The organism is Clostridium sp. (assembly GCF_017888565.1).
In the GTDB taxonomy this organism is placed as follows: domain Bacteria; phylum Bacillota; class Clostridia; order Clostridiales; family Clostridiaceae; genus Clostridium.
This window is the reverse complement of the sequence record NZ_JAGHFX010000101.1, coordinates 1-44,046: the sequence shown is the minus strand read 5'-3', so window position 1 is coordinate 44,046 and position 44,046 is coordinate 1. Positions and strand designations below refer to the sequence as shown.

At 28.1% G+C, this 44,046-nt stretch carries 39 protein-coding genes, 1 tRNA gene and 1 rRNA gene; 8 read left to right on the top strand and 33 right to left on the bottom strand.

What is annotated here, in order from left to right; genetic code table 11:
• Positions 1 to 227: 227 nt before the first annotated feature.
• The 11 genes from J7M87_RS19890 to J7M87_RS19840 form a co-directional block, all read right to left on the bottom strand.
• A complete protein-coding gene (locus tag J7M87_RS19890) occupies positions 228 to 1,829 on the bottom strand; it encodes a CTP synthase (RefSeq protein ID WP_291653927.1) in 1,602 nt (533 codons plus the stop codon).
• Positions 1,830 to 2,000: 171 nt separating this feature from the next.
• Positions 2,001 to 2,303, bottom strand: a complete 303-nt coding sequence (locus J7M87_RS19885) for a hypothetical protein (RefSeq protein WP_291653926.1) — start codon at positions 2,301 to 2,303, stop codon at positions 2,001 to 2,003.
• A 126-nt stretch (positions 2,304 to 2,429) separates the two neighbouring features.
• Positions 2,430 to 2,846, bottom strand: coding sequence for a DUF1934 domain-containing protein (locus J7M87_RS19880; protein WP_291653924.1), 417 nt, complete (start codon positions 2,844 to 2,846; stop codon positions 2,430 to 2,432).
• A 241-nt stretch (positions 2,847 to 3,087) separates the two neighbouring features.
• Positions 3,088 to 3,750 carry a stage II sporulation protein R gene (gene spoIIR / locus J7M87_RS19875; RefSeq protein ID WP_291653922.1) on the bottom strand — a complete coding sequence of 221 codons (663 nt, stop codon included), beginning with the start codon at positions 3,748 to 3,750 and terminating at the stop codon, positions 3,088 to 3,090.
• A 58-nt stretch (positions 3,751 to 3,808) separates the two neighbouring features.
• On the bottom strand, positions 3,809 to 4,651 hold the full coding sequence (gene ispE / locus J7M87_RS19870) for a 4-(cytidine 5'-diphospho)-2-C-methyl-D-erythritol kinase (protein WP_291653920.1): 843 nt from the start codon (positions 4,649 to 4,651) through the stop codon (positions 3,809 to 3,811).
• 119 nt (positions 4,652 to 4,770) lie between these two features.
• Entirely contained in the window at positions 4,771 to 7,395 is a 2,625-nt protein-coding gene (cphA, locus tag J7M87_RS19865; RefSeq protein ID WP_291653918.1) for a cyanophycin synthetase, read from the bottom strand.
• Entirely contained in the window at positions 7,376 to 8,212 is an 837-nt protein-coding gene (locus J7M87_RS19860) for a cyanophycinase (RefSeq protein ID WP_291653929.1), read from the bottom strand. The genes cphA and J7M87_RS19860 overlap by 20 nt, the downstream gene beginning before the upstream one ends.
• A gap of 161 nt (positions 8,213 to 8,373) precedes the next feature.
• Entirely contained in the window at positions 8,374 to 9,957 is a 1,584-nt protein-coding gene (locus J7M87_RS19855) for an SPOCS domain-containing protein (RefSeq protein ID WP_291653916.1), read from the bottom strand.
• A gap of 374 nt (positions 9,958 to 10,331) precedes the next feature.
• On the bottom strand, positions 10,332 to 10,568 hold the full coding sequence (locus J7M87_RS19850) for a Veg family protein (RefSeq protein WP_291653914.1): 237 nt from the start codon (positions 10,566 to 10,568) through the stop codon (positions 10,332 to 10,334).
• A gap of 250 nt (positions 10,569 to 10,818) precedes the next feature.
• Complete coding sequence (gene yabG / locus J7M87_RS19845) at positions 10,819 to 11,709, bottom strand: sporulation peptidase YabG (protein ID WP_291653912.1); 891 nt, start codon at positions 11,707 to 11,709, stop codon at positions 10,819 to 10,821.
• A gap of 84 nt (positions 11,710 to 11,793) precedes the next feature.
• Entirely contained in the window at positions 11,794 to 12,795 is a 1,002-nt protein-coding gene (locus J7M87_RS19840; protein WP_291653910.1) for a CotS family spore coat protein, read from the bottom strand.
• A gap of 105 nt (positions 12,796 to 12,900) precedes the next feature.
• On the opposite strand from J7M87_RS19840, the gene J7M87_RS19835 reads away from it, so the two are divergent.
• Complete coding sequence (locus J7M87_RS19835; protein ID WP_291653908.1) at positions 12,901 to 14,019, top strand: glycosyltransferase family 1 protein; 1,119 nt, start codon at positions 12,901 to 12,903, stop codon at positions 14,017 to 14,019.
• Positions 14,020 to 14,072: 53 nt separating this feature from the next.
• Here the strand turns inward: J7M87_RS19835 and J7M87_RS19830 are convergent, their stop codons facing one another.
• The 3 genes from J7M87_RS19830 to J7M87_RS19820 are packed head-to-tail and all read right to left on the bottom strand — an operon-like array spanning position 14,073 to position 16,894.
• On the bottom strand, positions 14,073 to 15,119 hold the full coding sequence (locus tag J7M87_RS19830; RefSeq protein ID WP_291653907.1) for a CotS family spore coat protein: 1,047 nt from the start codon (positions 15,117 to 15,119) through the stop codon (positions 14,073 to 14,075).
• 16 nt (positions 15,120 to 15,135) lie between these two features.
• Positions 15,136 to 15,936 carry a hypothetical protein gene (locus J7M87_RS19825; protein WP_291653906.1) on the bottom strand — a complete coding sequence of 267 codons (801 nt, stop codon included), beginning with the start codon at positions 15,934 to 15,936 and terminating at the stop codon, positions 15,136 to 15,138.
• The gene (locus tag J7M87_RS19820; RefSeq protein WP_291653904.1) at positions 15,902 to 16,894 is read right to left on the bottom strand and encodes a CotS family spore coat protein; all 993 of its coding nucleotides are present in this window, start codon (positions 16,892 to 16,894) and stop codon (positions 15,902 to 15,904) included. Before J7M87_RS19820 ends, J7M87_RS19825 begins: the two co-directional genes overlap by 35 nt.
• A 153-nt stretch (positions 16,895 to 17,047) precedes the next feature.
• Between J7M87_RS19820 and J7M87_RS19815 the strand changes: the two genes are divergently transcribed.
• Complete coding sequence (locus tag J7M87_RS19815) at positions 17,048 to 18,169, top strand: glycosyltransferase family 1 protein (protein ID WP_291653902.1); 1,122 nt, start codon at positions 17,048 to 17,050, stop codon at positions 18,167 to 18,169.
• Here J7M87_RS19815 and J7M87_RS19810 read toward each other — a convergent pair.
• Complete coding sequence (locus J7M87_RS19810; protein ID WP_291653900.1) at positions 18,166 to 19,278, bottom strand: ABC transporter substrate-binding protein; 1,113 nt, start codon at positions 19,276 to 19,278, stop codon at positions 18,166 to 18,168. The genes J7M87_RS19815 and J7M87_RS19810 overlap by 4 nt on opposite strands.
• A 131-nt stretch (positions 19,279 to 19,409) precedes the next feature.
• Here J7M87_RS19810 and J7M87_RS19805 point away from each other — a divergent pair, with 131 nt between their 5' ends.
• Positions 19,410 to 20,297: a LysR family transcriptional regulator gene (locus tag J7M87_RS19805; protein WP_291653898.1), complete on the top strand. Its 888-nt coding sequence runs from the start codon at positions 19,410 to 19,412 to the stop codon at positions 20,295 to 20,297.
• 7 nt (positions 20,298 to 20,304) lie between these two features.
• On the opposite strand, the gene J7M87_RS19800 is transcribed toward J7M87_RS19805, so the two are convergent.
• The 4 genes from J7M87_RS19800 to J7M87_RS19785 form a co-directional block, all read right to left on the bottom strand.
• Positions 20,305 to 21,270 (bottom strand): polyprenyl synthetase family protein, encoded by a 966-nt coding sequence (locus J7M87_RS19800; RefSeq protein WP_291653896.1) that lies wholly within the window; start codon positions 21,268 to 21,270, stop codon positions 20,305 to 20,307.
• Between the two features lie 317 nt (positions 21,271 to 21,587).
• Positions 21,588 to 22,100 carry a Gx transporter family protein gene (locus J7M87_RS19795; RefSeq protein ID WP_291653894.1) on the bottom strand — a complete coding sequence of 171 codons (513 nt, stop codon included), beginning with the start codon at positions 22,098 to 22,100 and terminating at the stop codon, positions 21,588 to 21,590.
• A gap of 9 nt (positions 22,101 to 22,109) precedes the next feature.
• The gene (locus J7M87_RS19790; RefSeq protein WP_291653892.1) at positions 22,110 to 22,490 is read right to left on the bottom strand and encodes a NusG domain II-containing protein; all 381 of its coding nucleotides are present in this window, start codon (positions 22,488 to 22,490) and stop codon (positions 22,110 to 22,112) included.
• A 128-nt stretch (positions 22,491 to 22,618) separates the two neighbouring features.
• Positions 22,619 to 24,496, bottom strand: coding sequence for an NAD(P)/FAD-dependent oxidoreductase (locus J7M87_RS19785; RefSeq protein ID WP_291653889.1), 1,878 nt, complete (start codon positions 24,494 to 24,496; stop codon positions 22,619 to 22,621).
• 323 nt (positions 24,497 to 24,819) lie between these two features.
• Here J7M87_RS19785 and J7M87_RS19780 point away from each other — a divergent pair, with 323 nt between their 5' ends.
• Positions 24,820 to 25,242, top strand: coding sequence for an FMN-binding protein (locus J7M87_RS19780; RefSeq protein ID WP_291653888.1), 423 nt, complete (start codon positions 24,820 to 24,822; stop codon positions 25,240 to 25,242).
• A gap of 119 nt (positions 25,243 to 25,361) precedes the next feature.
• Entirely contained in the window at positions 25,362 to 26,408 is a 1,047-nt protein-coding gene (locus J7M87_RS19775) for an FAD:protein FMN transferase (RefSeq protein ID WP_291653886.1), read from the top strand.
• 12 nt (positions 26,409 to 26,420) lie between these two features.
• Here J7M87_RS19775 and eutH read toward each other — a convergent pair whose 3' ends face one another.
• From eutH to tsaD, 5 genes are all read right to left on the bottom strand, one after another.
• Positions 26,421 to 27,503: an ethanolamine utilization protein EutH gene (gene eutH / locus J7M87_RS19770; RefSeq protein WP_291653884.1), complete on the bottom strand. Its 1,083-nt coding sequence runs from the start codon at positions 27,501 to 27,503 to the stop codon at positions 26,421 to 26,423.
• Positions 27,504 to 27,611: 108 nt separating this feature from the next.
• On the bottom strand, positions 27,612 to 28,022 hold the full coding sequence (locus tag J7M87_RS19765) for a carboxypeptidase regulatory-like domain-containing protein (RefSeq protein ID WP_291653882.1): 411 nt from the start codon (positions 28,020 to 28,022) through the stop codon (positions 27,612 to 27,614).
• 194 nt (positions 28,023 to 28,216) lie between these two features.
• Complete coding sequence (locus tag J7M87_RS19760) at positions 28,217 to 29,482, bottom strand: trypsin-like peptidase domain-containing protein (RefSeq protein WP_291653880.1); 1,266 nt, start codon at positions 29,480 to 29,482, stop codon at positions 28,217 to 28,219.
• A gap of 116 nt (positions 29,483 to 29,598) precedes the next feature.
• The gene (locus J7M87_RS19755) at positions 29,599 to 30,627 is read right to left on the bottom strand and encodes an alpha/beta hydrolase (protein ID WP_291653878.1); all 1,029 of its coding nucleotides are present in this window, start codon (positions 30,625 to 30,627) and stop codon (positions 29,599 to 29,601) included.
• Positions 30,628 to 30,649: 22 nt separating this feature from the next.
• The gene (gene tsaD, locus J7M87_RS19750; RefSeq protein ID WP_291653876.1) at positions 30,650 to 31,660 is read right to left on the bottom strand and encodes a tRNA (adenosine(37)-N6)-threonylcarbamoyltransferase complex transferase subunit TsaD; all 1,011 of its coding nucleotides are present in this window, start codon (positions 31,658 to 31,660) and stop codon (positions 30,650 to 30,652) included.
• A gap of 225 nt (positions 31,661 to 31,885) precedes the next feature.
• Here tsaD and J7M87_RS19745 point away from each other — a divergent pair, with 225 nt between their 5' ends.
• Positions 31,886 to 32,518, top strand: a complete 633-nt coding sequence (locus J7M87_RS19745; protein ID WP_291653874.1) for a RusA family crossover junction endodeoxyribonuclease — start codon at positions 31,886 to 31,888, stop codon at positions 32,516 to 32,518.
• A gap of 14 nt (positions 32,519 to 32,532) precedes the next feature.
• Positions 32,533 to 33,120 (top strand): GDSL-type esterase/lipase family protein, encoded by a 588-nt coding sequence (locus tag J7M87_RS19740; protein WP_291653872.1) that lies wholly within the window; start codon positions 32,533 to 32,535, stop codon positions 33,118 to 33,120.
• Positions 33,121 to 33,139: 19 nt separating this feature from the next.
• On the opposite strand, the gene J7M87_RS19735 is transcribed toward J7M87_RS19740, so the two are convergent.
• Positions 33,140 to 34,093: an NAD(P)-binding domain-containing protein gene (locus J7M87_RS19735; protein ID WP_291653870.1), complete on the bottom strand. Its 954-nt coding sequence runs from the start codon at positions 34,091 to 34,093 to the stop codon at positions 33,140 to 33,142.
• Positions 34,094 to 34,340: 247 nt separating this feature from the next.
• Between J7M87_RS19735 and J7M87_RS19730 the strand changes: the two genes are divergently transcribed.
• Positions 34,341 to 36,200, top strand: a complete 1,860-nt coding sequence (locus tag J7M87_RS19730) for an LTA synthase family protein (RefSeq protein ID WP_291653928.1) — start codon at positions 34,341 to 34,343, stop codon at positions 36,198 to 36,200.
• Between the two features lie 66 nt (positions 36,201 to 36,266).
• Here J7M87_RS19730 and J7M87_RS19725 read toward each other — a convergent pair whose 3' ends face one another.
• From J7M87_RS19725 to J7M87_RS19690, 8 genes are all read right to left on the bottom strand, one after another.
• Positions 36,267 to 37,610, bottom strand: coding sequence for a TldD/PmbA family protein (locus tag J7M87_RS19725; RefSeq protein ID WP_291653869.1), 1,344 nt, complete (start codon positions 37,608 to 37,610; stop codon positions 36,267 to 36,269).
• A gap of 14 nt (positions 37,611 to 37,624) precedes the next feature.
• On the bottom strand, positions 37,625 to 39,004 hold the full coding sequence (locus J7M87_RS19720; RefSeq protein ID WP_291653867.1) for a TldD/PmbA family protein: 1,380 nt from the start codon (positions 39,002 to 39,004) through the stop codon (positions 37,625 to 37,627).
• Position 39,005: 1 nt separating this feature from the next.
• Positions 39,006 to 40,499, bottom strand: coding sequence for a hypothetical protein (locus J7M87_RS19715; protein WP_291653865.1), 1,494 nt, complete (start codon positions 40,497 to 40,499; stop codon positions 39,006 to 39,008).
• A 1-nt stretch (position 40,500) separates the two neighbouring features.
• A complete protein-coding gene (locus tag J7M87_RS19710) occupies positions 40,501 to 41,889 on the bottom strand; it encodes a HAMP domain-containing sensor histidine kinase (RefSeq protein WP_291653863.1) in 1,389 nt (462 codons plus the stop codon).
• Positions 41,886 to 42,566 (bottom strand): response regulator transcription factor, encoded by a 681-nt coding sequence (locus J7M87_RS19705; RefSeq protein WP_291653861.1) that lies wholly within the window; start codon positions 42,564 to 42,566, stop codon positions 41,886 to 41,888. The genes J7M87_RS19710 and J7M87_RS19705 overlap by 4 nt, the downstream gene beginning before the upstream one ends.
• A 92-nt stretch (positions 42,567 to 42,658) precedes the next feature.
• Positions 42,659 to 43,645, bottom strand: coding sequence for a polysaccharide deacetylase family protein (locus J7M87_RS19700; RefSeq protein ID WP_291653859.1), 987 nt, complete (start codon positions 43,643 to 43,645; stop codon positions 42,659 to 42,661).
• A 195-nt stretch (positions 43,646 to 43,840) separates the two neighbouring features.
• Positions 43,841 to 43,915 (bottom strand) — tRNA-Asn (locus J7M87_RS19695).
• Between the two features lie 56 nt (positions 43,916 to 43,971).
• A 23S ribosomal RNA gene (locus tag J7M87_RS19690) occupies positions 43,972 to 44,046 on the bottom strand; the annotation flags it as partial.

Below are 44,046 nucleotides of genomic sequence, written 5' to 3'. Positions count from 1 at the left end.
GATTTCAAAAAAGGTTAAAAAATATGGCTCCAATTAAATATCGAAGCCATTTTTGTAATTCACAATGATATATCCCTTTTAACAATGTCTACTTTTTAGGGGTCAGACCAAAACGCGACCCCCTTTAGAAAGATAAAATATTAACTTTTTAGGAACATAAAGTTTACTTGAAATTTAATAAATTAAATTCTATATTAAATAGATTTTTGATAACACACCTTTATTAATTACTTTCTAATTAATGCAGCATTAATTAATCCAATAAATAGTGGATGTGGTCTATTTGGTCTTGATTTTAATTCTGGATGGAATTGTACTGAAACATACCATGGATGATTTTTAACTTCAACAATTTCTACTAGCCTTCCATCTGGGCTAGTTCCAGTGATATCCATCCCTGCTTCCTCTATAGCTTTTCTAAATTCATTATTAAATTCATATCTATGTCTATGTCTTTCATATATTAATTCATCATTATAAACTTCATAAGCTCTACTATCCTTATTTAGCTTACATGGATATAAACCTAATCTCATAGTTCCACCTAAATCTTCTATATCTTTTTGATCAGGCATTATATCAATTACAGGGTATTTAGTCTCAGAATCAATTTCAGCACTATTTGCTCCTTCATATCCTAATACATTCCTAGCAAATTCAATTACTGAACATTGCATTCCTAAACATATACCAAGGAAAGGTATCTTATTTTCTCTCGCAAATTTTATTGCTTCTATCTTCCCTTCAATTCCTCTATCTCCGAAACCTCCTGGAACTAAAATACCATTACAATCACCTAAAATCTCATTGCTATTGTCTTTATTAACATCTTCTGCATTAATCCATTTAATTTCTACATTACAATCGTTAGCTAATCCGCCATGATTTAAAGCCTCCACTATTGAAATATAAGCATCATGTAACTCTACATATTTTCCTACTAAAGCTATCTTTACATTATCATTTAAATTCTTTACTTTTTGTACCATTTCAATCCATTCAGTATTATCTATATCTCTACAACCTAATTCTAACTTTTCACAAACTAATCTATCTAGTCCTTCTTTATGTAACATAAGTGGAACTTCATACAAGTGTTCTGCATCCAAGTTTTGTATAACACATTTGGCTTCTAAATTACAGAACAATCCTATTTTAGATTTTATATCTTCCGATAATTCCTTTTGAGATCTACAAACAATGATGTCTGGTTGTATCCCTATACTCCTTAGCTCTTTAACTGAATGTTGAGTTGGCTTTGTTTTTAATTCTCCAGCTTTTCCTAAGTAAGGAACTAAAGTTACATGTATAAAGCATACATTTTCTCTACCAACCTCATATTTAATTTGTCTTATTGCTTCAAGAAATGGCTGAGATTCTATATCTCCAACTGTTCCACCTATTTCTGTAATTACTACATCTACTTCTTTTTCCTTAGCTACTCTATAAACTCTATCTTTTATGGCATTTGTAATATGTGGTATTACTTGAACTGTACCACCTAAATATTCCCCTCTTCTTTCTTTAGATATTACAGACCAATATATTCTACCTGTTGTAACATTATTATTTTGGCTTAAATTTTCATCTATAAACCTTTCATAATGCCCTAAGTCTAAATCTGTCTCTGCTCCATCATCAGTTACAAACACTTCTCCATGCTGATATGGACTCATCGTTCCTGGATCAACATTCAAATATGGATCGAATTTTTGTATAGAAACCTTAAGTCCTCTATTTTTCAATAGTCTACCTAACGATGCTGCTGTTATCCCTTTTCCTAAAGAGGATACTACTCCTCCTGTTACAAATACGTACTTAGTTTTCATACTTTCCTCCAAAAAAATAAAATTTTTTAATTTATTTTCTTGACACTAAGTCCCCTACTTGATATAATCATAATTACCTCACTATTTATGATGGGTTCATAATGCCTAAATTCAATAAATAGTATGATATCATAGAAAAATAAAAAATTCTACTACTTTTTTTATTTTTATTTATATTATTTTATTTAATCCCTCTTCAATTTTAAAATACATTTTTCTAAACTCTTTATTTATTAACAATTTTTCTTGAGCCTTATTAATATTATAATTAATACTCTTATCACTAATAATTTCAAGCATTTCTTTTACTTTCTTCTTATCAAGACATTTATAATTCTTTAATAATAAAAGAAATATATATTTATTTTCTTTCTTTTTTAACTTTTCATTAATTTCCCTTGCGTCGATTCCTAAGTGTGCACATAAAACATTTATAACTATAGTTGTTTTGTCTAAGTTATTTGCACAATTCACAATATCACCTCTATTTTCTATATTATTTCCATTAATTATAGTATATATTCATTCCTATCTTAAAAATAAAAATCTTAGTAAAAAAGCTTAAATATACCTTTGTTTACTAAGATTAATGATATGAAATTAATTCGTCTTAACATTTACTGCTAATTTGGTTGTTATTGGAGGTTGTCCAGCAAGCTCCATTGAATATTTAGCTACTATGTCTCCACCATTTTCATCTATATCTACTTCTAAATATTCTGTATGTATTTGTAAATCTAACACTCCATATGGAGTGTTATATAATGATATAGAAGTCTCACCTTTCTTAAAATCCATTTTTGCACTAGTACTACCTTCTCTTTCAAGTACCAAAACATCATTAAGCATAGTTAGCGTAGTTGTTGTTCCATTCATTCCTGATATTTCTGTTTCTTCATATACAGCTTTAAATCCATCTTCTGTTACAAAAAATTCTCCTGGAGTAACAACTTCTATAACATCATCTTTATCTAAATCATTAAAACTCCTTAACGATATAACCGCTTTCTTTTTCATCTAATCCCTCCATTTAACTTTATATTCTCTAAATACTTTTAGAATTCTTCATCTTTAACATTCTAAAAACTAAAATCAGCTTGTCTAAATCATATGTAAGCCTTCAAATTTAATAAAACATTTTGATTTAGTACTATATTTAGCTTCATATTTGATTTTTATTATATTATAGCTTATTTATAAAGTATAGTTTAAATTCATTATAATAAATTATCAAGATTTATATTTTAACTTTTATAGATTATTTCTCCTTATCTTTAAATAGAAATTCAAATATTTTAGATTTAAATTTAATATCTGCTTTTTTATTGTTATTTTCAGTTTTAGACTTTGTATTCTCTTCATCTTTAGCTTTTTCTTCAGATAACTTTTTTTCAATTTCATTAGAATCTACTGCATCCTTTGTTCCATCTACAAAACACAAAGGAGGAAACATTACGCACCACCAATTTTGTCCTTTTGCTTCACCTATTAAAATTCTATAAGCCTCATACTCTCCTTGAGGAAAAATCAAGTCACCATAGACCTTATCCGGAAAATTTTCCCTTGAGAGCATACTTGTTACCTCGTATGAATATCCATTTTCAATAACAGTATCTTTTGCAATTGATTCTATTGTAGATTTATTATTAACTATAACTTCTCTTGCTTCACTTAAATTTTTACAATCCTTTAATTTATCTGAAACATACTCTATAACTTTATCCCTTACCTTTAATTTTAAGTTTTGATCCTCTTCACTATCACTATTAGCTATAACATGAAATCTTATGATCTCATTTACAATATCTTCATAAATCAATTCATTACTTTCTTCAATATCTTGTCCAATAATAGAGCTAGAACATCCTACCATACTAAATATAATAAATATTAAACAAATAATTAAAATTCTTTTTCTCATATTTAAAACCCCCTTATAGCTAAATTATTGCCACATTTCGGAGGTTTATACTTATAAATTAAATTGTTCTTGTAATAAATACATCAGAGTACTTTTCTTTCATTTTTTCGAAGCATCTTTGAGCTTTAAGCATATCATCAAAAAATGCAAAAACAGTAGGTCCACTACCACTCATCATAGTCCCCATTGCTCCATTATACCTCATCTCCTCTTTAATATTTATAAGAACTTTATGTTTTCTCAAAGTAACATTTTCAAGTAAATTTTTCATATTATCACAAACCATTTTTAGATTATCATTGTTAATAGCATCTATTATTAAGTTCGTATTAGGATGATTTCTAGCCTTTTCTATATTAAATTCTTGATATACACTATTGGTAGATACACCAAATGGCGGCTTAACTAAAACTACAATCTTATCTTTAAATTTCTTTAACATTGTAACTTCTTCACCTATACCCTTACACAAAGCAGTTCCACCTTTTATACAGTAAGGCACGTCTGCGCCTAATTTCAGCCCAAGTACCATTAGTTCCTCATCAGATGCATTAATGTCAAATATAGAATTCATTATCTTCAAAACAGTTGCTGCATCAGTACTTCCACCTGCAAGCCCTGCACATACCGGTATATTCTTTTTTATATTTATATTCACTCCACTATCTATATTATATTTTTCAATAAATAATTGAGCAGCCTTATAAGCTAAGTTTCTTTCATCCGTTGGGACATATGGTTTATTACATTTTATAGTTATTTCCTTTTTTTGCTTTTCTATAACTATTTCATCATACAAGTCTATAGATTGCATAATCATTTCTAATAAATGATACCCATCTTCTCGTTTTCCTACTATATCTAAAGATATATTTACCTTAGCATAAGCTTTCATTCTCATACTTTTGTTTCCTTTCAACTATAATATAAATATTTTAAAATAAACTTCAGAGATAACTCTGAAGTTTATTTTAATTATATATTTTTTTAGCAATATAGTAAACTAGGAATACTTAAACTCTAATTTGAAGCTTCAATATTATATATATCTTTTTCTTCCTTGTAACTTGTAAATTTGTTTATAATATCCATCAACGGTTTCATATCTTCAAAAAATACAATTACTGTATCCCCACTATTAGCCATATTAAGTGCTTTTTCAAATGCATCTTCTTCCCTTAATATAACCTCATATTTCTTTCTATCACTACTCTTCATCATACCATCAACTATTAATTGGGCCATTTCCCCTTGTTTTCTTCCTCTTAACTCTTTATCTTCTTTAACTATGATATAGTCTAGATATTTAGATGATACTTTTCCTATTTCTTTTGCAGTATTATTACTTCTATCCCCTGGAATACCTATTACTCCATACAACATCCCAGTATTGATTTCTTTAACCGCTGAAAGAACTGAATTATATCCATCTATGTTATGTCCATAATCTAATATAACATTTATACCATTTATATCATAACAATTAAATCTACCTGAATTTTTATGTGAATTTAATAGATATGTTGTAATTCCATTTTTTATCATGGAATAATCTATTCCCATTCCTACTAGTGCTCCACATATTGCTAATGTATTTTCAATATTAAAAGTTAATTTTCCATCTAAAGTTATTGGAACTTCCTTTATACCACACACCACATATTTCTTTCCTTTATTTGAAACCACTATATTATCATTTTCCAAATAAACAGATATATCACTTATTTTACTTTGTTTTAGAAGTGGATTATTAGCGTCCTTACTAAAGAATATTATATTAGCTTTTATTCTATTTAATATAGATTTACTCCAATAATCATCAGCATTTAGTACAACATATCCATCTTCTTTAACAGCTTCTCCAACTAATGATTTAACATAGCATAATTCTTCCATGTTATTTACTCCATCAATACCTAAATGATCTTCTGTTATATTAGTTATTACAGCTACATCAGCTAAATCATAAGCTAATCCTTTTTTAATCATCCCACCTCTTGCCGTTTCCAAAACAGCTATATCTACATCATTATTTAACAAAACGGCTCTAGCACTTTCAAATCCTGTATCATCTCCACTATCAATACATTCATCATCAATATATATACCACTAGTATTAGTCATACCTACGCAATATCCCATTTTGCTTAAAGTATGACTTATTACTCTTGTTGTCGTTGTTTTCCCGTTAGTACCTGTTATTGAAATAACTGGTATATTAGAAGGCTTATCATCATATAACATATTAACTATTTCTTTACCTATATCTCTCGGAATACCTTTACTTGGATTCAAATGCATCCTAAGTCCTGGAGCTGCATTTACTTCCATTATTATCCCACTATTATATATAGGTTTTGATATATCTTCTGTACATATATCTATTCCACATATATCTAAATTTAAAGTTTTAGCAGTTCTTATACATAGATTTATATTTTCTTCACATATTTCATCTGTACAATCTATAGCCTCTCCACCAGTTGATAAATTAGCATTTTTTCTTAAATATATACTTTCCCCAGAAATTAATATATCATTTAACCCTTTACCTTGCTCATTTATACATTTAATAACTTCTTCATCAACTTTTATTTTAGTTAAAGACTTTTCATGGTCATCTCCTCTTTTAGGATTTTCATTCAATTTATTTATTAGCTCTAAAACCGTATCAATTCCGTTTCCCTCTATATAAGGTGGCATTCTACGAGATACAGCTACAACTTTATAGTTAACTACACAAACTCTAAAATCATTTCCCTTATAATATTTTTCTATAATTAAATCTTTAAATTTATCTTTAATATTTTTATAAGCCTCTAGTAATTCTTTTTCATTTTTAATATTTAGAATTACTCCCTTTCCTTGGTTTCCATATTGTGGTTTTAATACAACTGGATAACCTATTTCTTCTGCCGATCTTAATAGGCCTATTATATTTTTTACATTACTCCCTTTCGCAACCGGAATCTTTTGAATACTTAATAATTCTTTTGTCAACAACTTATCGCAAGACATATCAACAGAAACACAATTTGTATTATTTCCTATTGAAGCTTCAATCATTCTTCCTTGTTTTCCATATCCTATTTGATGAAAATTTCCATTTCCAAGACTGATAACTGGTAACCCTACTTTATTAGCATAATCACATATGGCTTTTGTGCTAGGCCCCATAGTTTCATCTTTTAAAATAGATTCCAATAGGTGTATCCTATCCTCATAATTTATAGGCATTTTATTTATCAATGCATTTATTATATCCATTGCAAGTCTAAAACTTTCTAGAGCTACATTTTCATATATATATTGATAAATTATATAATAATGATCATCCTTCACTTCTCTTGATTTTCCATAATGTACATCAAGTCCTAATTTATTTTGTATTGCTATAGTTATATGCTCGCATATATGGGCTAAGTATGTTCCTTCTCTTAACCTTTTTACAAATCCTCTTTCTTCATCAATTCCACATCTATGTGTATTTAACTCCGGAATCATATTAATAAGATTATCATTAAAATCTTCTATATCTTTACTTGGTGTTTCACAATAACCTTCTAAATCCACATCTATTCTAATACATTTTTTATGAGAATATATATTTTTCCCTTTAAAGACTTTAGTGTCTATTATTTTCATCTTTACTATTATCCTCCTCAAAAGGTAACTTAGTTAGGAGATTAAATCTATCTCCTTCTTTTAATACATGTAAACTTACATTAAACATACTTAATACATCATCATAATATTGCTCAGATACATTGCTATGCGTTATATTTCTAGCATCTAAGAAATATACAGCTCCTGTCCCTACAACTTGTGCTATCCCACTATCTTTTACCACTATAGCTGTATCCTCATCTATTCCAATCCCTAAAACCTCTGGATTTTGAGCTATACCTGTTAATAACCTTCCTATTCTTCCTCTTTGTGCAAAATGTTGATCTATCATTATCCCTTTTACAAAACCAAGTCCAGGTGCCATTTTTAAAGTACATTTTCTCGGAGACTCATCATCTTCCCCTTTAACTACCATAGTATCGCTCATAACAGAAGCACCTGCAGATGTTCCAACTATTATACATCCTCTAGAACTTGCCTCTTTTAGCGAATCATAAATAGGTGTGCCCCCTATTAAGCTTGTTATACGTAATTGATCGCCACCTGTAAAGAATATAAGTGCTGCTTCTTCTACTAATTTTATATTTATTTCCTCTATAGAATCAGCCCTCTCTTTTATATTCAATCCTTTTATATTATTAACCCCTAATTGCTTAAATACTTTGGTATACTTTTCCAATGCTTCTTTTGGATATTCTGTTGCTATTGTGGCAATTAAAATATTATCTTTTTCTTTATCTATGGAGCTACAGACTTTTTTTAATATTTCCTTATCGCCTTCTTTATCTTCTGCTCCTCCAATTATTATTAAGTCACCTTTAATTTTTTCTGACATTTCTTCACCTCTTATCTTATGCATTCCTTATTTTATCCACCCCATCATAATATTATTCACTTAAGATATAATTACCAGCTTTACTGAAAAAAATAATGATTATAGAATAAATAAAAATCTATTCTATAATCATTATTAGATATTTTAATTATTATTATAAATTAAAATATTGCTCTTCCTGGTATTATTAATTTATCCCCTGGTTTTATGTTTTCATTTCCATCTAATTCATTCAATTTGCTTAATTCATCCATAGTTGTATTATATTTTTTTGCTAAATCCCATAAAGTATCATCTTCACCAACAACATATATAGTTATTGATGCTTTCTTTTCTTTAATTTCAGCTGGCCCTTCAATGACATCTATTACACATTCTTTATTTACTTTATAACAAACCTTTATAGTAAGTCCAACATTAGCTCTTATAGAAATTGAATTCCCTTCTATATTAGCATCTAAAGTTTCTAGAGATACTTTAGTCAATGCATTCATTCCTTTTTTAGTATCTTTTATATCTGCAGCAGTAATAAACGGAACTTCTCCTGTTATCATACCATAATTTAATTCTTCACCTACAAGTTTATAAATAACCGATACCTTAACTACTCCCTCAACTTTAACTTTGTCATCTTCAACAATTTTATCTGTAACAATAGGATGACCAGTTACACATATTATTTGCTCTAATCTCTCTTCTTCATTTTTTAGTTCTATGTTATCTTTGGCCATAGCTTCTATGTTTGTTATTGAATGTATAGCTCCAAACTCTTTATTGTCTTTTTCAAGATCAATATTCATAGTTGGGCAGTATGCATCTTTTAACATTTCAATCTTATCTTTTGAATAAACTTTAACTCTTCCTTTAACTAAGAACTCTATATCTACTACTCTATTTTCACCTAAATCATCCAAATTAATTGCACATTGTTGATCTTTAATATTTAAATTTAATGAGCTAATCATATCACTTGATATTCCAGGTATCTCTTCTTCTTTTGATAGATAAACATCATCTTGTAAAGTTATAAGTTCTTTATTTTCCTTACCTTTATATAATACCTCAATTCTGCAGTAGCAACCAACATATACTTTATCTTCTACAATCTTAATTTCCTTTTTATGAACATTCATTGCACACTTTAACACTTCTTCAATTTCAGGTTTATCCATAGTTACCTTAAGCATAGATTTTCCTATTAAATCAACTTCTTTTTCTCCTTTTACACCGTTAAGCATTTCATCTTTTTTTCTAATTTGTATATCTTCTTTACCTTCTATATCTTTTACGTATTCAAATTCGCCATTCTTATATACTTCCCATTTTAGAGTTAGTATACCATCAATTCCTACCTTTCTTTCATTCATCCAATCAGCTTCAATATGTTCTATCTCACCTTCAACATCGCATAATATATTATGTTCATCACTATTAAGATCAAGATAGTTGGCGAATTTATCAGTAAAAACAACTGAATGCATTTTATTTGATGGTGAATCTGTTATAGTTTCATCCTTTGGTAAATAGAATACTATATAATTTAATTGACCTTCTACCATAATCTTGTCTCCAAGAATTTCCTTATTAGTTATAGTAGCTTTTGCATCTACTCCCAATACTTCTTTCATATCAGGATATTGTGAATCTCTTATTAGATATTCTCCCTTTAGTACATGATTAGTTGAATTTTCTCTAAGTAATTGTTCATAACGAACGACTTCTTTTATTACATCTATTTGTGACATATAATCCCTCCCATACAATACCTAGTAATATATATATTTATGACTATATATATTTATTCATACTTATTTAAAATGTTTCTAAAATAAAAAAATCAAATTTCAACATTTTAATTACTCTTATTTACATTATAGGATTGTTTAACTAAATAAATGTCGAATTATAATAACGTTACGAGTTTTTTTTCTATTTTTTTAAATAATATGTTGACATATAATAAAATATGTCGTATTATAAAAGAGGTTATTGACCATATAACCTCTCATAAATTCTCAATACCCTTTTATACCATAGTTGAAAGATGGAAACCCACCATCTTTCTTTTTTTTATTTTTACACAAAAAAATATAGAGCTTCCTTTTTGAAGCTCTATTCTCTATAAAGCAAAATCTAATTGTACTGTCTTAGTTAATACATCTGAATAGCTGTATGTTACTGTCCTTTGAATATCATTTTCTAGTCTTACTACAAAAATGCTTGGATGAGCACTTTCTATTACTCCGTTGTTTACTAGGATCTTTTTCCTCCCACCGTTTGCTTTCAGAGTTACTTTATCTCCTATATGGTCTTCTATATCTCTCTTTATAGCGGCGATAGTCTTTACTTTTTCCACATAAACACCTTCTTTCTAAATATATTATACACCCAACCCCACTTTTTGTCAAATAAAATTTATATTTTATCACCTTTGATAAAAGTTGTCAATGTAAACTTTTACCTTTTTGATGCTCTTTTATACATTTATTAGTATATCTATCTTTTGTCTTTTTATACATTTTATTTGTATATTTAATAAATCAATCATATTTTATTATAAAAACAAAAACCTACTGCATCTTCAGTAGATTTTTAATAAAAAATATTTAAATATACGGTGATCTTGGATATCCTTCTCTATATTTTCCCCTTGTTTGTAATCCTCCAATTCCTTTTGTTCCTGTAATAGTATTATCTATAACATCTGTTATAGATGCAACCTTATCAATTCTTGTATATGCTATTTTTTCGCACACAAATACAGGATCTAGGCAATGAATTAGTACTCTATTAGGTGAGCTTGCAAAATTAGCTCCAGCATCTAACATACATTCATAACAACTTTGACATGCCCCTGCAAAAATTACTAATTCATCATAGCTAGAATTATAATTTCTTAAAGCTTTTACAGACTCTATATAATATCTTGAATTTCTATAATTATCTAAATTTAAATAATCATCTGTTGCTCGTAAAACACTATCATGCCCAGTTAGAACAACTATATCTGGTTTAATTTCTTTAACTAAATCAACTATTAGCTCTGGTTGCTTTCTTTCAGGAATTGCTTTACCTATAGCCTCTAAAGATAACTGCTTATAAACTTTAAGACACATTTCAAGATACTCACTATCACCATCTATGTGTAGTATCTTCCCTGGTCTCCCAAAAATCAACTCTTTATTTTGTTGTACTTTAGAGGACTTACTCCCCCTGGTTAAACTATTAATCATACTAATAGCTTCTGTATCTCCCCTCATTGATACAGCTTTTTTTATGGCTTCATCCACTCTAGTATTTAATATCTTTTCTCTTGCCCCCACATATTGTCCATCCACTTCTTCTAGATCTTCTTTTTTTGAATCAGCTATAATTCTTATACTAATACCTTTTAATACATACACAGGATTTCCATACTCATCTTCTTTAATATCTATTATTTTGAATGTTATATCTTTATCATATGATTTCCTAACTACTAAATCACCTATCTCCATTTTACCCTCTTAGTTTATTAATTTATATTATCCTATGTCGAATTTTCTTTATTTGTACATAAAAAAAGTGCTCAAGGCACTTTTTTAATCTAGCTTATACTCATTTTTAAATTCTTTTAAAAACTTAAGCATAGCTTCTTGTTCATTTATTATAGATTCAATTTTATTTCCAAAAGTATTTTGTCCCCAGTTCACTTCATTATAATAGTACCTATTAGCTAGTCTCCAATACCTTTGTGGGAATTGTAAGTAAGCATACAGTACCTTATATTCACTATCTAAAAGTGGTGAAACCTCATTATATGATTCTATAATTGCATTTGCAAAATTTATATCCCAATCAACTCTTTTTAAAACTTTTATCATAAAATTAGACATATCAAAAGTTCTTACTTCTCTTTTACAGTAATCAAAATCAATTACATTACAATTATTGCTTTCATCCAAAATTATATTATGATATGTGAAGTCATGATGGCAAAAACTTTTTTCATTTTCTGCTATTTCACATAACTGCATATATTCTGATTCCTCTAATGTTTTTAAAGCTTTTTTACCTATCTCTTTATAGAATTCCATTGATTTTAAATATAGTAAATCAAAATTATTTTTATTATTCTTCTTTCTTACCATATCTCTCATTTTATCAAAGGACTTTATTCTTTTATTCATAAGGTGAGTCCATCTACCCAAGTCACTCTTTAGCTTAGAATTTTCTGGAGGATCATATCCCTTTGATGCCTCATGTAAGCTCGCAAGAGTTTTTGCTGCTAATTTCACCTCGTCTATGTTATGAAAATCACACTCTCTACCCTCTATCCATTCAGATAGCGTATAAAGATCTTCATTAACTAGGGCATATGGTTCCCCATCTATGTTTAAAAAATATCTATCAACATTCTTAAAGCCATTATTTATTAAATGCTCCTTAGCGCCATAAACAAATAATAGCTTTTGAGGACCATAATTAATCTTCTTTAAACACCTTTCACCCTTATTAGTCTTTAAATAATATACTCCTTTATTTGCTTTTAATACCTCAATTTTTACGTCAAACTGTCTTTCTATTTCAAATTCTCTCATCATAACGCTCACCCCCATTATATTTATATGACTATATGTATTCTTTTATTAACATTTTATTCCTATATTTAATATAATAAATTAAAAACAATGTGAAAGGATTAAATCATGAAGATAGGCATAGATGGCAGAGCTGCAAAATGGTATAGAGGGACGGGAATTGGCACATATACTTATCAACTTATAAATAGTATAAATAAAGTTGATAAACTTAATGACTACTTAGTTTTTCTACCTGAAAATTCAGCTCTAGATTTAAGTGACAATTTCAAAGTTGAATCAGTAAAGGCCACTTCGGATTCTAATTTTTGGGATGAAGTTAGAGTTCCTAACATTTTAAATGATACTAATATAGATATCTACCATGTCCCTCAAAATGGTGTTGGTCTTTCTCAAAGCATAAATTGTCACAAAACTATTACTTTGCATGATATAATCCCATTGAGAATGCCAGAAACAGTTAGTGATCGTTATTTATATATATTTAATAACGAACTTCCTAAAATTATAAATGAATGTGATGGTATATTAACAGTTTCTGAATTTTCAAAGCAAGATATATCAAAAGAGTTTAATTTTCCAGAGGATAAAATTTTTGTTACACATCTTGCTGCTGAGGATATATATAGACCCTTGAATAAGTGTCAATGCAAAAAAATTATTGAAGAAGAATATAATATAAAAGATAATTTTATTCTTTATGTAGGTGGTTTTAGTCCTAGAAAAAATATAGTAGGCCTAATTGAAGCCTTTTCTCTTCTTTCTAGGGATTCAAACAAAAATCTTAAGCTAGTTATAACAGGTAAGAAAGGAATTTCATATGACATATATAAAAAGAAAACTATAGATCTTAATATCGAGGATGATGTTATTTTTACCGATTTTATTCCTCTTGAAAAATTACCCATTTTTTATAATGCATCTGAATTATTAGCTTATCCTTCATTTTATGAAGGATTTGGTTTACCTCCATTAGAGGCAATGGCTTGTGGCACTCCAGTTATAACATCTAACGTGACTTCTCTTCCAGAGATATGTTATGACTCGGCTTTGCTAATTAACCCTTATGATATAGATTCTCTAAAATCTGGGATAGAAAAAGTTTTATATGATGACTCTCTTAAAGCAAGTATGATTAAGCAAGGACTAATAAACAGTTCTAAGTATTCATGGAATATAACTGCTAAATCAACACTTAAAGCATATGAAAAAATTATTAAATCTTAATATATTAAAATTAAAAGGACATCACATTCAAAAATATGATGTCCTTTTAATGATTAATAAAAATATTCGCTCATTTCCGTTATAAAATTTTCTATAAAATCTTGTCTATGACCTTCATTACCAATTTTATCTTTTAATCTATTTAAGAACACTTCGTAATCCCATTTCTTTTGTTTATAATAATAATCTCTTGATATTGTTATAAAATCTCTCGGAAAACTTATAATTGCATATATAAGCTTAACTTCTTGTTTACTTAATTTTTCTACGGAATTATATGAATCTAAAATTAATTTAAACTTATTTATGTCATAGCAACTATTTTTTATTACTTTTATTGAGTAATTTGCTATATCTACTGCTCTAGTATCTATCTTACAATAATCAAAGTCTATTATTTTAACCTCATCTCCATCAATGATAAAATTATGATGTGCTAAATCATTATGACATAAAACCCTTTTATTAAAATCCTCTAACATTGAGTTATATTCACACATAGCCAAAAGTTCTATAGATTTCTGTATTTGATTAATATTACTATCAACATTTTCCAAAAATATTTTATCAAATTCACTTTTATGCCTAAACCTTAAAGCATACTCCTTAATATTAATTAAATCTTCTTTTGCCTTACTAAATTGATAAGGTAAATATTCACCTAAATTACCTTTAATTATTTCTGTACTCAATTTATTAAATATTCCTTTTGATGCTTTATGCATATTGGCTATGCTTTTAGTACATATCTCAACTTCAACAGGGTTAGTAAATGTTGCCTCTCTCCCCTCTATCATGTTTAATAAGACATAAGTGTTAGAACCAAAGCTATAAACTATTTCTCCATCCTTACTTTCATAATAACTAAGCACTCTATCGTATTCCTTTGATATATAATTTAAAGCTTCGCTTATAAATCTTATTCTTTCCTCACTTGAGTCAGTAATCTTTAATATTTTTTTACCTTCATTTGTTAGTAAAACAAATACTTTTCTTAGAGGTATTATATCTTCAATTTCTAAAGCTAACTTTCTAAAAAATTCCTCATTCAAATCATATTGGCATAATATATCTCTGTCTACATATCTAAATTTATTCATATTTGAAAATCCCCCACTAAATTATTAAGCACCTACTATCCATCTTTTTAGCTTTATATAGCATTTTTAAAACTTCATCTTCATTTGTATCTATCTTTTTTCGAATATATCTTTCTAACACTTTAAACTCTTCATTTGGATATGAGCATAAAGCTCTTAAATATTGCTTGCTATCACTTTCCAAATTAGCAATTTGAATATAGTAATCTATTGCTTCTTCTATGCTAAATTCTATATCCTTCCTCTTTATTTTCTTTATATAAGAATATATATCATGTTCTTTAAGATTGTATGTTAAATATTTTATTGTCCCAATAAATATTTTATTATTTTCATCAACAACTAAATTATTTTCATCAATCCTACTTAAACAAACTTCATAGTTTTTCATACTCCTATAAATTAACTTTCTGTAATTGTTGGAATATATATAATTTAATGCTTTTCTTCCCTTGTTTAGTAACATTTCTCCATTCCTTATTAAATAGAAATCAATTGAATTTAAGTTACTTTTGTTTTCAATTTCTTTTATATATTTACCTACTAAAACTACTTGAGAGTTATAATTATCAATTTCTTTACCTATTGATGCCCCAATCCTAGGTAATAAGTTTTCCTTATAATTACCCATTCTATTATGAAATAAAACTATATTTTCAATTTGATTAAATACATTTTCTAGTTTTGGTTCTTTTGCTCTATTTGTCTTTCCACTTAATATATAAATCTCTCTTGCTTCTAAATATGATTTTAGCTCTAACCTTTGCATCTCATCACCTCTATCAAATAAAGTTATCAACAAACTTTTCTCTTTCATTTCTATCTCTTAAATATTTATTTATCTTATTTAATAAAAACTCTTCTCCCCAAGGCTGTTGTTCCCAATAATATTGTAATCCTATCTGCCAAAACCCTTGCGGAAATCTAATGAATCCTTTTATAAGCTTTAATTCTTCTTCATATAACGAATGTGTTTTTGAATAACTATTTAATACAAGCTGAGCTTTATCATTACTCCAATTTCTATCCTTCATACACCTAATCAACAATGATGCCAAGTCATGTATATGAGTATCTAATAAGCAGTAGTCAAAATCTATAATATTTAATTCACCATTCCTATCTATTAATACATTATGATTTGCATAATCATGATGACAAAAACCACGCTTAAGCACCTCTTTCTCCATAATTTCAATATATCTATTCACTTTTAATTCTTCTATAGCTTTTTTGCCTCTTTCTAATTCTTCATCTATAGCGCTTAAATATACTTCATCAAATTCAGATTTATAGGCTTTTTGATAAATTCTTTTCTTAAAATCTAATATTTCATCACATCTTGTTTCAAATACCTTTATCCAAGAAAACCAGCCTATCCTCGGCTTCATATTATTGCTTGTTGTAAATCCTTCACTACATTTATGTAGTTCACCTAGCTTCTCTGCTGCTAACTTCAATTCTTCTAAATTTCTATAGTTGCAGTTTCTACAATCAACCCATTTATTTAGATATGCATAACTACTTCCAAGCTTTATATAACCCAAATTTTCCTTAGTATTTATTATTTCAGGTATCTTATTAAATCCACGTTGTTTTAAATGATTTATTGCTGAAAAAATAAAATAAAAATGAGGAAATTGATATTTAATTACTTTAATACCATACTCCTCATCATCCGTTTTAATTTTATAGCTATTTTTAACTTTTTCTATACTTCTTATTTTTAATGGGTAGTTAGATTCAACTTCTTTTTTTATATATAAAATATCCATAGAATTCTCCTTAATAATTACTCAATGCCATTATATGAAAGTCTATATTTTATTGTGTTTACTATCACAGAATTAAATTATTAATAATATCCTGTTATATATAAAAAAATAAATAATATCTATAAATATATAAGATAATTTAGGAGGATTAGTATGAAAATATCTATAGATGCTAGAGGAATTACCTTATACAATGGTAGTGGAATTGGTACTTATACTGAAAATCTTGTTAGAGAATTGCTTAATATAGATAAAGAAAATGAGTATTCATTATTTTGGACTGGAAAAAATTATGGAAGTTATAAAAGAGAAAATAGCCAAATAATTTTTACATCAAGAAAACATAGTGGATTTTACGAAAATTATTATTTTCCAAACTTTATTAAAAATAATAACATAGATCTTCACCACATTCCTCAAAATGGAATTGGACTTTGTGAAAATTATAAAAATAACTGTGTAGTTACTATACATGACTTAATTCCATATATTTTACCTGAAACTACTGGGAGAGGATATTTAGAAAGATTTTTAAAAAATATGCCATCTATAATTGATAACTCTAAAGGAATTATTACAGTCTCAGAATATTCTAAAAGAGATATTTTAAAATTTTTTAATCATATTCCTGAAGAAAAGGTATTCGTTACTCCTTTAGCAGCAAACTCAAATTTCAAACCACTTGATAAAGATTATTGTAAAAGCTATATTAAAGAAAAATTTAACTTCAACAAACCCTATATACTATACATAGGTGGATTCAGTTTACGTAAAAATGCTAGAGAACTTATTTTAGCTTTTGATAAAATATCTAAAGATTTAAAGGAGCCTCACATATTGCTTTTAGCTGGTTCACTTAAAGATGAAGGAAAGAAGCTTGTTGATCTTGCAAAGTCATTGCCATCTAACGAAAATATATTATTTACAGGATTTATCGATGATGCTCTTCTTCCAACTCTATATAATGGAGCAGAAGCCTTTGTTTATCCGTCTTTTTATGAGGGATTCGGTCTACCTCCTTTAGAAGCTATGAGCTGTATGACCCCAGTTATAACATCTAATACAACATCAATTCCTGAAGTTACTGGTGATTCATGCATGTTAATAGATCCTTCTAGTAAAACAGAGCTTGAAGATTCACTATTAAGTTTACTAAACAATAATAATTTGAAAGAGGAACTATCAAAAAAAGGATATGAAAGAAGTCTCCAATTTTCTTGGAGACAAACTGCAATTAAAACATTAGAGGCTTATAAAGAAATCTCTAAGCTCTAATTATATAGGGTATATATTATTTCTCTAAATTTATTATAATTTTTTATCTCTGGAGCCTTTTCCACTATATTGCTTAATATTAGGAAAGGGCTATTCCCTTCTACTTTAGTTCCTTCTTTCTTTATATTCCTTGTTCTTAAAGAATATAAGGAACTAGGTACAAAATTACACTCTAACATTTCCTTTGATAATAACTCTTTATTAGTTGACGCATATGAAATAAAACTCTTTATAGCTTCCTTATTATTTTCAATATTTAAAGCTACTAAGTTTTCACCACCTATATCATAAAATTTATTTTCTCCTATATTAAAACTTGGTGGATTTTTACATTCCCATACTCCTGCTATATTTTCATCGATTAATTCCTTATAAAAATCTATAGATGAAATTCTACAAAGATAATTATTATCATCTATGAAAGATTCATTATATATTGAATTTATAATTTCATTAATTTTATTAATCTCGTAACTTGTCTCTTTATAATCAACTAATTGTGCAGCTAATAAAAGCTCTATATTTTTTTTATCTTTTCTAGAAAATATATTTATTTCTCCATTACTCTTAGTATAAATATCTTTACCAATTTCGATTAAGTTTTCCCAGCTATTAACATCCTCTATCTTATATCCAAATTTTTTTAAAATATCACTTCTTAAATATAATGCTATTGGATTAGATGTAAATGGAACTGCATAATAGTTATCCTTTATCTTCACTTCTTCTAGTCTGCTATTATTAAAGTTTTTATTATATGTCTCAATTATTTCCTTATTTTCATTAGTGAAATTTATTCTATTTTTAATAATATTTAACTCATTAAAATCCAAATGAACTATATTAGGTAATTCATCTTGAGAAGTATTTAATATTTTATATAAGTATTCTTCTTGCTTAACACTCACAACTTTGATGCTAACCCTTTTATTATTTTCCTCAAACTCTTTTGCAATAGAAGTAAAATATGAATAATATTTATCTTCAACCCATATGTTTATATCACCTTTTATTGTATGGTCATTTGTGTTAATTACTAGTGTATTTACTAGTAATACAGTAAATATAATTATTATAAGATATATCAACAATTTCCTTCTAATTTTCATCTAAATCACATCCTAATATATAATTAATAATACTTAATAAGTCTAAATTTAATAAAGTTAAATAACTTTGCTTTTTAATGAGTATTATACTATAATAATTAAATATATAAAATATTAGATAGGAGATTGTTATGCATATAGATAGTTTAAATTATTTTTTTCAAGTTGCTAACTCAAAAAGTATTTCAACTGTAGCAAAAAATGCGCATATATCACAATCTGCACTAAGTCAACAAATATTAAAATTAGAAAACAAGCTAAATGTGAAGTTATTAAATAGAAGTAATAAAGGCGTTAGCCTAACTCCTGAAGGAGAAATTTTATTTAAGTATTGTGAATCTATACTTAGTGCTTATAATAAAATGCAAGAGGAACTTTTGAACTCTATCAATAAAAAAAAGTACATATCAATTGAAGCTGTAGAATCAATTAGCTTAACCATCTTACCTGTTATTGTATCAAAATTAAAAAAATTATATAATTCATATACAATAAATCTTAATACTATAGAATGCTGTACGAACACAAACTTGCTAAATAATATATGTGATATATATATATGTTACAAAAAACCTGAGTCTCATGAAGGAATTATCACAAAGGAGATAGGATCTGATGAAATCGTTTTGATATCTGATATTAATTTTCCAATTAACTCAATAAAAAAGGAGCAGCTATTTGATTTACCTATAATATTTACCTCTGATAAAACTTGCCTAAAAAAATCATTATGCAATGCTTTAAATTGTGAGGAAAAAGATTTGGATAATTTCAACATACTATACAGCACTAATTCATATTTCTCAGCATTAAATGGAGTCTTATCCAGTAAAGCTGTCACTTTTATTCCAATGAGCATATATAATAATTATTGTTCAACAACTAACATAAAAAAAATAGAAATTGAAGATTTTTCTCTTTCTCTTCCAATATACATAAATTATTTGAATTCATTTTATAAAATAAATACAGAATTCATAAAATCACTAAAAAACATATTAAAGGGTTACTTAATTTAGTAACCCTTTAATATGTTCTAAGTAATAACCACTCGGCTATTTCCTTTAATATATTTTTGTATTCATTATTAGGAAGCTTATCAATTCCTTTAAAACACTTTTTCATATATTTTTCAGCTAATTCTTTAGCCATTTTTATTCCATCATTTTCTTTTACTAAATTTACTATATTACTTACTTCATCTTCCGTATAAAAGTCTTTTCCAAGAACATCATCAAATGCTGATTTGTTATTTCTATATGCATAAATTAATGGGATAGTATATATTCCTTGCTTCAAGTCATTTGCTGCAGATTTTTTAATACTATTATCATTTCCCTCATAGTCTAAAATATCATCTATTATCTGAAAAGCCATACCTAAGTTATGTCCTATTTTTCCAAGTTCCTTACTAACCTTATCATCTGCATTACATTCTGCTGCTCCTAAATATAATGAAATTGAAAACAATTCCGCAGTTTTTCCTGAAATTCTATTTAAATAATCTTTTACTGATAGTTTCATAGAAAATTTAGAGTTTAGTTGATTCACTTCACCCATGCAAATTCTTGACATTGCTCTTGAATCTACTTTTATAGCTTGTAATGAAGCACTTGTCGCTAAAATTTTAAAACATACACAGAAAAGATAATCCCCTATGTATACAGCATAATCCTTTCCATACTTGGACTGGATAGTTTCTTGACCTCTTCTAAGCTTTGAGTCGTCTATTACATCATCATGCACTAACGTTGCCATATGTAGCATTTCAATCACAGCTGCAGTTGGAATAGATTTTTCTGTATCAGCGCTTCCAAATTTTGATCCTATTAAAACAAAAGCAGGTCTTAATAATTTACCACCTGATTCTATTAATTCTATTATGGAGTTTTCGATTTTCTTGTCCTTGCATTTAACATTCTTTTTCATTAAATCCAATACACCAACAAGTTCTTGTTTTATCTCAGGATAATTATTCCAAATATTGTCCATTACAATCCACCTTCTTAGTGATAGTCTAAATCATAGACTTAGTATTTTTACCTATTAGTCTAGTTCAATCAATTATCTACATAATAAATAATAATATTAATAATTAATTAACTTACTTAAGTAAAATATTAAATTCAAATCATATACTAGCTAATCTTTATATAAGTTTATAAATACTAACTTTACTTAAATACTATTAATTTATGATAAATTTTATTAAATAAAAATCTTAATTATAATTTCTATATGTTTTTATTATTTATATCCTAAAATTAAGAATATATTATTCAGTTTAACCTATATAATTCTATTTACTATTACCTAAACATTGGTAATTTCCTTAAATGTGCTACAATATAATTTGCAGCTATTCCAATAAAAATCCCTGTGACTATTCCTACTGTTGATAAAATTGGTAAATATAACATAACGCCTATATTTTTTACTATTAGTGATGCAATTATTAATTGACCTACATTATGAAATATTGCTCCTGCAGAGCTTACACCTATAATACTAACTTTATCCTTAAATAAATCTTTTACAATAGTCATTGCACCAAAGCTTAAAATTCCTCCAGCCGCACTATACATAAATGATGATAAATTTCCTCCAAACATAGTACTTAATGCAAGTCTTAAAAATAATACTAAAAAAGCATCTTTTCTATTATCTAAAGTATATAAAGCAATAACAGTAATTAAGTTGGCTAAACCTAACTTAGCACCTGGTGTTACAAAAGGTACTGGGATCATTCGCTCAATAATATGTAAAACTAAGGCTTGAGCTACTAATAATCCTATATATACAATTTTATTAGTCTTTTTCATAGCTCCTCCTTAATGTGATAGTATAATATCATCATCTATCTTCCCTTTAATCTCTATCATAACTCTATGTGGAAGACATACTAAGCTTTGCCCCGGCTTATCTATATATTCAGGCTTCATACAAACCTTATCAGGACAATCAGCATCAATTATACCTATTTTATTATCCTTTATCTTTATAAGGTTAAATCCATCTTTAGTCCTTACTTCAATAGTCTCTTCTCCCTTATGTTCAGATAAAGGTATAGTCTTATATATTTTTCCTGCAACTGTTATTTCGGCATATGTATTGTTATATCCTTTTCCTATTGAAGCTCCTAAAATAATTTCTGGAAGAAAGGATAATACCATTAACACTGCTATTATAACAAAATCTAACTTTTTAAACATAAACTAATCATCTCCATTATAATATAATTGGATGAATTTGTAATAAGGTTTTATATGTTATAAGGTAGAGTATAAAACCCTACCTTATAATATTATTTTAGTATTATGATACTTTACTCTACTTATTTCTATACATTTTTATACATTGGTTTTTTCTTACCATGCCAGAAATTATCCGCCAATCTCGTAATCCATGGCATTATATAATAATCTAATCCAAATGTTCTACCTGCACCACCCATTAATGCAATTGAACCAAAGAAGTACCATAAAATATCCCAACCAGCCATAGCACATAAAATAAAGTTTATTACCATACCTGCTGAAACAGCACTAAATATGAACGTAAATAATCCTGCTATTAAACATAATCCCATTCCTATTTCCATTAATACAACAATTCTTTGGAACCATACAGCAACTTCTGCACTAGGCATCATTATTTGCATTATTGAAGCATACCAACCTGGAACTTCGCTAAGTATTGGTGTAGCCCATTCTGTTGCAACTTCTCCTGTAGAAGCTGAAGCACCAGATGTAGCATCTTGTAACCATGTAAATGGCATATTTATATTTCCAGCTTTAGTCCAACTATCAGAACCAATTGCTATATTATCGAAGAATCCTTTAATACTACCAGCATCCCACATTTTTTCCCATGTAGATTCACCAAGTAATTTCTTTAAACCTTCAATTAACCATAAACAACCTATATATAATCTTAAAGGTACAAGCCATAATCTGTTTGCTTTAGATGATAAATGACCTCTCATTACTGATCTTCTATCTTCCATAGTAAAGAATTCATGTTGTAAATAACTATATATTGCATGAACATCATTTACATCAAATAAGTAGTGTATGTTAACTAAATGTTTCATTATCATAGCAAAGAATCCTGATAACTTAAGTCCCATTAAGTTTGCAACACAATATCTACCACCAATTGAAACCATAAATCCATGGTATTTTCCTTGGAACTTTTGCATTTCTTTATTTTCAATTGAGGCAACTATATTTTTAACAACTGTATCTGCTGTTTGAACTGCAGCTTCAACTATTTGAGGTGTTCCTTTTCCAGCTTCTTCTTCAAAATAAGCCATATCTCCAACTACGAATACGTCTTTCTTACCAACAGCTTGCATGAACTCATTTGTTTGTAATCTTCCTGCTCTTGCTGTATCTAATCCATATTCCTTAGCATCTTGATTTGCTTGTATTCCACAAGTCCAGATTAATGTTCTTGTATTTATTTTTTCACCACTCTTAAGTACTATCTTATTTTCAGTAACTTCAACGATTGGAGAATTCTTTAATATTTCCATTCCATGTTTAACCATGTATTTTTCTGCTTTATCAGCTTGTTTTCTATCTAACATATTTAAGATAGTTCCCATAGCTTCAACAACTTTTAAAGTTACTTCACTTTCATCAACATTATATTCTCTTGCTAATCTAGTCTTCCACTCTAAAAGCTCTCCAGCCATTTCTATTCCAGTAAATCCAGATCCAGCTACTATAAATGTAAGCATTTCTTTTCTCTTCGCAGCATTTCTTTCTAGACTTGCTTTAGCAAACATGTCTTGTATATGCTTTCTTATCTTTAACGCATCTTCAAATGACCATAAAGTAAATCCATTTTCCTTTACTCCTGGAACTCCAAAGAATGCTGGTTCACTACCCGTACCTATTACTAAATAATCATATGAGTATTCTCCGTATGTAGTCTTTACCATTTTATTATCTGTATCAACTTTTTCTATAAAGTCTGTAACTACATTAACCTTTGATTTACCAAAAATTTTACATAATTCTACTTGAACTGATTCAGGGTGAACTCTTCCCCCTGCAACTTCATGTAATTCTGTCATTAAAGTATGATATGGATTTCTATCTATTAATGTTATTTCCACATCATTATTTTTTTTATACTTCTTTGCTAGTTTTTTAGCAGTACGCACACCACCATATCCAGCACCAAGAACAAGTATCTTATTTTTTGACATGTTGCACCCATCCCTTCATTTCATTTAAATAATTCTAAAATAGCATATTTAATTCTATACACTATTTTATGATATGTCCATATAGTGCGAATTATTTTTTTGTGGTTTTTTTAACAATTTTTCTCACACAAATCAACCCCTTTTTTAGGTTAATCCATTGAAACACAATACTTTGACTTAATTGTATATTTTTTAACACTATTACTTATACTTATACATCATAAGAAAATCGAATATCAAAACCATATATTATTGTGTATAATTATCTAGTAATTGAAACCATTCAATAGAAAAATTAAATAATTTTGAGGGGGATTTTTTTTATGAAATCAAGAAGAGTTATAAGCTTATTAGCAGTTGCTGCATTAGCTACTACTGTATTTGTAGGATGTGGAAACAAAGAAAAAGCTCAAGAATCTGGATTAAAAGACGGAACATATACTGAAAAATCTGAAAAAGATGAAAGAGGATATGAAGCATCTATCGAAATAGAAGTTAAAGATGGAAAAATCGCTACAGTTAAATATGATGAAGTTGGCGAAAAAGGAAGCAAAAAAGATGATGCTGACTACAATGCTCAAATGAAGTCAGCTAAGGGTACTAATCCAGCAGAAGCTTTCCCTAAATTAGAAGAAGCTTTAGTTGAAAAGCAAGATGTTGCTTCAGTTGACGCTGTAGCTGGTGCTACAAGTTCAAGTGATTCTTTCAAAACTTTAGCAGAAAAAGCTTTATCAGGCGCTAAATAATATTTGAACGCTAAATAATATTTTTTAAAAAGACTTTAGGTAAAAAACCTAAAGTCTTTTGTTTTTTCTATGATTTTTACTTATAATAGATAGTGACATATTATTTAGGAGGAATATCTATGAAGAAAAAATATTTAAATTATTTCACTATATCCATCTTGTTAATTTTTTCTCTTACAATTTTATCCGGTTGTTCAAAAGATAACAAAGTTGCTGAACCCCTCTCTAAGACTGAACTTCTAATGGGAACAGTAGTTACTGTAACCCTTTATGATAGCAATGATGAAAATGTATTAGATAAGGTCTTTAACAAAGTCAAGGAACTAGAATCCACTTTAAGTATCAATGAGAATGGTACATTAGTAGATAAAATAAATGAATCTGCAGGAATTGAACCAGTAAAAGTAGATTATGATACATATACAGTCATAAAGAAAGGATTGGAGTATGCTAAGCTTTCTAATGGTTTATTTGATATTTCAGTTGGTCCAATAGTTAAACTTTGGAATATTGGTTTGCCTGAAGCTAAAGTTCCAACTCAAGAAGAAATAAACTCAAAAGTACCATTAGTTGGTTATTCTGATATTGAGCTTAATGATGAAGAAAGTACTGTATTCTTAAAAAGACAAGGAATGATAATAGATCTCGGTGGTGTAGCAAAAGGATATACTGCAGATGTTATTTCGGATATCCTTACTGAAGAAGGTGTTAAAAGCGCTATAATAGATTTAGGTGGAAATATCTTCGCTCATGGATCAAAAGTTGATGGTAGTACTTGGACAATAGGAATACAAAATCCATTTTCTGATCGTGGCGATATAATCGGTAAAATTACTGTAAAAAATAAATCAATAGTAACTTCCGGTATATATGAAAGGTATATTGAAAAGGATGGAATCAAATATCACCATATATTAAGTCCTAAGACTGGTTATCCTTATGAAAATGAAATCGCTGGAATAACTATAATAAGTGATAAATCTTCAGACGGAGATGCCTTATCAACTTCTGTTTTTGCTATGGGTGTTGACGAAGGAATGAAATTTATTAATACTCAAGATGGCATCGATGCAATTTTTGTTACTAAAGATAATAAAGTTTATATAACAGATGGAATAAGAGATATATTTAAATTAACAAATACAGATTTTACATTATCAAATTAATCAAAAAAAGAGTTAAGATGTTTTTCTTAACTCTTTTTCACTTAATTTTAATGCTAAAGCTAACCCTAAAAATCCTGATATAAGCTTTACTAATATATAAATTAGTGTTATATCTTTTGCCTCTATTACTACATATCCCAATTGTCCACCAAATACATATGCACCAGCTACCGAAAAAGCTGAACATACAAGTTTCCCCCTATCATCTAATTTATCAAAGTTAGAAAATACAATTACAGCAGATGCTAAACTACCAATTAAAGCTGCTACAGATGCTGAATTTATATTTAATATCTTTTCTAGCATTGCGATTTTCTCTTTAAATACCATTCTTATTATCTCTAACATTACATTAGCACCTGCTAAGAAAATTGCTATCTTTCCAACTATTGTTAACGTTTCTTCCAGCGAGAGTAAATTTTCAATAATAATTACCCCTGTTATTGAAGTAAATCCTTGTAATCCTAAACCGACTAATCCTAATATCATTATAAATTTAGCCAAGTATTTAAAGTAAATTATCATTTTATTTGGTTTTCTATATAAACCTATTACTATAAATATAGAAATTATAACTATAGGCATAAGATTAATGAGTATAATAGGTAACTTTATTTTTAGTAAAATCCCACCAATAAATAATCCTATTGGTAAAATAACTATTCCACATAAAATTCCTTTACATAATATATCTATATTTTTTTCTTTTACTATTCCTAAGGCTAGAGGTAAAGTAAAACTTATAGTACATCCTAATATAGATGATATTAATATTCCTGAAAAATATATTATTCCTTGATCTGTTGATATAGATTGTACAATTTTATATCCTCCCATATCAACTGCAATAAAGGATGATACTAGTATGGTTGGATCTACAAATATATTTTTAAATATAGGTAAAATATATTTAAGAATTAAATCAGATATTATTGGCGTGATAGAAAGTATACCTATCATAGATAAAGCTAGTGAGCCCATACTTTTAATTCCATTTTCTATGCCTTTTGATAATCCATATTTTCCTTCAAATATATAATCTATTGTACCAACTAAAAAGAATATTCCTATAATATAAAGCATTACCTTTTCCATATTCAACTCTCCTCAAAAAGTTTATATATAATTTTATCAAAATTTTTAATAACAAAAAAGCCTCTTAATTTAATAAGAAGCTTTTTTGCTATTAATTATTCAGTCAAATTAACAATCGCATCCACATGATGTCTTATCTGGAAATGGTTTTGGAGGTTGATTTCCGATATTTTCAGGTTTTCCTATACATTTTCCGTTATAAGATGAGGTTTCTAATTCGGAATATTTTATTACTATATTATCTTTATAAATCTTTAACATATACTTTGTATTTGGACATAAAGGTCCTAATAAAAATTGTCCGTGACAATCTGTAAAAGTATGAGTTAGTGGATAAGGATATCTACATCCATCAACAATTTGTAATAACTTCACAACCGCATCTACTACAGGCATTCTATTACAATCCAAAACTGTTCCAAATATAACTGATCTCTTCTCCTCTGGTAATCTAACTATTGCCTCTATTTGTTCATTACACCCTGTCTTTAATTCACATGATGTTATTCTTCCGCTCATAACTTTGCCTCCTAAGTTTGAATTTAAATTTTGTATAATATAATCTATTCCATTATTTATAAAATGTTCTTTACGTTATACTAGTTTTAATAAAAAAAGACTAGTTTTAATAAGATATACTTTCTTCACTCCTGTATATCTTATTTATAACTAGTCTTATATATTTTAATTTTATTATAGTTGTTTTAAACCTATTATTCCTTTGCTTCTAATTGAACATCAAAAGTTTTATTTTCTCCATTTCTAACTACTTCTACTTTAACTATATCGCCTTCTTTTTTAGTATCCCTAATTGCTCTTAACTCATCAAAGGTTTTAATTCTTTCTCCGTCAAATTTTACTATTATATCTCCACCCTTTAGCCCTGCCTTTTCTGCTGGTGAAAATTCTGATACCTCAACTATATATAATCCTTCTTCCATATCATATTGTTTTGATAACTTTTCATCTACTTCTCTTATTGATATACCTAAATTTAATATAGGCTTAGATAATGAATCTATTCTATCTTTAACTTCATTTATTGGAATCGAAAATCCTATTCCTTCTGCTCCGCCTGACATTTTTAATGTATTTATACCAACTACTTCTCCCTTAGTGTTTATTAAAGGGCCTCCACTATTACCTGGGTTAATTGCAGCATCTGTTTGTATTAAGTTTAACTTAACACCTGTACTTGTTTCTACAGTTCTATTAACTGCACTTACAAGTCCTCCTGTTACAGTTTGATTAAAGTCTTTTGAAAGTGGGGTTCCTATAGCTAAAACTTCTTCACCTGGCTTTAGTGCATCTGAATTTCCAAGTTGTACTATCGCTGGAACCTTAACGCTATCATCACTTAATTTTAGCATTGCTATATCTTGATTTTGATCATAATTTATAACTTTTGCTTTTACATCTCTACCATCTGATAAAGTAACAATTACTTCCTTTGCACCTTCTATAACATGATAATTGGTTAGTATATATCCTTCTTCATTTATTATAAATCCTGAACCTATTCCATCTACTTCTTGAGGTATTATTCCACTATAATCAGTTACACCATTTGCTGATACTATAACTACTGCTGGAGCAACCTTTTCAAAAGCTTCACTAGCCGTTAATGCACCTTCAGCTGTCTCAAATGTTTGAGGATTTGGTGTTATTAAAGCATTTTGTTGTTTTGTATTAATACCTCTCATTGCATAATATATACCTCCTCCACCTAGTGCTCCTCCTAAAAGTCCTGCTATAAGAGCTGTTGCTATAATTTTAAATCCACCATTTCTTTTCTTCTTTTTATTATATTTAGTGATATTATTTTCATTTGGTTCAAATTCAATATTTCTTTCTAGTATTTTATCTTCATCGATAAAATCTTCCTTTACACTCTCTTGTACTGTAGAATCCAAATTATCATTTTCAGTATTATTAACAGCCTCATAATTTTCTACATCATATATATTATCATCACTCATCACAAAATTCCTCCTAGATATTATATTAATAATTCCTTTTACAGATATTAATATACCCTTTTTCTGTGACAATTATATGACATGTGCATGGCAATTATATGACATGTGAATATAATTTAACTCTTACTTGCCTTTTTTTCTAGTCGTTCAATTTCATTAGCTTGTTTAACCACTTGTCTTATCCCCGTTATAACTATATCAGGATCATACATTGATATGATACTACTCTCTGAATTTATATTATAGACTTTTGTCAAATTTAGATCTCCAAGTGAAGCTAATTGTTCTTGTCCACTTTTTGCTATTAAATAATATGGTTTTCCACTAAATACACCATCTGTTTGACTACTATTTTCACCACTTGTTAAGTTCTTTATCTCATTATATACTGCACTAGTATAACTACTTTTTGTTCTATGTACTTTAAATTCATGTAAATTATTTTCGTCCAATTTATTTTCAAATTCATCTGTATCACACGCAATACCAATCTTATCTAACAATGTTGTAAATCCTACTGAAGATCCAATACTCTCTATCTTTCTTCTTATTTTTTCTATTGTAAGGCTTCTTTTAAATTCATTACTATTTATCGTATCTTCGACTAATGGATTTACTAATACTACTCCTGCTACTAAATCTGGATACTCTTTAGCAAATTCAGTTAAAACTAAACTTCCATATTCTTCACCAACTAATATATAAGGGGATGGTACAGCAGCTTTTCTAAGTAATATTCTTAAATCTTCGGCTTGTTCCTTTGGAGTCCTTACTGCTCCACTATCACTGTATCCATATCCTCTTCTATTATATACAAACGTTGTTATATCATCATATTCTGATGTCAATTTATCTGTTATTGAATTCCACTGATTTAAATTAGCTCCAATATTTCCATCAAATACAACAGTGTATTTACCTTCTCCATCTGTTCTATAATCTAGTCTTTTATCATCTACCTTAGCATAATCTACTCTTTGCTTCAAGGTTTCTTTTGCTATAAAATTACTTACTCTTTGATATATAAAGCCTATAATAATTAATATCAATATTGTTAATAATACATTTTTTATTATATCTTTTGGCTTCATCTTATTTTTCATATTTACTTTGTAGAATCCATTTGAATGTGGTAAAAGCTTCACGTTAACCCTTCCCCCTTATATATCATAGCTTCAAATTGGGTTTAGCATTTATATTTAATGGTGCTTCTAGTCCCTTAATAAAATTAAAGTATGCCGCACTTCCTATCATTGCTGCATTGTCTGTACATAGTATTGGTGAAGGGAATAATACATCTATTCCTTCCCTAGATGCCGCTTTAAGAAGTGATTCCCTAAGAGCTGAGTTTGATGCTACCCCACCAGCTATTGCAATTTTATTAACCTGATTTTTTTTACATGTTTTTAAAACATTTTGCTTCAACACATCTATAACTGCCTTCTGAAAAGATGCCGCTACATCTGCTCTATTTATTTCTATGCCTTGCATCTTACATTTATTTATATAATTTAATACAGCTGATTTAACCCCACTAAAAGAAAAATCTAATGTATCATCATGAAAATTAGCCTTAGGAAAATCTATAGCATTTTCATTTCCTTCTTTAGCTAACTTATCTATTTTAGGTCCACCAGGATACCCTAAGCCTAGTGCTCTTGCAACCTTATCGTATGCTTCTCCTGCTGCATCATCCCTTGTCTGCCCTATAACATCATACACCCCATAATCTTTGACATGAACTATGAAAGTGTGTCCTCCTGAAACTACTAAAGATACAAATGGTGGTTTTAAATCCTTATGTTCTATATAATTTGCACAAATATGACCTTCGATATGATTAACCCCTACTAAAGGTTTCTTAGATGAATATGAAAGACCTTTTGCATACTGTAGTCCTACTAATAAGGCTCCTACCAATCCAGGACCATAAGTAACTCCAATGGCATCTATATCCTCTAATTTTACTCCTGCCTCTTCTAACGCTTCCATTACAACCCCATTAACTACTTCAATATGCATTCTTGATGCAACCTCAGGTACTACACCACCATATTTTTTGTGAGTTTCTATTTGTGAGGCTATTATATTTGATAACACTTCTCTTCCATCTTTAACTACAGCTGCTGATGTTTCATCACAACTTGATTCTATTGATAATATTAACTTGCTTTCCATTTCTACTACCTCTTAATCTAACTATATTTATATTAAAAATTCTAAAATTATAATTCTTTTACATTTTCTTGTTAAAACTATCTTATTATTGTATATTAAAATAAAGCTTATAGCTTCTCATTATCACTGTTTATTATATAATGAATGACAAAATTATTCATTATTTTTTATTAGAATTAATGGATTTTTAAGGATATATTAATATTATTTAAAGGAGTTTACATAATGAATTCTTATGCAAAAGTAATTGTACCAGGATCCCCCATATCTAAATCTAATTTTAAACTACATAATAAGGATGGTAGAGCAATTCTTCCCTATAATACTGGAAAGTCACACGATAGGTATGCACTTTACGAGGAAGAAATTGCTTACTATGCTAGATTGCAAAATCCAGATATTGTACTAGAAGAATCACTTATAGCAATTCTTAAAGTTTATTATAAAAGCGAAAAAAGACATCCTGATACTGCAAATATAACTAAAAGTATTTTTGATGGGATCGAAAAAAGTGGCCTCATTGTTAATGATGCCCAAATAACTAGAATTATTACAGAAGAATTTTACGATAAAGAAAATCCTAGATTTGAATTAGAATTCTACGGAGAAAGTCAATATGAAATTTCTTATTCTATTTTACCTAAAGAAGAACATTCCAATAAAAAACTCTACTCACCTATTAGAAAAGCTAATAGTAAACAACCTAAAAAAAATAAGATAGAAAATAAATTAGATACTAATGATAATATTACAATGATTTGTGAGTTCTGTAATAAAAAGATTAATGATACAAATTTAATTACAGCAAATGGTGGTAAAACATTAATTTGTAGAGCTTGCTTTAATAAATTATTTTAGAAAGGAGATTTAAAATGCTAAAAAATTCTTTTGTATTTATTGGAGATAGCTTAACTTATGGATATGGTGTAAATAAAAATATGAACTGGGTAGAAAAATTAAAGCCATATATATCTTTAGATATAATAAACAAAGGCATAAATGGAAATACAACAGCAGATATGTTAAATAGATTTACTGAAGATGTGATTTCATATTACCCAAAGAAAATCTTTATAATGGGAGGAACCAATGACTTTCTTTCTAATAGATCTCTAAAATCTGTTTTAGATAATTTAGAATTAATGCTAAAAGAAGCCTTGACCATAACTAAAAATATTATTATAGGCATTCCACCAATAATAATAAAAAAAGATGCTTATAGACTTTTTATCCAATCTTCTACATATGATTATTGTGAAGAACAACTCTCTTTATTAAAGCAATCTATAATTGAACTTTGTGATAAATATAAAGTTAATTATGTTGATTTTCACAGTCTAACATTTAAATTTTCATCCAATAATATTTTTACTGATGGTATCCATTTAAATAATAATGGTCAGGCTTTATTATTTAATGAGTTTAAACAATTATTAAAAAATATGGATAATATGCTTTAATGCATACTATCCATATTTTTTAATACATATATTTTTTTATATAATCAGCTACTATTTTCCCAACATGAGCGCCATTTTCTCCACTATTGAAAATATCTTTATCTCTACTTAATATAGTTCCACAAGCAAATACTCCATTAACTGAAGTTTCATAGTTGTTTACTATAAGAGTACTATAACCCTTTAATAATATATTTGTCTTTCTTATGAAAGATATTTCTGGACAATATCCAACCGTTAATATTAAAGAATCACAACTTATATTTCTTATACTTTCATCTTCTATACTTTTAATATCTATACTTTCTATTCTCTCGTTACCATATAGTTCAACTACATGCTGATTTCTTATTATATTCATATCAAACCCATTTAAAAATTCACTACTGTTTTCATCTAAAAATCCATTCTTAGAATTATCTATAATAGCCTTTACTCTAGCACCTTCTATTAATAACCTTCTTGCAAGAATTAAAGACCAATTATTATTTCCAATAATTACAACCTCTTTTCCAGGAAGGAATCCTTGAAGGTTAACTAACCTGTGTGCTGAAACCAAAGTAAATATACCTGTATATTTATGAACTGGTATATTTATGTTTCCTGTAAACTTCTCCCTACATCCAGAGGCCAATATTATAGCTCTCGCTTTAATCTCCTGAATTCCTTCTTGAGGATTTACATATGAAACCACCTTATTCTTAGTTACTTCTAAGACTTCAGTATTTAATTTATATACCCCACCTAGTGCTTTAAAATCTTTAGTAAGTTTACTTCCAAGCTCTGGTCCTGTTACATCATTACCTAAATAATATCTTCCAAAGCCATTATGTATGAATAAGTTTAAATTTCCACCTAAATCATTATTTCTTTCTAAAATTAATACTTTTTTAATCCCATTTTTCAGAGCAGAAACTCCAGCTGAAAGTCCAGATGCTCCCCCTCCAACTATAATTAAATCATATTGAAGCATATATAACCTCCATAAATGTTAAATAAAACATATAGATATTATAACATATTGTATTTATATTGCGCTATTCCTTGTAAAATTATCTCTTTTATTGAAATTTATTTTTGTATTGGATAGAAAATTTAAGAAAATCTAAATTGCTTTATAAAAACTACTATACTATAATTTAAGTATTGTAAACATAATAGTAAAGATTTTTAAGTATTATTCCCATAAGTGTTATAGTACTTTATATATTTGAGGTGATATATTGGACAAACTTATTAAAAAACTAAGAAACAGATTTATACAGATACTTAATTTTGATGGTGCTATGAGAATAATATTATTCTTAATTCCACTTATAGCCATTACATTTAAAAGCATAATATTTCAAGGTTTCGTAGTTAACCAAGATCCTTATTCCCTAAATTTAAATCTTGGACTTAACTCTGCAAAACCATTTATTATTTATTATTATGCCTTTACCTTAATTTTTATTAGCTTTTCTTTACTTTTTAAAGGTAAAGGCCGAGTTATATATCTATTTATTATTGATATACTAATAACATTACTAATATTATTGGACTTAGGATACTTTAGAGGATTCCTAACAATGCCATCAGCATTATTGTTAACTCAAACTGCTAATTTAGATAACATGGGTGGTACTATATCTTCAATGTTTAGTAATAAAGATTTCTTACTATTTATTGATTTTATAATACTAGGAGTATTTGTTTTCTTTACTAGAAAGTCCTACACAAAAGTTAAAAGGAGAGCCCCTATTACATTTATAGTTATACTATTATCAAGTATTATATATATAAGCTATGTTCCTTTTAATTTATATGTATTAAAAAATGAAGATGTTAAAAATGGATATATATTCTCAAATTATGATCCTACAAATACAGCTAGGTATTTTTCTCCTATAGGCTATCATATTTTTGATTTATATAACGTTTATAAAGATTCTATGCCTTATGAATTAACTGCTGAAGAAAAGTCACAAATTGATGAATTCTTTAGTAAAAAAGAAAACTTGCCTAATAATCAATATGCAGGAATGTTCGAAGGCAAAAACTTATTAGTTATACAAGTTGAATCATTAGAAAGCTTTATACTGGGTAAAGAAGTAAATGATCAAAAAATTACTCCTGTAATGGATGAATTAATAAAAACAGGACTATATTTCCCTAATATTCATGAACAAGTAAATGAAGGTACAAGTTCTGATGCTGACTTAATGATTAATACATCAATGTTTCCATTAAGAAGAGGAAGTACGTTCTTTAGATATCCTTCTACTAAATATAATTCATTACCTCTTCTACTAGAAGAAAAAAACTATGATACAATAGCTATTCATCCTGATAAAGGTTCTTTCTGGAACTATGTAAATGGACTAACAGGAATAGGATTCGATAAATTTGTTGACTACTACTCATTTAATATAGACGAAGAAATAGGCCTTGGCTTATCAGATGAAAGTTATTTTAAACAAGTTGTACCAATGCTTAAAAACTTAGAAGATCCATTTTATGCATTTACAGTTACTTTAACTAATCATGGACCTTTTGATTTACCAACGGAAAAGAGAGTATTAAATTTAGATCCAGAATTAGATAAAAGTGAACTTGGTGGCTACTTCGAAAGTGTTAAATATACAGACACACAAATTGGAAAATTCCTAGAATTATTAGATAAAGAAGGAATTCTTGATAACACTGTTGTAGTTATTGAAGGAGATCATACAGGGGTTCATAAATACTATAATAGCTCAATAGAAAAACTTTCTAACAAGGAAGACTGGTATTTAGATAATGGTAATCACACTATGCCATTTATAATTTGGTCAAAAGATATAAAAGAGCCAAAGACTTTTGATACTATAGGTGGACAAGTTGACATTATGCCAACACTACTATATCTTATGGGAGTACAAAATGATAAATATATAAATACATCATTGGGTAGAAACTTACTAAATACAAATAAATCATTTGCAGTCCTTACAAACCTAGAAGTAGTAGGTGATGATTTGACAGATGAAGAAAAAGAAATGTATAAGAATATAGTTGAACTTTCGGATAAAATGATAAGAAGCAACTACCTAAATAATTAATAGTTAACAATTGATAATTGTGAAAAAAACTCCCTTAGGGGAGTTTTTTTTTTAATAAAGCTATTTTTATTTTCCGGCTATTGATAATTCAGCAATCTTAACAGATGGACTTCCTATACTACTCATTGGGAACTTTAAGTCACTTCCTACATCTTCTATACCTTTTAATAAATCAAAGAAATTTCCTGCCACAGTTATTTGTTCAACTGGATAATCCTTTTTACCATCTTTTATATAAAATCCTTTTGCTGCTAGTGAAAAATCTCCTGTTATTGAATTTGCACCTGAATGTAATCCAGCAAATTCTGTTATCAATAACCCCTCACCAACCTCTTTCAATAAATCTTCAAAGCTTTTCTCTCCCTTTTGAAGATATAAATTTGTTGGGGAAACTCCTACTGGCGATGCATAAGAATTTTTAAATCCATTTCCAGTTGATTTTGTATTTCCTTTATTAGCAGTTTTTAAATTATGAAGTAAAGTCATAAGCTTTCCTTTATGAATTATATCCTTTTTCTTAGTAGCAACTCCTTCATCATCAAAAGAAACAGATGCTAGCCCATTTTCTAAATGAGGATCATCTAATAAAGTCACCTTTTTGCTTGCTATTACTTCTCCTTCTTTTCCTTTTAATAAACTTAAACCTTTTTGAGCTGCATCTCCACTAAATACTCCAGCAAATGTTGAAAGTATTGAAACCATCGCTTCATTATTTATTACTGTTTTATATTTTCCAGATGTAACTGATTTACCACCTATTCTTGAAACTGCCTCATTAATTCCGTCTTCTGCTAACTTCTTCGGATCTACTTCTTCTATAGAGTTAGCTGTTACATATCCCATACCATCATGCATATCTTCTCCATTTTTTATTATTGGAACTACGTATGCACTTAATAAATTAGATTTATTTTCTAAATTTAATCCCTTTGAATTAATTATTCCATACTTAGCTTTGCTATATCCTATTCCACATCCTCCAAAGCTAGTAACTCTATTATCTAAGGCCTTTGCTTCTTTTTCCATACTTACCGCCAGGTTTATTAACTTATCTGCTGGAAGGTTTTCTAATGATTTATAATAAGTATTTACTTCTACATATTCTTTATCGCCTTCATATATAAATTGAACATCTTCATTTTCTATAAATAAAGCACTTTCCTTTGCATTTTTAACAAGCATTTTTATAGCATCATCATCTAATATTTCTGTATATGAATATCCTATCTTATCATTTATTTTTCCTCTAAATGATAATCCATAAGAAGTAGTTAAATTATATTTTTCAACTTCCTCATTATATACATTTATACTTAAACTCTCTCTATCTACATAGTAAACTTCATATTCATTAAAACCGTTATTCTTGGCTTCTTGAAATAATTTATTTATAAATATATTTAGTTCCACTTTATATTCCCCCTTTATCTTCCACCTACTGTTATTTCTTTGACTCTAATCATAGGTTGACCTACGTTAGTTGGAATACTTCCTGAAACAGAACCACACATTCCTTGTCCTTGAGCTAAGTTCTTTCCTACCATATCTATATTCATTAACACTTCGCTACCTTTACCAATAAGGCTAGCACCTCTAACAGGCTCTTTTATCTCTCCATTTTTTACTATATATCCCTCTGATACAGCAAAATTGAATTCTCCTGTTACTGGATTTACTGATCCTCCACCCATTTTCTTTGCATATAATCCATCTGATATTGATTTTATAATTTCAGCCTCATCATCACTTCCTGATGCGATATATGTGTTTGTCATTCTTGAAGTAGGGGCAAATTTATAGTTTTGTCTTCTTGAGCTTCCAGTTGCCTCCATCCCCATTCTTCTTCCATTTAATTTATCAATTAAGTATCCTTTTAATATACCATTTTCTATTAATACATTTTTTCTTGTCTTATTACCTTCATCATCAATATTTAATGATCCCCATGCATTAGGTATAGTTCCATCATCAATTGCTGTAACCTTTGTTGATGCTATTTGCTTTCCTAACATATTAGTAAATACTGAGTTTCCTTTTGCTACTGCAGTTGCTTCTAGAGAGTGTCCACATGCCTCATGGAATATTACTCCGCCAAACCCATTATCTATTGCTACGGCCATTTTACCAGCTGGACAATTCTTAGCATGCAACATAGTATGTGCAACTCTAGACGCCTCTCTTCCATAATATTCTGGATCTATGTCATTAAATAATTCAAAGCCTTTATGAGCTCCTGGTCCTTCAAAACCTGTTTGATTTTCTCCATTTGCAGATGCTACAGAGCTTATTGACAACCTTGTTCTAACTCTTTTATCTTCTGTAAGTAATCCTTCTGTATTGGCAATTAATATATTTTGTTCTTTATCTAAATATCCAACAGAAACTTGAGTTATTTCATCACTATATTCCTTTGCAGCTTTATATCCACGTTTCATTACTTCTATCTTTTTTTGAGCACTTATTGAAGATGGAATATATATAATAGGATTATTATTATATATATTCTTTTCATTAAGAACTACACTTATATCCTCTTTTAACTCTCCAAGAGCCAATGCTGCCTTCTGAGCTATATCTAATAAAGCATTTAAACTAGTATTATTAGTATAAGCATAAACGCTTTTAAATCCCTTGAAAATTCTTATACCTATCCCATGAGTTCTTCCTGAAATAGAATTCTCGACCTTTCCATTTAGAATACTTATAGAAGTGTCTATTGTATCCTCTTCAAATACTTCTGCAAAATCTCCGCCTGTTATTAAACATCTAGCTAATACACTAGATAATATATTTTTTGATAACATACTAATCATCCTCCATACTTATCTCTTTTCCATCTTTAAATGCCTTAGCCCATGAATCCACATAACTACCACTTGCCCACTCTGCCATTATTACTTCTTCATTATTATTTAAGTTAATAGTAATTAACGGGCTACCTTTAATATCCCTATCTTCCATTTCATAAACTAATAACTTGTCGTTAAATAATATTATTGCCATTCTTCCAGTAGGTGATGTATATGCATCCTTTATAAATGGAAATTTTCCTTTTAAATCTTTCCATGAAATTAATAAAGTATCATAATTTAATATCTTCTTGTTTGGATTTAATGATATTCTATAATCTATTCCATCTTCAGCATTATCTATAGTTGCAATCTTGCCAACTAAATTCCATCTTCCTTCAATTCTTTTTATAGTGAAATTACTGTAATCTACATTTGTATTTAAAGAGTTTCTTTTTTCTTCTGATAAAGTCTCTAATGCATCACTAAAGTCTTTTTTATATTTTTCCTTGGCTTCATTAGAATATATTTCTTCAATATTAATCCCATTCTTGGAATTTATATTATCAACAGGAATAGTTTGATATATTGGAAATTTATTATTAAAGTTCTTCCCTTCATACTTTTCAATTGAAATATAATCGTTAGATATAAAATTTATATTTTTATATATATTTTCATTACTATCTTCTAATGAATCTATTTCTATTCTTCCATCTAGTGGATGTGCTGTAAAGTACTCTAAAATTCTTTCCCCATTATCTACAACTTCATTTTTAATACTCCATACTCCATTCATTCTTGGAAAAATTATATTATCCTTTTCTAATATAGGTTGTAATTCATTATCTTTAAATGATATCCACAGAGTTTTATATGTTTCTGTACTATAACTACCATCTTCTAATTGTTCTCTTGGAGTTTTTAATCCTAACATTATCCCTACATCGCTATTATAATCTTCTAATAGCAATTCCTGCTTAACATCATTTTCTTGATAGTCTAAATCCTTTGGATTATCATCTATTTTTTTTAGTTTCAGTAACACTCCATCATAGAATAAATAACCATTTTCATTATCTATATAAATAAATTCCCCAATAATAGTGTTAGAACCAATTATTGAAATTACATCCCACTTAGAATTTTCATCTGATATATTTCCAAGTATATCCTCAAGCTTTAAATTCAACTCATATGATAGAACATATTCTCTATCTACAACTTTTAATTTATATTTAGGGCTAGAATATGAAACATTAAATACTGAAAACTTATTATTAGAAATACTTATTAAAGAATCTTCTAAAGACAGTATTTCTTCCTTATTCTCAGTCTCGTCACCCAATAGATTAATGTAATCAATACTCCATACTCCCCTTATTTTTAGATTATTATTATGTGGGGATTTTATAGCTTGTATATCTTTTCCATTTACTTTACTACAACCAATATTTAATGTAAATATAAATATAAGCATTATAGCTAAAAATCTTTTTATGATATTCATATTATTCCTCCTTATTTATTGGAATAATAATTTCAACTTTAGTACCTATTCCTATCTTACTATATATATTAAATACACCGTCATGTAACTTTATTATTTCATCGCAAATAGATAATCCTATTCCATTTTGAGATTTAGAATTTTTCCCTTTGAAAAACTTTTGTTTTACATGTGGCAAATCTTCCTCTAGTATTCCACACCCATTATCTTCTATTACAAATTTAATTTTATCATTAAATTTTGTAGTTGTAAAAGTTATACTACCTTCTACTTCTGTGAACTTGAATGAATTATCTAATAAATTAATAAATACCTGCTTTAATCTATTGCTATCTACGTACATACTTCCATCAGCTTCTGTTATGAATTTTAGATTTATACTCTCTTTCTTTGCTCTAGGAGACATAAAGGATTCTATATGTTTTATAAATTCATTTATGCTTACACTTCGTAATTCCAATGTTACTTTTTCATTTATAAGCCTAGAAAAATCTAAAAGTTCTTCCACCATTAAAGATAATCTATCTGTTTCTTTTTCTATTATTTGAAATCCAAGCTTTAAAGTTTCTTTATCAGTTTCATCATTATTTAAAGTTATAGTCCAGCCCTTTATAGCAGTTAAAGGAGTTCTTAATTCATGAGAAACAGATGATATAAACTCATTTTTTAGTTGTTCTCTTTTGGATATTTCATTTGCCATAAAGTTTAATGTGTTTGATAATTGGCCTATTTCATTTTTACTATCTATATTACTTCTAACACTTAAATTTCCGCTTCCCATTTTTTCTGCAACTTTATTTAGATATTTTATTGGATTTATTATACTATTAGCTAAGATTATACTTAAAACTACTCCTACTATTAAAACGGCTATTGATATTCCTGAGAAAATTATCATTATATTAGTTATTACTCCGTCTATTGCTTCTAAAGAAGTTATGAACCTAATAACTCCTATTATATCTCCATCTATAATTAATGGATAAGATACTGCCATAACCTTATTGTCATAATAATCTACCTTACCTATCCATCTCGCCGATTCTCCTTTAAGTGCCCTCGATACATCTGGTGCATTAATCAACTTTAAATCCTTAATTCCAATAGAATCCATTAATAAACTTCCATCCGCATCAAAAATTTCAACTTGTGCATTATTTTCATTCCAAAATGTATCAATATTATCATAAATAGTCTCAACCAATGATTTTGAAGAAAAATATTTTGTATAAAAATTTACTGAAACTTGTATTCTATTTTTTAATAAGTCCTCAGTATTATCATAATAATATTTTCTAATAAATATCATAAGTAAAACATTTAAAAACATTACTGTTGAAAAAATAATAATAAATATACCTTTAAGTAATTGATTCTTTATACTTTTCATTCTTTCGATTTCCACCTATATCCTATCCCCCATATTGTTTCTATATATTTAGGATCTGATGCATTATCTTCAATTTTTGCTCTTAATCTTCTTATATTAACATCTATTATTTTTGCATCTCCAAAATAATTTTCTCCCCAAACTAAATCCAATAACTCATCTCTTGTAAATGCTTTATTAGGATTTTCTAAAAATATTTTCATAAGCAAATATTCCTTTGGAGTTACATCTATTTCAATATTATCTTTTAAAACCTTTTGTGAGTATAAGTTTATAAGAAATGGTCCTAATTCTAATTTATCTTTATCTTCATCCCCAAGCCTTCTAAGTAAAGCTTTTATTCTTAAAACAACCTCCAAGGGATTAAATGGCTTTACTATATAATCATCTGCACCATACTCTAACCCCATAATCTTATCCATATCTTGGCCTTTTGCTGTAAGCATTATTATTCCCATATCTGGAAACTCACTTCTCAATTTGTTACAAACTTTAAACCCATCTATACCTGGTAACATTACATCTAATACAGCTATCTTAGGATTTTCTATACTTGCAAGCTTTAACCCTTCTTCTCCTGTTGATGCTTCAATAACTTCTAAATTACTTCTTTTTAAATTTATCTTTAGAAAAGCTCTTATACTTTCTTCATCTTCTACTAGTAATATTTTATTCATTTTATCACCTCTAAACATAATAATATTATTGACTATTATGGTATCTTATAATCTTATAAATAGAAATAAGAGACGGTTTACCGTCCCTTTTATTATTTCAATGTTCTAAACTCAAATCCTTCTGATTTTAAATAATCTATTGCACTTTGTAAGTATTCTACAGTTCCCTTTTTAGCATCTGTATCATGCATTAATACAATTATAACATCTTGACTTCCAACAGTTTCTTTTAATTTATTTAATAAATGTTCCTTTGGAAAATCCATACCTTCAGCATCTCCATTTAATGCATTCCAATCCATTTGGAAAATCCCCTTACTTTCCAATACTTCATCTAAATGCTCTGTTCCATTCCAACTAGCATGTCCACCAGGCATTCTTATTAACCTTGTAGAAAAATCTTTTCCTAGTACTTCTTTTAATATTTTATCATTTTTCTCAAAATCTTTCATAAATGAATCAACATCTACTGTTCTATTTGGATAAAGTATAGAATAATCATGTGAATATCCATGACTTGCTATAGAATGTCCTTCTTTTGCCATTCTCTTTAGTAGTTTTTCTGATTGACTATTATTCTCAATAGATCTACCTAATGTAAAAAATGTTGCCTTTATATCATTTGCACCTAATATATCTAATATTTTTTCTGTAGAATTCTGAGATGGCCCATCATCAAATGTAAGATATGCAATTTTTTTATTATCTTCTCTATAAAAATTCCACTTATACATAGTTTCTGGAAGAACTTTTGAGGCATCATCTGCATTAGAATCTTCCTCTAATGAAAGATAACCAGAATTATCTAATACACTAGTATCTGGATTATTTGGAGTCTCTTCAGTAAATTCATCCTCATCTCCTATATTGTCTTGCTTATCATTAGAAGAACTTAATTTATCTTGATTAGAATTATTATCGTTACTATTAGTATTAGTATTACTAGTTACAGTTTCTGCTTGTGTAATGATACTCTCTTTAAAGTCACTAACAGTGAATGAAATTAAAAATACTGATACCATTAAAACAAATATAAATGTTATGAATCTTTTTTTATTTTTTATTAGCCTTCTACTCATTATAAAACCACGCTTTCTACTTTTATAAACAACTGCTTGTCCTATAATTCAATTATATAGAAGTTTTTTCTGCAAATCATTACAATTTGTTAACCAAAAGTTACGAAAAAGTTACACTTTTTTCTATTAGTAAAATAAAAAGAGTTTTATAACAATAGATTTAAATCTACTCTTATAAAACTCTTAAAATTTAAATGGCTCCGTGGAGAGGATTCGAACCTCCAACCTATCGGTTAACAGCCGAGTGCTCCACCATTGAGCTACCACGGAATAATTCAGAGTGTTCTCTGAAAATTGCACATGAATTAATTTCAAGCCTATTTTTATTGGTCAAGCCCTCGACCTATTAGTATCAGTCAGCTAAATATGTTACCACACTTACACCTCTGACCTATCAACCT

Coding starts and splice junctions, on each gene's coding strand:
- yabG (WP_291653912.1), bottom strand. CDS start 11,709: ATGGAGATAGGTGATTTAGTAGTTAGGAAATCATATGATAAAGATATA.
- spoIIR (WP_291653922.1), bottom strand. CDS start 3,750: ATGAGAAAAAGAATTTTAATTATTTGTTTAATATTTATTATATTTAGT.
- J7M87_RS19705 (WP_291653861.1), bottom strand. CDS start 42,566: ATGAATAAAATATTACTAGTAGAAGATGAAGAAAGTATAAGAGCTTTT.
- J7M87_RS19860 (WP_291653929.1), bottom strand. CDS start 8,212: ATGTCAGAAAAAATTAAAGGTGACTTAATAATAATTGGAGGAGCAGAA.
- J7M87_RS19880 (WP_291653924.1), bottom strand. CDS start 2,846: ATGAAAAAGAAAGCGGTTATATCGTTAAGGAGTTTTAATGATTTAGAT.
- J7M87_RS19855 (WP_291653916.1), bottom strand. CDS start 9,957: ATGTCACAAATAGATGTAATAAAAGAAGTCGTTCGTTATGAACAATTA.
- J7M87_RS19890 (WP_291653927.1), bottom strand. CDS start 1,829: ATGAAAACTAAGTACGTATTTGTAACAGGAGGAGTAGTATCCTCTTTA.
- J7M87_RS19715 (WP_291653865.1), bottom strand. CDS start 40,499: ATGAATATCATAAAAAGATTTTTAGCTATAATGCTTATATTTATATTT.
- J7M87_RS19830 (WP_291653907.1), bottom strand. CDS start 15,119: ATGAATAAATTTAGATATGTAGACAGAGATATATTATGCCAATATGAT.
- cphA (WP_291653918.1), bottom strand. CDS start 7,395: ATGAAAATAATAGACACTAAAGTCTTTAAAGGGAAAAATATATATTCT.
- eutH (WP_291653884.1), bottom strand. CDS start 27,503: ATGGAAAAGGTAATGCTTTATATTATAGGAATATTCTTTTTAGTTGGT.
- J7M87_RS19815 (WP_291653902.1), top strand. CDS start 17,048: ATGAAAATATCTATAGATGCTAGAGGAATTACCTTATACAATGGTAGT.
- J7M87_RS19785 (WP_291653889.1), bottom strand. CDS start 24,496: ATGTCAAAAAATAAGATACTTGTTCTTGGTGCTGGATATGGTGGTGTG.
- J7M87_RS19720 (WP_291653867.1), bottom strand. CDS start 39,004: ATGTTATCAAAAAATATATTATCTAGTGTATTAGCTAGATGTTTAATA.
- J7M87_RS19820 (WP_291653904.1), bottom strand. CDS start 16,894: ATGGATATTTTATATATAAAAAAAGAAGTTGAATCTAACTACCCATTA.
- J7M87_RS19740 (WP_291653872.1), top strand. CDS start 32,533: ATGCTAAAAAATTCTTTTGTATTTATTGGAGATAGCTTAACTTATGGA.
- J7M87_RS19710 (WP_291653863.1), bottom strand. CDS start 41,889: ATGAAAAGTATAAAGAATCAATTACTTAAAGGTATATTTATTATTATT.
- J7M87_RS19825 (WP_291653906.1), bottom strand. CDS start 15,936: ATGAAAGAGAAAAGTTTGTTGATAACTTTATTTGATAGAGGTGATGAG.
- J7M87_RS19700 (WP_291653859.1), bottom strand. CDS start 43,645: ATGAGTAGAAGGCTAATAAAAAATAAAAAAAGATTCATAACATTTATA.
- J7M87_RS19790 (WP_291653892.1), bottom strand. CDS start 22,490: ATGTTTAAAAAGTTAGATTTTGTTATAATAGCAGTGTTAATGGTATTA.
- J7M87_RS19775 (WP_291653886.1), top strand. CDS start 25,362: ATGAAGAAAAAATATTTAAATTATTTCACTATATCCATCTTGTTAATT.
- ispE (WP_291653920.1), bottom strand. CDS start 4,651: ATGAGAATGAAAGCTTATGCTAAGGTAAATATATCTTTAGATATAGTA.
- J7M87_RS19795 (WP_291653894.1), bottom strand. CDS start 22,100: ATGAAAAAGACTAATAAAATTGTATATATAGGATTATTAGTAGCTCAA.
- J7M87_RS19840 (WP_291653910.1), bottom strand. CDS start 12,795: ATGATGAGAGAATTTGAAATAGAAAGACAGTTTGACGTAAAAATTGAG.
- J7M87_RS19810 (WP_291653900.1), bottom strand. CDS start 19,278: ATGAAAATTAGAAGGAAATTGTTGATATATCTTATAATAATTATATTT.
- J7M87_RS19805 (WP_291653898.1), top strand. CDS start 19,410: ATGCATATAGATAGTTTAAATTATTTTTTTCAAGTTGCTAACTCAAAA.
- J7M87_RS19835 (WP_291653908.1), top strand. CDS start 12,901: ATGAAGATAGGCATAGATGGCAGAGCTGCAAAATGGTATAGAGGGACG.
- J7M87_RS19800 (WP_291653896.1), bottom strand. CDS start 21,270: ATGGACAATATTTGGAATAATTATCCTGAGATAAAACAAGAACTTGTT.
- J7M87_RS19765 (WP_291653882.1), bottom strand. CDS start 28,022: ATGAGCGGAAGAATAACATCATGTGAATTAAAGACAGGGTGTAATGAA.
- tsaD (WP_291653876.1), bottom strand. CDS start 31,660: ATGGAAAGCAAGTTAATATTATCAATAGAATCAAGTTGTGATGAAACA.
- J7M87_RS19735 (WP_291653870.1), bottom strand. CDS start 34,093: ATGCTTCAATATGATTTAATTATAGTTGGAGGGGGAGCATCTGGACTT.
- J7M87_RS19745 (WP_291653874.1), top strand. CDS start 31,886: ATGAATTCTTATGCAAAAGTAATTGTACCAGGATCCCCCATATCTAAA.
- J7M87_RS19780 (WP_291653888.1), top strand. CDS start 24,820: ATGAAATCAAGAAGAGTTATAAGCTTATTAGCAGTTGCTGCATTAGCT.
- J7M87_RS19760 (WP_291653880.1), bottom strand. CDS start 29,482: ATGAGTGATGATAATATATATGATGTAGAAAATTATGAGGCTGTTAAT.